Here is a 57,671-nt window from a genome sequence, read left to right on the forward strand (position 1 = left end):
GGATCTGGGAAAACTGGGCGAGCTGAGAGACAAATTCGAAATTGTCCATCGGCTTCAAGGGGTCCTGATAGGTCAGTTGGGTCAGGACGATCTTGAGCAGGGATTCGAAACTCAGGCCGAAAGCATCGGTCGCGTTCTGAGCCCCCTGGTTCGCACCGGAGTCGGTCTGGACGTTGGCCAGGCCTTCTATGGGTGATGTCGCCATTGCCGTCAGCCTTTCACGCAGGAGTTTGGTGGAGATCGAGGTCGCGCAAGGTCAGCCCGAATTGTTCGAACAACTCACGCAGCCGCAGTTCCATTTCGCCCCGCATGTCGTCGGACATGCGGGGGAGCCGAATGAACAACCGGATGCCGCCTTCAACCGGAAGCCAATGGACTGTGAACTCTCCGCCGGGGCTGGCGGGTGCGGCTCTTGATGATATCGGGCTGGACTTCGCTGATGCGGCCCCGCCCGGCTGATCCACCGCGTGGGCCTCGCCTTGAAGATTGGGTCGGGACTGGGCCAGCGGCAGGAACTGCGGTGTGGCTGAATGGTGTATTGGCGTACTGGCGGGGGGCGATCCCGACAGCATTCCCGCTACTTTTTCCTGCCCGGTCAAAGCCGGGGCCGCTGGATATTGGAGAGCCAATCGGACCGTGGGCGTGCTCGTCAAAGGAGCTTCGAGGGGGGCCTCTTCAAAGAGAGGAAGCGATCCCGCATCGGCGGCGGGAGGAGCAGCTGTGGCAGGTGGTGATGGGAACGCCTTAACGGAACGCAGGGGCGCTGGATCACGCCTCTCCAATGGAAGTTCGCCACCGGCCGTCTGTGGCACTGCGGTTGCGACCAGCAATGGTGAGGCAACGAAGGCTTGTGCATCTTGTCCAATTGCCGGTGTGATGGCAGCGGCATGGGCAATGTCCTGATCTGGCAGCGAGGAAAGCTGGGACGATTCGAGATCGAGAAAAAATGCAAAGGAAGGCCCATCAGGTTGGCTGGATGAGACATCTGGCATGAGGTCGTTGACACGGCGAGCAGTGTCTGAGGCTGGAGCCGCTATTGCAGTCATCGGGGTTGCCTCGCAGTACGCATGGCGATGAGGCTTGCGACTTCAAGCGCGACCTTCTCCTCATGCTGTCGGCGGATGTAGCGGGCGGCGCAGCGATATTGTTCCTGCAACCAGTCCTGTTGGTGGTGGCGGGCGTGCCACGTACTTTGCCGTTCGCGTTCGGTTGCACGGGCGATTTCCGCCTGTTCGTGAGCTTTTCTTACCGCATCGGCGTGGCTGACGATCATTCCGCCCTTCACGCTGAACAGCGAGGGATCAAGCAGGCGTGTGGCGAGGAGATCGGAGAGTTCGTCCTCCTGTCGTTTCAGAGCGTCCCTGGCGGTGTCTTCGTGCGCGCTGGCGCTTTCCCGCTTGGTTTGGGCGTCATCCAGCGCCAGCTGCGCTTCGGCGACGCGCAGGGCCTGCAATTGTGTGAGCCGTTTCAGTGCGCGGCTGGCTTTCGGATCGTTATGCATGGCCACTCCCGCCAACGATCGCATCCAGCATTGTCTGTGCTTCATCCAGAGAGGAAAGGTGGTCTGCAGGCTGGCGGAGGAAGGCCGTCAACTGGGGATGCCATGCGATGGCCTGATCGATTTCGGCGCTGTTGCCTTGGCGATAGATGCCGCTTTCGATCATCGGCCGGGCTTCTTCGTATAGGGCAAGGGCGGCATGGGCCTTCTGGGCCCGACTTTCGTCGTCCCTGCTGAACAAATCGGAAGCGAGGCGGCTAACACTGCGGGCCACGTCAATCGCGGGGAAATGGCGTTTTTCAGCCAATGTCCGCGACAAGACAATGTGACCATCCAGCACCGATTTCATCAGTTCGACGATCGGATCATCGACATCGTCGGTCTCGCTCAGCACGGTCATGATTGCTGTGATGGAGCCACCATGCCGCACTGCGCCGCAACGCTCGACGATTTTGGGCAGTGCTGAAAATACGTTGGGAGTGAATGCGCGGATAGTTGGCGGTTCGCCAGAGGCCAGACCCAGTTCGCGCAGGGCCAATGCCACGCGGGTGATCGAATCCACGATCAGCAGGACATGCTCCCCTTTGTCGCGCCAGTGCTCTGCGAGACCCAGCGCCTGATCGATGGCTCTCACACGCAGGCTTGCGCTCTCATCCGCCGTAGCGGCGACGAGCGTAAATCTGGTGCCATCGCGTTCGCGCAAATGTGTGCGCCACAGTTTTTCGACTTCACGCCCGCGCTCGCCCACAAGGCACAATATAACCCGGTCGGACTCTATCTGATGGGCGATCTGGTCGATCAGGCTGGTTTTGCCGACACCGCTGGCGGCGAAAATGCCAATTCTCTGTCCTTTGCCGAGCGGCAGCAGCGCATCAATCGCTCGGATACCGGTGATCAGACGTTCCTTCGGCACCATTCGGTCAAGCGGAGCTAACATATGCCCGGCACGCGGGCGGTTCGCTTCGGCCAGTATGGGCCTGCCTCCGTCCAGAGGGTTCGCCAGCGCGTCAATCGCCCGTCCGGCGAACCCCGCACCTGTCGGGATATCGTCGCAATGGCGGGACTTGCTGACGCGTGCGCCCAGCCGCAGCTGCCGCACGCCTGAAAAAGGGAGCAGGCGTATCCGCTCCTGCTCGATTGCGGTGACCTCTGCTATGATCGGATCGTTACGCCCGGTCTGTTCGATTTCACAATAGTCGCCGACACCAACGATGGGGCCGTCCGCTTCGACATATTCGCTGCCGATCCGGATCAGGGTGCCTGTACGGCGAGCAAGCTCTGCCCGTTCGAGCGTTGTGATATACGGGTGGGCCTTCATCGCTCGATCCCTTCCCCGGCCATCGTTTCCAGGAGGTGCGCGAGACGGGGCCACTGATCGGCAATGCCTGCCTCGATCTGGCCAAGTTTGAGATCGATCGTACACTGCCCTGTTTGCAAGGCCGGATCGATTTGCAGTGACAGGTCAGGAAGCTGATCGGCCAATTCTGTCATGCCAGCGGCATCGCCGAAGTCTTCGGCTGAAACACGGACCCGGATGACAAACGCATTGTCCACTTGCCGGAGCTGGTGGCGCACGCTTTGCGAAATCATTTCGGAGTAGTGCGAATCTTCCCCGAAAATCCGGGCCAAGGCGGTCTGCGCGACTTCAAGCGATAGTACCTCCAGCGTTTCCAGCCGGGCAGCAAACTGAGCCTCGGCCTGAGCGAGTGATTGTTTGAGGCATGCAATCCGTTTCCCGGATTCGCTGTCAGCCTGGCTGTACCCATCCCGTTGGCCGCGTGTGAACGCTTCCGCCTCACGGGTTTCGGCTTGCAGGTTTGCTTCTCGCAATTGTCGGCCGAGTTCTTCGACCTGTCGTTCCAGCAGGTCGATACGCGGATCGACGATGGGCTCCGCCGGGTCATTGCCGGTGTGGGTGGCTGATAACTGTAGGTCGACGGGCATTTCCGCCGGCATTGGCGATTTGGGCGGCTCTGGCACAGAGAAGGGGCGCACGGAGGACTGTGCCTGTTCATCAGAGGCCTTGAACAGCGGTATCATGACAGCCTGCCCAGTTGCCTGACGGCCTTGTGGAGGACATCGAACAGTGAAGGTTTGGCAGGCTCCGCCGCTTTTGCGCCAACTGCTGCGTGAGCGGCCCGGAGGGCCTCACGCGTAGCGGGACGTAACTCACAGTCAGCGCCATCCTCCGCTGCGCAGGCTGAAACGATTTCGGCCAGCCACACTGAATACTGACCATATTCGCTGCGCAGTGCAGGGGGCGTTTCAACGGTGCTTTGGTGGTTTCTCGACGCAAGTGCCTGATCGAGCGCGATTCTGCGCTTGAGGGGAAGATGCTTGCGGATTGCCTTGCGGTCGCCGGCTGGCAATCTGCGCCATTGGGCCAGCAAGTCGTCGAGGCTGGGCGTCCCTTCAGCCATGACGGGAGCCCTCCAGTTGTGCGCTGAGCAGTTCTGCGAATGCGGTTTGTTCAGCACTGCCCATCCGGGAGCGGCGGCGAAGGAGTAGTGCACCGCCACCACCAGCCACTATCAGCAGCAACAGCAACCATCCGCTTGTTACGGGATAGCGGCCTGCAGTCTTGTGGTGGACCGTGGATGGCATAGGGGAGCCTGGCACTGCAGCCGAAGTGTGGCTGGCCCATTGTGCGTTGCCGGCGATGCCCAGCGGGCCGGTTTCAAACCGCAAGACATCACCTCGGGCAGGATCGAGCGCAATGGCAGCCCCAATCGCTGAGCGGAGCAGGGCACGGTTTTCCTCATTAAGGTCAGATTCGGTCCGCAAGGCTAAGCGCAAGTTTAAATTCCGTTCGCGAGCCTGACTTGCGTCTGTATCCCCATCGCTGCCCGGGTTTATGGCGGTTGTGTCCGGCGCCCAGCCCTGCGCAGAGACACGCAATTCGAAGGGTATACCAGGGAGGAGCTCTTCAGCGGCCCTGCGCGCCCGCGCCCGAAAATACGCTTCCAATGCGCCTTGTTCGTCCATGGCGGTGTCAGGGTCATTCTCCGTAACGGATGTGCTGATCAGATCGCCTTTGTCGTTCAGGATTGCGACGTCGTGAACGGACAGGCCAGTTACCGTCGATGCTATCAGACGCTGGATGCCTTCCACTTGGGCTTGGTCGAGTGGCTGTCCTGCCGGGGTCTGGATTGTTACTGCTGCCTTGGGCGATGTCCGGTCGGCGCGGAACAGGCTGCGTTCGGGCAGGGAGAGATGGACCCGGGCAAAGCCGACGCCCTCCATCATCATGATCGTGCGCGCCAGTTCGCCCTGCAGCGCACGTTGATAATTCACCTTTTCGGCAAATTCGGTGAGCCCCATGTCGGCTTCGTTGAACAGCTCGAAGCCGACGACACCACCCATCGCGATGCCCGATCCGGCCACGGCAATCCGAGCCTGTCCGATCTCATCCTCGGGCACGAGCACGCGGTGGCCATCCTCGGCAAGGCGATAGGGGATGCCTTGCTTTTCCAACTCATCCACGATCTGCGCTGCGTCGGCCTCTCGAACGTCCTCGTAAAGCGTCGCATAGCCGGGTCGCAGGAACGCAAAATAGACGATGGTCAGCACCCCGACGACACCGGCGAAAATGGCCCCGAAAATAAAGATCTGCCTGCGTTCCATGGCGCGTTGCCGTTACCTTTCCCGATCGGGTCAGAGCTGCATGTTCATGATTTCGCGATAGCTCTCGACCAGCCGCTGGCGGACTTGCATCGCCAGTTCGAGAGACAGCCGGGCTTCTTCGAGAGCATATGTGACCTGATGAACGGGCACTTGGTCGTCGAGCGCGAACTGCCGGGCCAGATCGTCCGCATGGGCGAGTTTTGCGTCCAGATTCTCGAGCCCGTTGGAGAGGATCGAAGCGAAGTCCCCATGTGCGGGAGATGGCGCCATGGCTGCGGTATCGCCCCCAAGCCGCGTTATCAGTGATGCGGTGTCTTCGGCTCCGACAGCGGAAATTGCGTTGATCTCGTTCACGATTGGCGCCCCAGTTGCAGTGCGCTGGAATAGATTTGCTGTGCTGCGGCCATCGCCACGAGATTGGCCTCGTAAGCCCGACTGGTGCGGACCATCAAAGACATCTCTTCTGCGTGGCTGATATTCGGGTACGTGACGAAACCCTGTTCATCCGCATGGGGATGGCCGGGCTCGTAGACCCGTTTCACACCATCGTCTTTGGCTTCGATACCGTAGACCCGGACCCCGTTCGGGTGAAGCGACGCGGTTTCGGTTTCAGTCGTGAGGACGCGCTGAAAGCTTTCCACTGGCCCAGAGACGAGCCGCCTTGCGATATATGCTGCTCCATCGCCGGTGCGGGTTGTGCTCATGTTCGCAAGATTTTGCGCGATGACTTCGAGCCTGCGCCATTCGACATCGAGGCCACTGCGGCTGATTTCCATTGCTTCCATTACTGGCCACCCCGCACGGTGAGGCGGGCGATTTGCATCTGCCGGTTGAGGACATCGACCAGCGCTGCATACCGCAGTGCAGTCTGCGATGCGGTCGCCATTTCGAGATCGAGGCGCAGTGCCGGTTCGCCATCTTGCGGGGTGGCGTGAACATATTCAGGATGCACGGCCCGGATGGCCTCGCGCCCGGAGTTTGACGCTTCTCGCAGACGTTCTTCGAATGTCACCCGCAGCGGCTGATAGCCGGGCGAATTGGCGTTGGCGATATTCTGTGACGTGGCAGTGGCGCGCATGGCCAGCCCGTCGAGCGCCTTCGTCAGAAGGAGAGCGGAAATTTCATCCATCGGATTGTCCTATTGCACCAGAATTTCGGCATGGAGCGCGCCAGCATCCTTCAATGCCTGAAGGATGCTGATCGTGCGGCGGGTATCGACACGTGCCTTGCTGAGCCCCTGGACCAGCGCCCCGACCGAGGTGTTGGGGAAGGTCAACACGGCGTCTTGGCCCCCCTGATCGACCTCAAGCTTGGTATTGGTGACGATCAGGCTGGAAACATCGCTGGCGAAGCCACCGATGAAGCTGGGCTGGGATGCGTAGTTTTCACTGGTGACAGTGACTTTCAGATCGCCCTGCGAAATCACCGCGCTGGATATACGCACGTCCGCCCCTGCAACGACTGTGCCCGTACGTTCGTTGATGACGATCCGTGACGAGGCAGCAGGTTCCACCCCGACGTTTTCGATTTCGGAGACGAATGCAGCAAGCTGATCGTGGGGCTTGCCGAAGCGGATGCGAACTTCATCGGCGTTGCGCACTTCGGCTATGCCAAACCCTAGCGTGGAATTGATGGCGTCTGCGATCCGTTGGGCAGTCGTAAAGCTGGGTTCAGTGAGCAGAAAAGAGAGGTGTCCATCACCTTTCAGGATGGAGGCATCGACGGCATTTTCGACCGTGGCTCCACCCGGTAGAACCGCACTGGTCGGATAATTGCGTTGTTGCCGGTTCAGGTTGGCTTCGAAATCGTAGCCGCCAACCGTCAACGAACCTTGTGCCAGTGCATAAGGGTGCTGGTCTGGCCCGATCAACGGTGTCATCAGCAGCGTACCTCCGGCCAGTGATCGGGCATCGCCGACCGAAGAAACCACGGCGTCGATCCGATCACCCGGATTGGCCGACGCAGGCAAAGTCGCGGTTACGATCACGACGGCGACGTTACGGCTGTTGATCTGGTCGTCGCTTACGGCAGTGCCGAGGCGGGACAGCACGCTGCGCAGTGCCTGACGTGTGATTTCGTTGCGCCGGGTATCCCCGGATCCCGAAAGGCCGGTAACGATGCCATAGCCAATCAAGGCATTGTCTCGCCAACCGTCAAATCGCCCGAGCGCTTTTATCGGGACTCCCTGCGCCTGTGCCGCATTGCTTGCGACCAGAGCGAGAACGGCCAGAAGCGCGGCCCACCCCCGCTGAAAGAGAGCGTTACCGTTCATCAGCCGATTCCCAGGAAACTGAGTATGCGATTGACGAGGCCGGGCTTGGCGCTGCGGCTCACGAAACCCTTGCCGTCATAGTCGATCTGGGCATCTGCGATGCGAGAGGAAAGCACGACATTGTCGGCTGAAATATCGCGCGGCCTGATCCGGCCGCGGACCCCGATTGAAGTATTCTCTCCATTGATAAGCATCTTCTGGGTTCCCTCGATGAGGAAATCGCCGTTGGATGCGAGGCCAGTCACCTGTGCGGTCATTCGGGCCACGAATTGTTCGGTGCGAACGACTTCGCCCTTGCCGCCATAACTGCCGCCGAATTCTAGCTTGGCGCTTTCATCGATACTGCCAGCGGCAAAACTGCCCCCGAAGTCTGTCTTCTTGGAGGAATTGTTCTGCAGCTTGCTGGATGCGCTGGCCGCCTCGTAAATCAGGACAGTCACCGTATCGCCGACGTCGCGTGCCTTGTCGTCAGTGGCGAATGCGGGCCATGCCCCACCGGTATAGAGCTGTTCTGCGTGGCTCGGCGCAGCTTGCGTGATCACGCTTAGAATGCCCAGGGAGGCGAACAGGGCGTGTTTCATCTTGTGGTCTTCTCTGTTGCGAAGGCTTGCAGAGGGGCGGCCAGTATCTTGCCGTCCACGGTGCGCACGAAAACGGCGCGGCCTTCGCGCGACGGTTGCATGGCATGGACTTGCCGTTCGATCGTGACGGGCCCTTGCGTGACTGTCAGAGTCAGCAGTTGTCCGGATTCGACCACCGACCTTGGGCTAACAGACAGCGAACCTAGATTCGTGCCTGCAGGCAGAGGGCGTGTCAGCATGGCCGCGCTTGCGGCGTTGTCATACCGCAGTGGAAGGCGGGGTGAGCCGCCGTGTCCACATGTTGCAGGAGCCACGACCTCTTGCGTGATATAGGCCCCAGCGTCGAGATTTTGCCGGAGCACGAAACATTCGTGTCCGGCGCGCCTGTCCTCACCCTCGATCTGTGCGGTGCGAACCGCGAAACGTCGGGATCCCCCAAGGAGGAGGCGCAAGTCGCGGCCTGGCACGCGTCGGCGCAATAGCACAGCGCGTTGCCCGGCGCTCAATTCGATTGTCGTTTGTCCTTTCGGGATGCGCATGGCGACGAGTTGGCCGATCGTCTCCCGTTCTTCAGGTGAGAGCAAAGCCAGATCGCGGACCAGTATGCGCCTGTCGGCAAGCTGGATGTCTCCATTCGTTTCGGTTTCCTGCCCGCGAAGTGTCGCTGGCAGGGCGCTGAGCCCCAGTGCTGCAAGGAGGATCAGGGCACGCATGGCAGAGCCTATTTCTTCAGATTGTTGGTGATTGCGGCCAGTTGGTCGGCGGTCTGCAAAACCTGTGCATTGGCCGCGAAAGCGCGCTGAATGACGAGGAGCCTGGTCATCTCCTCCGTCAGTTCCACATTGGAGCCTTCCACTGCGCGCTGTACCAACAGACCGGTGCCGTCTTCGCCTGGAATAGCGTCGGTCAAGCGGGCATCTTCTCCTGCGCGCAGCAGCCCACCGTCCAGTTGTTCCAATGCCTCTTCATAATCTGCCCGGACAAGTTCGATCTGTCCAAGTTCCACCGTTTCGCCAGCGGATGTCAGCGCAGTTACCAGGCCGTCGCGGCCAATATTCAGTTCTGTCGCGTCAGCCGGTACGGTAATCCCGGCGCGAAGAGGCAATCCGCCGGCGGTCGCAAGCGCGCCGTCATCGTTCACGCGCAAGGTGCCGCCGCGCCAGAGCAGGGCCTGGCCGCCTGGGCCCATCAGTTCGATGAAGCCCTGCCCATCGATGGCGATATCCAGCGAATTGCCGGTTGGACGGATCTCACCTTGCGCAAACAGCATGGGATGGGACGTGATCCGAACACCGCCGTTGGGGGGAAGAGTATCGTTGCGTGGCAGTGGAAGGGCGCCGTCCGGCTGGATCTGGTTGGCCAGGATCGCCGAAAAACAGGCGTCGGATCGTTTGAATGCGGGAGTATTCACATTGGCGATGTTGTTCGCCAACATCTCCAGCGCTTTCTGTTCGGCTCTCAGCGCAACGGCGCCGACTTCAAATGCCCCGTTCACTTGCTGCTCCTGCTGAAAGTGGTGATCGCCTGGCCGATCAGCTGGTCATAGAACTGCACCAGTCTTGCGCCGCCTTCCGCTTGCCGGGTGGCGGACATCATCGCGATCATTTCATCGCTCATTGTCACATTCGCGCTTTCCAGTTGCCCTTGATGCAGGATGCTGTCGCTCGCCTGCTCCATCGCACTGTCGGGCGCAGTGAAAATGCCCCCGCCCAACGTGGTGACCCGCTCCGGCGCGGCTGGCTCGAGAAGGGCGATGGTGGAGACTGGCAGACCGTTTTCGATTACGGTGCCATCGCCCAGGATCTCAGGCGTCGGGTTTGAAACGGTCAGGTCACCGCCGCCGGCTTGCTGCAATCTGCGCCCGGCCGGGTCGGCAACTACGCCCTCTGGCCCCACTGTGAATGAGCCGCCGCGTGAATAGACATAGACATCACCGTCGCGCAGCTGGATGAGCCCGGGACCGTAAATTGCCAGATCCAGCGGGCTTCCGGTTTCGCGCAACGCGCCCTGGGAAAAGTCGGTAGTGAAGTGAAGTTCACTGTCAGCGGCTGCCCCTGTTCTTGCTACACGTGGGCCAATTGCAGAGGCCGCCTGTTTCAGTGCGCTGGTGAAAGCCACCTGCCTTTTGTAGCCCGGCGTCGACGCATTCGAGACATTGAGGGCAGACGCTTCTACCCGGCGTTCCGAAGATGCAAGAATGCTCGACGCGGACTCGATGAGTCCCGACATAATACCCCCAAGAATTTGCCGTCGCCTTTTGGTTGGGGGAAGCGGGGCATCCAAGTCAACGCGGGTTATCTCCGTAACGGATGCAACAATTTATTTGTTTGAAATATAAGAAAATAACCCGTCATGAGGTTTCTTGCGCGAGAGTTCTGTCACCCTCGGGTACAAGGGGGTGACAGCTTTGTTCACTTCAAACCTTGAGTGGTGTCTGCTGCAAAATTTCTTCGCCTGCCGCTAAACAATCGGGCCGATCGTCGGATTGCCATTTCGGGAGGGGCCTTGCGCTCCTCATGACCGCGATTTCAGGCGAGGACGGAATGGTTGCGATTTTCACGGGTGCAGGTGCCGGTTTCACACGCGGCTCGGCCAATATCTTGGGCGGGGCCGGGCAGCTTGGCGGAGGCCTGCTGGGCCGGGGGGATGAAAGCGTGGCGGTCAACGCCGCGACGGGTAACCTGCTTGTAACGCAACAGGATGAGTTTCTGGTCGGACGTGGCCCGGACATCGGCATTTCGCGGACTTATAACAGCCTTGGCGATGCTGCCGACGGCGACAATGGCGACAACTGGCAACAAAGTACCACGCGGCGCGTTTTTGCGCTGACTGGCACTGCTGACACCGTGGGGAGCACGATCAGCCGGCAGGGTGGTGATGGTTCCGTGGTGGTCTATGCATGGGACGATGCCCGCGGCGCCTATGTCACTACCGCAGGCAGTGGCGCATTCGATACTCTGACCCAAACGACCGGAGTTTGGACCTGGACGGATGGCGATAGCCAGACAACCGAAACGTACGCAGCCCATGGTTCAGATAATTGGCGGATCGTCTCGACCACCGATATTGACGGCAATAGTCTGACTTATTCCTACCAAGGTGAAAAACTCGATACGGTTACGACCGCCGACGGTGCGTGGACACAGTATCTCTGGTCCGGGAACAATATCACGGAAATCGTCACGGGCTTCACTGACCTTGCGACCTCGACATCGCAAACGCTTACCCGCACTCGTTATGCTTACGATGCCAGCGACCGGCTGATCATGGTGACGACCGATCTGTCACCGCAGGATAATGCCGTTTCGGATGGAAACACTTATACCGTCACATACACATATGATGGCGCAAGCAATCGCATTGCCTCCATCGCGCAGACTGACGGCTCGTTGCTGGAAATCGCCTATGATGGTTCCGGACGCGTCGCAGCGCTGACGCAAACGGTGGCGGCGGGCGATACGCGCGTGACGAGCCTGGCTTATGGTTCTGGCCATACGGAAGTGACTGGTCCTGACGGCCAAGTCACCCGGCTGGACTACGATGCGGCTGGCCAACTGACGGCGATTACGGCTCCTCCGGCCTACACTGGTGCGACGGCACAGCAGGTTCAATTTGCATACGATGCGCAAGGTAATCTGGTCACGGTCACGGATGCCGAGGGAAACACCACAGCGTATGAGCACGACGCGAATGGCAATGTGACACGGGTCACGGATGCCAACGCGAACGTGGTGGAGCGGACTTACGATTCCGCCAATCGCCTGATCACCGAACTGGCCTACGGCTCCGGCGAAGCAGGGGCCAACGTGGCCCACTATGCGCAATATGCCTACGATGTAGAGGGGCATCTCCGCTATGCGGTGAATGGCGCGGGGCAGGTCACTGAATACGAATACACTGCACATGGCGAGTTGGCGCGCCGGGTCGATTATCCCGAAACCCCCTATCCAGTCGGTCCGGCCGCCATCGACGAAGCGGGAATGAATGCGTGGGTGACAGGGCTTGGCGACCTGAGCGCCGCACGCATCGCGTCCTATACATATGATGCGCGTGGTAATCGGACGGCGGTAACCGCCTATGGTGCCGCAGATGCTTCGGGCAATGCCGTCTCCACTGATGGCTTCAGCGCGACCTATCAGACTTATGATCAGGCAGGGCAGCTCCTGTCGCGCTATCGCGCTGGTGAACTGGCCGAAAACTTCATTTACGACGGGCTGGGGCGTCTGGTCGCATCGACTGACGTCAATGGTGGCACGACGACAATCGTTTTCAACGATACGGCTTTGACGACCACGGTTACGACGGCGGCAGGCTACACTAATGTTTCCTCGTTCAACAAAGCGGGGGAATTGGTCAGCCAGACGGGCAGCGGCGCCAATACGGCTGGAGGGACTGCAACCTACGCATACGATGCGAACGGGCGCTTGCGCATTGTCAGCGATGCAACCGGACGTACCAGCTACACCGTCTATGACAGGGCGGGCCGCAAGGTCGCCGATGTCAACCATCTGGGCGAGATCGTCGAATATCAATACGATCAGGCAAATCGCCTGGTGGCGACCGTTCGCCACGCAGATGTGCTCAGCGCCGGACAATTGGCCCAATTGGCTGATCCTGACAGTGATGTGGAACTGTCTGCCCTCCTTCCGGTGGCCAGCAGTCAGGATATCTGGAACTGGACCATCTATGACGATGGTGGGCGTGCCATCGAAAGTATTGGCAGTGACGGCAGTGTCGCCACCTTTGAATACGATCAGTCCGATCGCCTCGTTAAAACCACCAGCTATCTGAACATTCTCAGCCAGGCCCAGCTTGACGCCCTGAAACAGACAGCCCCTTCCACGGTGGTCCTCCCAGGGGCGAGCGGTGGCGACGCGGTTGCGCGCCAATTTTATAATGGCGCAGGGCAGATCGTCGGGACTCTAGACGGTGAAGGTTACCTGACAGAGATCGTTTACGATGCAGCAGGGCAAAAGCTGCAGGAAATCGCCTATGCGACAGTCACCAATGTGGCAGTGCGTGCCGGCGGTAGCTTCGCGGCATTGCGGGAGACAGTGGTCGGGGCATCAACGGTCGATCGGACGGCGCATTATGTCTACGACGGTCAGGGCCAATTGCGCTTCACTGTCGATGGCGCTGGCGGTGTCCGCGCCTTTGCCTATGACAGTGCGGGGCGGCTCACCACCACCACCGAATATGCGACCCGACTGACACTCACCGATTTTGCGTTTGATACGGTGAAGGCCGCGATTGTCAGTAACGGAGCCGATCGGGTCAGTTATACGGTTTATGACGCATCGGGGCGGGCTGCCTATGCCGTCGATGCGGAAGGCGGTGTTACGGGGCTGACCTATGACACTTCCGGTCGGGTGGTGAAATCGGTTCAGTTCGCGGACTTGTATGAAGGCGCAACCGGGCTTCCGTCACTGGCGGAAATGGATGGCTGGGCCGCCAATCCAGCCCATGCCAGCGACACTGCAAATCGCGTTGACCGCAACTGGTACAGTGAGCGTGGCGAACTGCTCTACACTGTCGATGCCGGAAATTACGTTCGTGGCTTTGTGTATGATGCAGAAGGTCGCAAGATCGGGGAAAATGCGTGGCCGAATGGCGTGGTCGTTGCCGATGCAGTCACGGTTGCGCAAGTTGCGGCGGCGGCGGCCGGAGCAGGCAGCCCCATCGCGCAAAGCTATAGCTATGACAACGCCGGGCGCCTGCTGACGAGCACGGATGGCGAAGGTTTCGTGACGCGCAATGCATACGATGCATTGGGCCAGCTGGTCGATGTCTACGTGGCGGATGGAACGAACAAGGCGGTTCGCGCCCACTACGAATACGATGCCGCCGGGCGTCTCGTGGCTGCGTATCATGCCTATGGTACATCCGAACAAGTCGGTTCCTTCTATGCCTATGATGGTCTTGGCAACCGGATCAGCACGACCGATGCCAATGGCCATACCACCACTTACAATTATGACGAGTTGGGGCAGGTTCTCTCAGCGACCAATGCACTGGGCGGGGTGACGGCTTACGAATACGATGCCTTCGGCAATGTGGTGAAAACAACCGATCCGAAAGGTAATGCGACCTATAGTTATTATGACAGCCTCAATCGGTTGATCGCAACGCGCGATGCGGCAGGCTACGTTTCCCGCACGATTTATAATCGCTTTGGCGATGTGATTTCGGTCGAGCAATACAGTCTCCCGGCGAATGGTGCGGGTGAGACTGGCGTGGCGGTGTTCGATCCGGAACTGGTCCCCGAAGATCCCTATGAATATGCGGACGGCTTGCAGGCCATAGCCGATGATCTCGACGCACAGGCGGCGCAGGCTGAATCCGACGCGGTGCAGGCCCAGGCTGATGCAGACGCTGCAGCGCAAGCAGCGAGCGATGCGGATGCGGTAGTCGATGATCTGGAGGCCCAGCTGGCATTGCTCGGCAGCGGGCAAGCCGTGCAACTGCTTCAGGCCCAGATCGATCAGGCTCAGGTCGATGCGACAGCTGCGCATGCCTTGGCCGATGCCGCGCAAGCCGATGCTGACACAGCCTGGGCCGCTGCCGCCCCGCTCCGCGCTGATGCCGATGCTGCGCAGTCTGATGCGGATACAGCCCAGGCTGCGGCTGATGCTGCGGTTGCGAATGCCGGCCAGTTACATGCCACAGCCGATAGCCTGGATGCGCAAGCTGCACAGGCCGACACGGCAGCTGTGCAAGCGGAAGCAAATGCAACGGCAGCCGCACAGGCCGCCGCCGCCGCTGATGCGGTGGTGGATGACCTACAGGATCAACTGGACGCGCTCGGGGGTGGAAGTTCCGCGCCTGGGGTTGATTATTCAGCTGAACGTGCAGCTGCTTTGGCTGATCCGGTCTCTTGGTTGGGTGATCACCGGGATTGGCTCAAGCAGAAAGAGAATTCTTCATATTCTCTAATGCGAGGATCATCTGGAGAATATTCCGATCAATATGGGAGGTTTGGAGCATATTTTGAGTATTTAGAAATTCTAGAAGATTTTCTAGAGGGAGAGGCTAATAATAATGCAAGTGATAATGCTGTAGTAAGTTACATAAACGGGTATTTTGATCATTTAGATTGGAAAATTTCCCATCCTTTTGGCGATATTAATGCGGCGTATTCGAGTAGTGAGCAATGGATAGATTGGAGAGAGAGTGAAATTAAATATCTTATAGAATACTATATGGATTTAAGGGGGGGAATGCAGGGGGGCGGCCCTCGACAGAAGCTGGAGCATGTAATAAGTGTTCTTGGAGGGTCTTTATATAATATTTTAAAGGCAAAGTACGATATAGAAAATTCTTGCTATTCCATAGGATGGGATAGTGACTATGATAATTTTGATAGCTACTATAAATTTTACGGTTTTTATTTATCATACAAAATTAGTGAATCGGTCTTGTATGCTAGGGTCTCTGCTGGGAGCGGGCATCCTTCTGACTATCGTGCGAATGTGCAGATTTCTGCCTATTATGATGTAGGTGGGGAGGTAGAGGCCAATGCGTCGCCTGAACAGATACTGCAAGCTCAACTGAACCAGGCAATCACCGATGCTGACGCCGCCCATGATGCGGCGGATGCGGCGCAACTTGCTGCTGGCAATGCCTTGGCCGCAGCCACGCAGTTGCATGCGGATGCCGATCAGGCCGAGCTTGATGCCATTGCCGCCGATGGCGACGCACAGACAGCGGCCACATATGCAGCCCAACTTCAGGCCGATGTAGACGCTCTCGATCTGATCGCAGCTCAGGCAGAGGCAGCCGCAGCTGCCGTGCAGGCCGATGCAGATGCACTGGCCCAGGCGGCTTCCGATGCCGATGCCGCAGTGGCCAGCTTGCAGGCGCAGATGGCGGAATTGCTCAATCCAACGGTGGATTATTCAAGCGAGCGTGCGGCCGCGCTGGCGGACATGAATACCTGGCTGTCTGATCGACAGACATGGCTAAACAGTGCCCGGATCGAGGCTGATAACCTTGCTTCGGCCAGCAGTGGGCTCCTGCGTGATGAGTTCGAGGCATATGCCGACCGGCTGGAGCAGGAATCCTATATTGCCCAGGATCTGCGCTACCTCCCTTCCGGTTCCTACAACGAGGTGAGGAAGGCGAACTACATTAACCAGTTCTTCGATAACCTGACCTCGCAGGCAAACAATCTCCCCATGGATCGCGCGGCTGCGTTGGCTGATCCGGAGGCATGGCTCGAAAGCCGAAAAGAGGATCTCTCGAACTGGATTGACAGTCTTTACACGCTCGATCAGTTTAATGGTGGCAGCAACAAATTTGATAATACCTATCAGGCGTATCAAGCCGTCTGGGCGACGATGTTTGAAGCCCTATACGATCTCGAGCATAATACTTATTCAACCAATTGGCCTGATCGCAAAGATGAATGGTCCGATTTTTACGAGGATGTTCGACAAAATCCGAACACTCTGCCCAACAACCTGCAACATAGTTCTCAGCACGCTTCGAACTATCGTGCGGTGCTGGCGATCAACGCCTATTTCGATTTCGTGGCAGAGGCGGGGTCTCCCTATACCAGCCTGACGCCGGAACAATTGCTCCAGCTCCAGCTCGGTCAGGCGAATGCGAGCGCAAGCACGGCCCATGCCGCTGCTGATGGGGCGCAGGTAGATGCAGATACCGCCGCTGCCATGGCACTGCAGATGCGGGCCGATGCGACACAGGCTCAACTCGATGCCGATGCCGCTTATGCAGACGCGTTGGCGAATTCGGGTATCGCCATCCGTGACCATTTCGTTCTGCTGAACCTTGGGCAAATGGGCCCCGCTGCGGTTACCAACTTTGGATACGACCGGCTTGGCAGGACTGCATGGAAAGTTGATGCGGAAGGCTATCCGGAATTCTACCAGTATAACGCCTTTGGACAGCAGGTCGCACTCTCACGCTATTCACAGGCGATGCCGACCGGGCAGGTGCCGGACCTCGATGGCGAACTGCCCCCTGAAGTCGTTGCGGCCTATGACCATGCCGCCCAATTGCAGGCGGCCGCCGATGCGATAGCTGCCCAGATCGCCAATGCGCAGGCTGATCTCGCCAATGCGCTGGCCAATCCGTTGCCCTATCTGCAGTCGCATCTGGATGATCAGAATGCCCAGCTTGCGACGATGAACGCCGAACTGGCCGATCTGCAAGAAGAATACGACGATGCCAATATCATCGAACAGTGGTTCGTTCTGGGGCCGCAGATCGATGCTCTGGAAGATGACATTTCTGATCTCGAAGCGCAGATCGCTGCTGTCGAGGCAGAGGTGCAAAGGGTGCAGAACGGTCAGGGCCTGACAAACCTGGGCACTGCCATCGTCGAAGCGAACTTCGATCCGAACCAATTACAGGGCCAGTTGCAGGCGGCACAGGTCGCTGCCGATCAGGCATTGGCGGATGCGCAGGCATTGGAAACGCAGTCATCAGGACTTGCGGGGACCGAAGCCAGAACGCAATTCGTCTATGACAATCGTGGCCAGCTGACGCGGGTTACCGATGCCCAGGGGTATTTTGAAACGTTTGGCTACGACGCTTTCGGGCGCCGTGTGTCGCAGACCGCAAAGTCCTCCACATCGCCGGTAACGGCCGGTGCCACTACCACATATACATATGACAAGCGCGGGCTCTTGCTGTCGGAGACATTGCCAATAGCTTCACGCACGAGCAGCGGCTCCGTTCAATCTTCAACTGTCATCAACCGCTATTTCTACGATGCCCGCGGAAACAGGATCAAGACAGTCGAAGCCGATGGCCTGAATGAGGAGCGGACGACCGAATATACCTATGACAATCTGGATCGCCTGATCGAAACCAGAAGGGATTCAATCAGCGGGCTGGCGATCAATACAAGCAGCAAGGCGGTATCGAGTGTTTCAGGGCGCCCGACTGAAACAATTGCCTATGATGCGCTGGGCAATGTCATCCGGACCGTTGACGCCGCCGGCGCGAAAACGGTGTTTTTCTATGACGACCTGAATCGCAAGGCGGTCGAGATCAATGCGCTCGGCACATACACGGCGTACGAATATGACGCGAACGGCGATGTCACCCGGGTCCGGGTTTACGACCAGACCAGCAATGTTCCTGCCACTGGGGGACAGGAAAGTCAGGCGCCCAATGCACCCAATGGAACATCTCGCGAGACGCAGTTCTCCTATGACAACCTGGGCCGGATGACCGAAAGCCGTGTGATCGGAGTCACGACTGGTGGGGCGTCCGGTTCGAACTGGAACAGTTCCTCCCAACCGATCAGTACGTCTTATGAGTATGACTATCTGGGCAATCTGGTCAAAGTCACGGACCCCAACGGTAACAAGACCTGGAATTATTATGACAGGCTTGGTCGCAAGACGGCGCAGGTCGATGGACAAAATTACCTGACCAGATGGACGCTGGATTTCGAGGGTAATGTCACCGAGGAGCGCCGCTATGCCAATTCGGTTGGCAATCCTGGCAGCACGAGCAACGCGCCCTCGGCCAGCAACAATTCCGATGACCGGATTACGCAATATACTTATGATCTCAATGGCAACCGACTGAGTGAGAAGCGGCTGAACGTCAAGGTTCAGAGCGGCAATGGTGGATACAGCACGGTCGATGCGACTATCAGCTATCAATACAACGGTCTCGGCCAGGTCGTTCGCAAGACTGAGGCGACCGGCGATCAGACAGAGTTCGTTTATGATGCCGGTGGGCGCCTCACGCGTGAGGTGAAAGAGCAGTCTGCCGCTGATTATTATTATGATGGCCTGGGGAATCTGACACGAAACGTCGAAGCCGCTGTCAATGGCAGTTCGGCACACGTCACGACATATGCCTATGGTGCTGGCGGTCGGCTGACGAGCATGACCGATGCCGGTGGCTACGTGCATGGCTATTTCTACGATGAGGCGGGGCGGCTCGTGCTCGAATCCTACGTCCGGGATGGTCGCACCGAGGCGATCGGGCATCGTTACGATGTGCTGGGCCGCAATCTTGGACAAGCCTATTACATAAAATCGGGTAGCAACTGGGCGTTCCAGTCGAATAACGACTACTCGTCGCTGCAATACAATGTTCACGGCGAAGTGACGAAGATCGGCATCAACGGTCTATGGCAACAGGAAAACAAATATGACGGGGCTGGCCGCATATGGGCGACAAATGCGGGAGACGGCATCTGGAAATATTACGGCTATGACAAGAACGGCAACCAGACGCTTGCGGTAACGTCTGCGGGCTATGATCTTGCCGGGTTGAATTCCATCACTGCAGCTTATGCCAAGCGCAGCCAGACGGACGTCAATGCAACCATTACAGCATATGACGGTCGCAATCTTGCGACGAAGGTCGTGGAGGAAGGACGGCAGCTCAGCACATCCAGCACAGTCCAGTTGACCAGCACGCGGAGCTATAACGCCTTTGGCGAGGTGGCGAGCGAGACGGATGCCAATGGCGGGACTGTCACCTACACATACAACACCATGGGCCGTGTCATTACGGCGCAAAGCCCGCAGGTCGCGATAGTGACGGAAGCTGGCACGACCCAGAACGTCCGTCCGACAGAAAACTATTACTATGACAAGTCGGGCCGCCTGACCGGGCAACGCGATGCCAACGGTAATTTGACTCGTTATACATTGCAGGCCGGTTCCGGCTATGGCGGTACGCAAGCGTTGGTGAGGCAGGAAATCCACGCCGATGGCGGAACCGTGACGACCGTCTACGACGCGCATGGCAATGCGATCAAGGTTACCGATGAAGTCGGGCTCATCAAGAATATGAGCTATGACAATCTCGGTCGGCTGACGCAGGTGACCAACCCCGGTGGATTGGTCGATTATTACACATATGACGTGCTTGGCCAGCGCCTCACGCACTACAACAGCCTGCTCGGCGCCGGGGACAAGGAGATTACCGGTTATGACATTCAGGGGCGCATTACCTCTCAGCGCGCCTTTGGTGGAGACACGACAACCACGTCCTACGTATGGAACAGCGCAATCGCCACGGGGGGCCTGGGCACGTTCGGTGGCTGGATAGAAACGACCGGGTACGCCAATGGCAAGACTCTGATCGAACGAAGCGATTTGTTCGACAGAACCGTTCAGCGCACTGACCTTGGCGGTAATGTCACCAATTTCTCATACGATGAAGCAGGGCGTCTCGCATCCAGCGCGAGTGGTTTGGCCAGTAATCAATATACGTATTACAACACAGGCCAGATCGCGACTACCGCCACGACCACGAACTACCAGTACTACTCTGCCTATCCCTATATCTCCGTCTACAGCGCCACGGCTACCAGCCAGGCGGCCTATACTTACGACAAGACCGGCAATCGGTTGACCGAGCTGGGGACGACCACAACGACAATCAGCGGCGTGGCGACCACGGAAACCTGGAAGAACCAGACTGCCACATACGATGCATTGGGCAGAATGAAGACGTGGAAGGAAGCGGGGACGACAACGTCACCAGCTGCCGATCTGACCTATTCCTATGACGCGGCCGGCAACGTCCGGCATTCCGTTGGTAATTATTCCAGACTCGACGCCAGTGGCGCGGTGGCTGGCACGGATTCGCAGGATTACTGGTTCCGCTATGACAGTATGAACCGTCTCGTCGTTGATCGGGGGGTCCTGTCTGATGGCGAGATTCGGCGTAACCACGCTGACACTGACAGCCTGGAAATCCTCTATGATCAGGCCGGCAGACGAACGAACGTCGTCAAGACCGTTTACACCCCCGGCAGCGTGATCCCGGGTGGGTGGGGCACAGTCCCTGCGACATATCTGGAGCGGCGTGAAATCTACAACTACAACGCCGCTGGCAGTTTGTCGCAGGTCGACATTGCCTCGGGCAGTCTGCTGGTTGATCAGAACCCCGGCACCCCTCCCGAATCGGTCCCGTCAGCACCCACGACCGGGACGAAACGCTCAAGTTTCACCTATGATGCAATGGGGCGCCTTACCCGGCAGCTTGACTATGATACCGGCGGCGCGAACGCGGTCTATGACCGGGCGATTACCTACAATGCGAAGAGCCAGATAACAGCCGAAACGGTAATCACAAAGAAGACCGACGGCACCACCTACAAGTCGGTCAGCAGCTATAGCTATAACGATGGTGCCGGGGTTTACACGCTCGGTTCGGTCGGTGCAGTCACCAGCACCAACACCCACCTCAACTCCGGATCGAGTTCGTGGAAAAACGACAAGGGCACCAGCGACACATATACGTATATCTGGCGTGACGGTGCAGTGCAGAGCCAGATCCGCCATATTGCGGATACGAGCGACAATAGCCCGACCTACTACACCAATCTCTCCTATGACGCGGCAGGGCGATTGACGAGCGCCTACATTGCCGATGGCAAGCCTCGTTACGTTACGTATCGGCTGGATGAGAACGGGCAGATCATCAAGCGGGATGAAACGCGGCCGTCTAATGCTCCCTCCAGCCAAACCGGCAGCCCGCACGAGATATGGTACCGTTTCGGCGGGCGGGAAATGGGCTACACGGGTAACAACGGCACATCGGATGTCGATTACACGATGTCGATTGCCGCACGGCAGAAGGTTGCGCCTTCCAATCCGGGTACCTTCCGGGATGGATCCACCATCGCCAACACTTACGCCGATTTCGCGCAGAGTTATGATCCGATCAATTCCTTTGGCCAAGGGGCCGCAGGCGGAACCTATACGGTCAGGACCGGTGACACTCTCCAATCTGTCGCCCAGTCTGTGTGGGGGGATGCCAACCTCTGGTACAAGCTTGCCGAGGCCAACGGTATCAGTGGCAATGCGGGGCTGATCGAAGGGCAGGTCCTGCAATTGCCCGCAGGCGTGATGCGCAACACGCACAACGCCGGCACGGTCAATCCCTACGACCCCAGCGAAACGATCGGCAACCTGTCGCCGACCACACCCAAGCCACCGAAGAAGAACAAGTGTGGCGGGTTAGGCGCAATCTTGTTGGCCACGGTTGCCGTTGCGGTAGCAGCATTTGCAGGGCCTGGAATTGTGAGCGCTTTCGCGAAAGTCGGCGGGGCGCTGGCCGGCTCACTAGGGGCCTCAGTTGGTACGTTTGTCGGTCTGAGCGCAGCTGGGGCGGTGTCCAGTGCGGTTAGCCAAGGTGTCGGTCTTGCTACCGGTATTCAGGATAATTTTAGCTGGAAGGCAGTCGGAATGTCTGCCCTGAAGGCTGTAGTGGCCGGTTTGCCGAACACTGGTGATTTCTTCACGGACGTCGTGAGAGGTGCCTTCAGCGAAGTCGTTGGTCAGGGGGTCGCGCTCGCCGTCGGTCTTCAAAGCAAATTCGATTTTGCGGGCGTAGCTGCTGCAGGGATCGGGGCCGGTGTCTTTAGCAAGGTGAACGTAGGAACGGCATCGCTCGGGCGAACTGGATCCGCTGCAGTGTCCGGAGTGGCAGCAGCGATTGCGAATGCGGCAACAAGGTCGGCAGTCGAAGGTTCTAGCTTTGGGGGTAATTTGAGCCGCGCTGTGCCAAATGCAGTTGGCTCGGCACTTGGTGGAGTACTTGCAGGGGCGCTATCTCCTGGGGGCAGGGCAAATGTCACAGGCAATGCCGAAGTTGGGGCGGATGTGATCGGTGAAGTCATGCGTCGCCTCGAAGGGGCTAACCCTTTAGCCGAGGCAGCGGCGCTTGACACAGCGGCTTTGGCCAGTCCGATTGCGACCGGCGGTATCACCATTGGGAAAACCGCCGAAGCAACTGCAGTTGCAGCGGAATTCCGTTCCACATCGAGCGCAGAGCAAGTGGGTATAGTTGTCACTGCTGATCGTCAAATGTTCAGCTTGATAAAGTCGATGTCGGACTATCAATTCTGGAATTTGTATTATCCGATAGAGCAAGTGTGGAGGGGAGCGTCTGAAATAGCAGGAGGCTCACCTTCCGACTTGAGGCCTGCATTGGTCACATTGGCACACACAGTGCTAAATACGATTCCCTCGTCTCCTCAGATTTCCAACGGCTACGGCATATCTGCGGCACAACCTGACAGCTTTCTTGGGCGGCTGTTGTCAGGCGCAAAATACGCTTATCAAAGCTCCGTTCAGGCGTCAGGATCAATGCCGGACTTTGTAGGCGCAAAGGGAGTATCAATCGCCGGAAATGTGGTTTCCGGAGGAATACGATCAGCTGTCGATTATCTTTACCCCGATAATTCTACCCTTGCGACGAATGGCTACGTAGCCGAGCATAACGCCACAAATCCCTGGTATCGGCAGATACCGACACACTCTCAGTTAAATAGAGCACGTGCGTTCGCACTCGAGACGATTGCAACTGGTGTTGCTAGTGCACCTCGGGGCCTGACGGTGAGAGGTGTAGGCGCAGAGGGTGCAGGTGCGCGCGGGCTCGGAGTTAGCCCGTATGTTACCAATGGCGACCTGGTGGAGAGCATTGCTACCCGCGCGGACGATTGGGGCATTCGCAATGGGTTAGGGAATGGTCCTGTTGCGGGCACGATCAAGCACGGATACGCTGAAGAGGTTCTAACTCGCTATCAGCGCATGTTCGGCGATCGCGGTTTGATTGCGGAAGCGCGCTACGCTGGCGGAGCGCCTTGGCAACCGGGCATCCCTACCACCGGTTCGATTCGCCTTGATGTGGTTGAAGGTCCGCTCACCAATCCCACCCAGGTTTGGGATTACAAGTTCGGTCAAGCCAAGCTATCAGAGTCACGCATTACTCAAATCCAAAATGGCATTCCTAACGGAGCCAATGTTCCCATTCTTATGGTGAAGCCATGAACGATAAACGAACAACTTTGCTCAGAAAATACGCTCCGATGACCAAAGGGCAGCTTAAGGCTGTCGTCTCGGAATATGCGGCGCACTTCCCCGAGTGGGCAATTTTTGTTGATGGCACTGCATTTGTACGTCGTTCTGGTCCGATCCAGCAGATGATCTGGTTCCAAAAAATGAGTTCCGCTGCCTATCGGCCCACGCATGGAATAAGTTCGCTGGTGCTGCCAGAAGCGCATATTCGGATGTTGTCTCAGGTTCTTGACGTGAAGCACCGCGAGATCGAGCATCGTTGGCACGACCGTAAGTTTGCCGACACGCTAGCTGCGATGGAGGAACAGTTTAGGCCCGACATCCGCAAGCCGCTGGACCTTGCCGAGGTGCTAGCATCGTGTGAGGCCGAGGCGGCCGCTATGCTCGACACCACCAATAACATGGCGATGCTAGCGATCCTCTATGCTTGGCTCGGACGGGATACCGACGCGCTCGATTGCTGCGAGCGGATGCAGCATTGTCCGCCTCCTACGCTGGCACCGATGCCTGAGTGGGAAGAAGCCACGCGTGTGTTCGGTCGCGACCTTGCGAAGGCGGTGCAAGTTGGATCGGCAAGGGAGTTTCTGGAGGTGGCAGCGGAAAAATGAACGGCAAGATGGAAACTCAGTTACCGTTAGCTTGGGTGCAAAAGGGAGATAGGTCGCCCAGACTTTTCCGGCGGACGCGAGCGAAGATATTGTCGCACTATGCGGTGGGAAGCCTCTTTCGCGGATCTAACTGCTATGCCTTGTCTTCAATCGGACATCTCGACTGTTAGGAGGGGGCACGCGCTTATTGCCATAGCGCCAAAGCTCGCTCTAATTATCACTCTCCCTCCCTCGCACCAGAAACGACATTGCCATCTCCTGCCTGATCGCACTACGGTCCGGCCTGCAGACCGCCTGAAGTGCGGCGATGGATGGAAGAGGATAAGTGATGGCGTGGGATGAGAAGTGCGACGTGCTGGTGGTCGGTTCGGGCGCTGGCGGCATGGTGGGGGCTTACGTCGCCGCGCGGGAAGGGCTGTCGGTCATACTGGTGGAAAGCAGCGACCGGTTCGGCGGCACCTCCGCCTATTCGGGTGGCGGTGCATGGCTGCCGTGCAATCCCGTGTTGAAAAGGGCGGGCAGCGACGAAACTCTTGAAGAAGCCGCGGTGTATTACCACGCGGTCGTAGGGGATCGCACGCCCCGGGCACTGCAGGATGCCTACCTCGAAGCGGGTGCCCCGCTTATCGAGTATCTCGAACAGGACCCCGACTTCGAGTTCATGGTCTATCCGTGGCCGGACTATTACGGGCTGGCGCCCAATGCCAGCGCGGAGGGTCGCCATATCATGCCGATGCCTCTTGCGGCATCGGAGCTGGGCGAATTGCGCGCGACGTTGCGCCCTAATCTTGCGGAGGAACGCGCGGGGGAGGCCTTGGCCGATGAACTCCTGGGCGGGCAGGCCCTGATCGGGCGTTTCCTGCTGGCGCTCTCCAAACGGCCCAACGCGGACTTGCGGCGGGAGACCGCGCTGGTCGAACTCGTGCGTGAAGGTGATCGGGTGACAGGCGCAGTCGTGCGTGGTGTGGGCGGAGACCGGCGGATTGCCGTGGAGCGCGGCGTCATCATCGCGGCAGGCGGGTTTGAGCATAATGCGGAAATGCGCACGCGTTATGGCGTGCCGGGGACAACCAGTGGAGCGATGGGGCCGAAGAGCAATACCGGCGTGCCGATCCAGGCGGGCATTGCGATTGGTGCCGATGTCGATCTGATGGATCAGGCCTGGTGGTCGCCGGGCCTGATGCGGCCGGATGGCAGCGCAACCTTCACGCTCGGTTTCGATGGCGGGATGTTCATAAATCAGCACGGGCAGCGCTTCATGAATGAGTCCGTGGCGTATGACCGCGCCGGGCGTGAGATCATTGGGCTGTTGGAGGCAGGCAAGCTGACTCTGCCCTTCTGGCTGGTGTATGATGACCGTGATGGCGGGGCTCCGCCGATTCAGTTCCCTAACCAGCCGATCGGCAATCTCGATGATTATCGCGCCGCGGGGCTGCTGCGCAGTGGCGCGACACTGGCCGAACTGGCGGCCAGGATCGATGTTCCGGCCGATGCGCTGGAGGCAAGCGCGCAGCGTCTCAATGGGTTTGTGGAACGCGGTGAGGACGAAGATTTCCACCGCGGCGTGGAAGCTTACGATCGCATGTTCAGCGAAGGTAAGCCCCCCATGGATACCGTTTCACGGCCACCGTTCCATGCGATGGCTTTCGGACTGTCTGACCTGGGCACCAAAGGCGGCTTGCGGACGGACGAAAATGCGCGCGTGCTGGATAGCAATGGCCAGGTGATCCAGGGGCTCTACGCGGCTGGCAATTCCATGGCTGCCGTCAGTGGCGAGGCCTATCCGGGCGGCGGCAATCCGGTCGGATCAAGCATGGTCTTTGCCTATCTGGCGGCGCGCGACATGGCCTGAACGGTGAAAATCGGGGGCGTGCCGCGTCTTGCGGGCGTCCCCGGCCCGTTTCCCTCTCAGTGAATGGGATTGGGCGTTCAGGAAATGCCGAGCCTGTCCCTGATCCGTTTGCGCGCGCGATAGATCCGCGTTTCGATCGTCTTCTCCGTCACGCCGAGAAGTGTGCCTGCTTCACGATGGCTGCGGCCGTCCAGTGCAACCAGTACGAGCGCCTCGCGCAGCCTGATCGGCAGCCTTTCGATTTCGGCACGGACGCGGGAGAGTGCCTGCCGGTCGAGAGCGATGGCTTCCGGCCCAGGTGCGGGATCGGCGGCATGATCCTGATCGAAATCAGCGCCGAAGCCGAGAAAGCGCGCTGCCTTTCGTCGCCGCATGCGATCACGGCACTTGTTCAGTGTGCTGGTCGTCAACAAGGCAGTGATGGGCTTGTCCGGGGAAAGCCGATGCCGGGCAAGCCAGGTGGAGGCGAGCGCGTTCTGAACCGCATCTTCGGCCTCGGCTGTGGAGCCGAGCATCCGTGTGGCGAGTGCCAGAAGCCGGGGGATCTGCTGCTGCACGAGCCGGTCGAATGCCTTGCGATTTCCCGCAATCACTTCTTCAACGAGGGCGTTATGCCCGGCTTCGATGGCCCCTTCCACCAGCGGTCATTCGTCAGGCTTGCTGGTCAATGACCGGGCAACCTGACGATCGAACAGACGTTGCTGCTCTGCGTTCAATAAGGCACGCATTGCGAAGACATGGCGGATAGTGGCCTTCTGAAGTTCGCCCATCCGCACATGGATTTCGTCGATCGCGGCGCTGACCTTCGGGCCATAAATGTGCTCTTCCGCCATTGCCTGGGAGAGCTTAGCATTGGCCAGGCGCAACCCTTCTTCGAGCTGTTCGCGTTCGGTCGCGAAACCTGCTTCGAGAGCGTCAATCCGTTCCTGCTGTCGGCTATCGAGATTCAGGTCGTCATGAACGAATGCATGCAGCCCGGTTTCCGTGCTGGCAGTGTTCCAGTGATTTGCAGCAGTCGCGCCGAGAAACCCTGCTGCCAGTGCCAGCAGGATGGTGAGGGCGATTTGTGGCAAGCCGAATTTCATTGTTCGACGTGAAGCAGGGAAGCAGGAGACAAGTCGGCACCGGCAACCAGCTGATAGGGTGACGTGCGAGATTTTTCCGGACCGGAAGTGATGCCGAATCCGGCCCCCAGGCCGATGACGAACACGCCGAAGAACAAGGTCAGCCGCTGCCGATGGGTTGCTTGCGCCTCCAACACTCCGGCACGTTGCCAGACCGTGTCCATGAACCCGGCCGGTGGAACCGGCGCAGCTGTCCTTGCGAGGGTTTGCAGGGCTTCGTCTAATCGGATTTCGTCGCTCATGACCTGGGCTTTCCGTCTTCTCTACAATCCGTTCTTACGCCTGTGCGGGAAACTTCCCTCAGAAAATTTGAGGGTTCGGTCGCGTTCGCGCGTTACGAGGATATCAGATCCTGCATCGTGCGGGATTTCGAAGCTGGTGGGGTGGCAGTGATCCGAAAACGCAACAACCGCATCAAATCGGCCACGATGGGCGGGTTTCTGGCCGTGCTCACCGCATGCTCGGGCGTGGCACAGGCGGCAAGTTACACGATGTACCGTGATCCCTATTGCGGCTGTTGCGAGCAATGGGCCGATCACGTGCGCGCGAAAATGAAAGTCGCCATTGCCGTTGACGAACGGCAGGACATGGCGTCGGTCAAGGACCGTCACGCGGTCCCCTCATCAATGCGTTCCTGCCACACCATGGTCATTGACGGCTATGTCATCGAAGGACATGTTCCCGCTTCGGATATTGCCCGTCTGCTGCGGGAACGGCCCGAAGGTGTGAAAGGGCTGGCTGTGCCGGGGATGCCGCTTGGCTCACCCGGGATGGAAATGGGCGGTGAGCGTCAGGCCTATCAGGTCATTGCGTTCGGCCCGGCAGGCAACAGAATCTATTCCAACCACAATTGAAGGTCGCGATATGACCTATATTTGCCCCATGCACCCCGACGTTCGCCAGGATGAGTCTGGCGATTGCCCCAAATGCGGCATGCATCTGGTGAAAGAGGAAGAGGCGGCTGCGGGCGGCGGCCATCACCATGGGCACCATGGTTGCGCTCATCATGCTGACGCGGAGAAGGATGACGGGCGTTACGATACAGTGCCGCCGGGGTATTCGGGGCCGGTCTATACATGCCCCATGCACCCGCAGGTGCGTCAGCCACAGTCAGGTTCCTGTCCGCTGTGCGGTATGGGGCTGGAACTGGAATCTGCCAGTCTGGCCGACGATGGCCCCAACCCGGAGCTGGTGGATTTCACCCGGCGCTTCCGCATCGGCGTGGTTCTGACAGTCCCGCTGTTGCTTCTCGCCATGGCTCCCATGATCGGGCTGGGCAGTATCAGGGAAGTGTTCGGGGAACGCGCCACGCTATGGATCGAATTCGCGCTCGGCACTCCGGTGGTGGCGTGGTGCGGCTGGCCTTTCCTCGTGCGTGGCTGGAACTCGCTGCGCACCGGTAATCTCAACATGTTCTCGCTGATCGCGATAGGGGTTAGCGCTTCGTGGTTGTTCAGTGTCGCGGCGCTGATCGTGCCGCACATCTTCCCTGACGGGTTCCGGGATTCGGACGGCAATGTCGGGGTCTATTTCGAAGCGGCGGCAGTGATCGTGACGCTGGTCCTGCTCGGTCAGATCATGGAATTGCGCGCCCGCGAAGGAACAGGCAAGGCAATCCGTGCCCTGCTCGATCTTGCGGCGAAGACGGCGCGTCTGGTCCGGGCTGACGGCGATGAGGCCGAAGTGCCGCTGGAGGATGTGGTCGAGGGGGATCGCCTGCGTGTCCGGCCGGGAGAAAAGGTTCCGGTCGATGGCATCGTGATCGAAGGCCGGTCCTCGGTCGACGAGAGCATGATTTCGGGCGAGGCCGTACCAGTGGAAAAGGTCGCTGGCGACCGTGTGATCGGCGCAACGATCAACGGTACGGGAAGCTTGTTGATAGAGGCGCGGCAAGTCGGTTCCGATACGGTCCTGTCCCGGATCGTCGCCATGGTCGCTTCGGCCCAGCGGTCGCGTGCGCCGATCCAGAAATACGCCGACAAGGTGGCAGGCTGGTTCGTGCCTGCGGTCATCGGGATCGCCATTCTGGCCTTCATCGGGTGGAGCCTGTGGGGGCCGCCTCCCGCCTTGTCCTATGGCCTTGTCGCTGGGGTCGCTGTTCTGGTCATTGCCTGCCCGTGTGCGCTCGGGCTTGCCACGCCGATGTCGGTCATGACGGCCACAGGACGTGGCGCCCATGCGGGGGTACTGATCCGGGATGCGGAGGCGCTTGAGCGTTTCGAAACCATCGACACTCTGATCGTCGACAAGACGGGGACGTTGACCGAGGGCAAACCGCGCCTTGTGGCTGTGCTCCCGGCGCCCGGCTTCGAGGAGGACGAGGTGCTGCGTCTCGCGGCAAGTCTGGAGCGCGGATCCGAACATCCTTTGGCCGATGCCATAGTGACCGGCGCGGAAGATCGCGGCATCGCATTCGATGGCGCAAACGATTTCGAAGCCGTTACGGGCAAGGGTGTGAAGGGTGTGGTTGACGGAAAACCGGCGGGCCTCGGCAATCGCAGGTTCGTCGAAGATTTCGGTCTCGATACCGCCGCATATGCGGAGCAGGCGGACAGCCGCCGTGACGATGGTGAAACGGTGATGTTCGTGCTTGCCGATGGGGCAATTGTTGGCGTTGTATGCGTGGCGGACCCGGTGAAGGAAACCACCCCGGCTGCGCTTGCCGCGCTCCATAAGCAAGGTTTCCGCATCATCATGGCTACCGGCGACAATGAGCGGACGGCACGGGCCGTTGCGTCGCGCCTGGGAATTGACGAGGTTCGTGCCGATGTCTTGCCGGAGGACAAGGCGCGGATTATCCGCGAATTGCAGGACAAGGGTCGCAAAGTGGCGATGGCGGGTGACGGGGTCAACGACGCGCCTGCTCTGGCGCAGGCGGATGTCGGCATTGCCATGGGCACCGGGGCGGACGTAGCAATCGAAAGTGCCGGTATCACGCTGGTGAAGGGTAATCTCGATGGGATCGTGCGGGCTCGCAATCTTGCCCGCGCCACGATGCGCAATATCAGGCAGAACCTGTTTTTTGCTCTGGCTTACAACGCGGCGGGCGTGCCGGTTGCAGCCGGGGTGCTGTTCCCGCTGTTCGGCATTCTGATCAGCCCCATGTTCGCCGCCTTCGCGATGAGCGCATCCTCCATCTCGGTGGTCCTTAATGCGCTGCGATTACGCACGGTGTCGTTGTAGCGCCTTTTGGGCAGGCCATTCGCGCTCAGTGGATCATGGTGGGTTGTGATGCCTGCGGATCGGTTGCCGCCTCGGACGGGTTTTGCAGTTCCCACCGTACCTTGCGCCCTCCCTTGACGATGGCGCGGAGATTGCGGGCATCGCCCAGCAGGGCGATATCGGCCACGGGATCGCCGTCCACAATCAGGAAGTCCGCCAGTTTGCCCGGTGCGATCGTCCCCAGTTCCTCGCTCTGCGCCAGCATTTCGCCGCCGTAGCGGGTGGCCCAGCGGATGACGTCGAGTGGCGGAATGCCGGCAACGTCGACGTAGAAAGCCAGTTCCTCCCCATAGGTGCCATGATCCAGCGGCTTGGCCCCGTAATCGTCGCCCAGTGTCATCTTGAGCCCTGCCTTGTTGGCAATCGGCAAGATCCTGATCATGTCTTCCATGTCGGCGCGCATTTCGTCGATCTGGGGCCCCGACCATAATCTGGTGGCGAGGTAGGGATACCGGATGCTCGGGACCAGGAAGACGTTCCTGGCAATCATCGCTTCTATGCACGCTTCATCGAGGCCGTCGCCATGATCGACGATATCGACGCCGATCCGTACCGAAGCGAGAATGCCATCGCGATTCGCCAGGTGCGCGCGCACCCGCGCACCACGTTGATGCGCTGCATCCACCGCAGCCGCCAGTTCTTCCTCGGTCATTTCAAGGCCGGGTGAAGGGCCGAAGGTGCCATGCCCTGCAGTGGCGAATATCTTGATCATTTCGGCGCCGCGTTTGACTTCCTCGCGCACGGCCCTGCGGAAGGCATCGGCCCCGTCGGCGATATTGGTTTGCGCGGTCGCGCCTTCGCCCCAGTGCCACTCGAACCCGTCCTGCGAGTGCCCGGTCGTGCTGACGTCGCGGCTGCCCGCGACGACCCGGGGACCTTCGATCATACCACTGTCGATTGCGGCCTTGCAGGCGGCGTCGATGGCGTAAGGCGCACCGGCGCTGACAACGCCCGTGAAACCGGAATGAAGTGCCGTCTTGAGATGGTCGACGGCCCGGATGGTCTGCACCGCCGGTGGCGCCTCCATGCCCACGGGCAGGCGTTCCGCGGCGGAAAAGTCAGTGTAGGTAGCGTGGTAGTGGCCGTGAATCATGCCCGGCATCAGCGTGCGCCCGCCCAGATCCCAGCATTCGTCGTCGGGCCGTGGATCGGCCGGCGGGGTGTTACCGACACTGGTGAAGCGATCGTTCTCCACAATCACTGTCATGCGGTCGCGCGGTGGATTGTCCCCATCGAGCAGCCGGACGTTTGTCAGCACCAGACGCGGCATTTTCCTCTCCTTGCGACATTATGGTCAGGCGCAAGGCTATCGGGGAATGCACGGGCCTGCAAATATTTTCGAATTTAGTTTAGAAAATGAATGAGATGGTCGAGCCGGCCTGCTGTTTTTCCCGGCTCGGATTCTCGGGGCTTGCACGATTGCACACCGTTCATGCTAAAAGGGGCGCAGGAAAGGACTGCGTTTGTGCACGTCCAGGGGTCCATTTTCGTTACACAAATGCCGACAGGGGAATCTCGCCGAATGGTGCCGCGCCGTCTGGCGGAATACGTGGCCGATCAATTGCGGCAGCGCATTTTTTCGGGTGAAATGACCGAAGGTTCCGTCTTGCCGAAGCAGGATGATCTCATCCGCGAGTTTGATGTCGGCCTCGTTACCGTTCGCGAAGCGTTGCGGATACTCGAGGTCGAAGGCCTCATCACTGTGAAGCGCGGCAATCTTGGCGGATCAATCGTGCATCGGCCGGAGCGGTGGCGCATCGCCTACATGCTGGCGCTGTCCCTGCAATCGCAATCGGTAGGGCTCGCCGATCTGCTGAAGACTGTCGTCATGCTGGAACCGTTGTGTGCAGCAGCCTGTGCAAACCGGCCGGATCGCGAAACGAAAGTGCTGCCCCAGTTGAATGCCGTGCTGGCCGAACAGCGTGAGGCGATTGACGATCCCGATCGTTTCATCGGGCTGGCGGTCAAGTTCCATGTGGAGATGGCATCGACTTGCGGAATAGCCACCATGAGCCTGGTTCTCGGGGCGCTGGAATATGTCTGGCAGGCGCAAGTGGACCATCTGGCCCGTGGTGCGGAACGCTATGGCGCGTTCGCGGATCGCGAGACCCGCCTGCGGGCATTGGAAGATCATGAACACATGATCACCCTGATTGCAGCGGGCGATGCCGCAGGGGCGGAAAACGCCGCGCGTGAACATATGTCGGAATCGCACCATCGCCCGAATCGCTGGGATCACGATTTCGACCTTGCGATTGAAATCGACGCGTCACTGCTGCGGCGCTGAGCGCCTTCAGGCGCGCTTCGCCATTCCATTTTGCCGACTGGAAATAGCCGTCACATGGCGCAAATGCGCGCGCCTCCCGCATCAATTCTAATTTATATTCGATTTTCTGCTCGCCCGCATTGACTATCATAGCTATGATAGCTAGAAATATAAGTAAGAGAGTTTGGGAGAGCACTGGAAGCGAAAGGCGGTTCAACCTCCTTCCTTCCAACTGGAACGTATCGCGCTGTGTGGGCCCTGGCCTGCGCACCGGGATTTGCGGCTCTGCGCCTCCCATGGACAGATGAGGAGAGGACCGCATGGCAAGTGTCGATACGATTTCAAAACCAGATACCCTTTCAGCCCCAACGCAGAAGAACCGCCGCGAATATCGCCTGATATCGGCGGATAGCCACGTGTGCGAACCGGGCAATCTATGGCTAGACCGGGTGCCTGCGAAGCTGCGCGATCGCGCTCCGCGCATCGAAAGTTTTGCCGAGGGCGATGCGTGGATCATCGAGGGTATTGGTGAGCCGGTGAAATTCGGCTGGACATCCTGCGCAGGCATGGAGCCGGAGCGGATGACCAACTGGATGCGGTTCGAGGATGTCCGCAAGGGTGGTTACGACCCTGCGGCCCGCTGTGTCGAGATGGATCGTGACGAAGTGGATGCCGAAGTGCTTTACCCTTCGCCGGTGCTCGCCATCGCGATCTTCGCGCATCAGGAGGAAGAATTCCATCTGGCGATGGTCAGGGCCTATAACGACTGGATTTCCGAGTTTGTCGCTTACGCACCGGATCGCTTCGCCGGGATGATGATGATGCCCAATCGCGGCGGTCCGGAAGCCTGTGTCGCGGAAATCAATCGCGTCATGGACCGGCCGGGCATGCGCGGTGTGGTCATGGGGGCCTATCCCAACGGCACTCTGAAAATCGAGGATGAGGACGACAAGGTCTGGGGCGTTCTGGAAGAGCGAGGTCTTGCGCTGAGCATCCACGTCGCGATGACGCAGACGATGCCGGCAGTGGCGAAATCGAAACTGCCCGGATACGGTCGTTTCTTCGACGCACCGAACCGCATAATCGAAATGATGTTCAGCGGGATGTTCGATCGCTTCCCGAATCTCGACGTCTATTTCGCCGAAGTCGATTGCGGCTGGTTCCCTTATGTGAAGGAGCAGATCGAAAACAACTATCGTCGGCTCAATCCGTCGCAGCAATTCAACCTCAAGAAGAACCCGCGGCAATACATGGAGCGGCATTTCCACTTCGGTTACATGACCGATACCTTCGGTGTGCAGCATCACGATTTCATCGGTGCCGAAAGGGTGCTCTGGTCCAGCGACTATCCCCACATCAGTGCGGATTGGCCCAATTCCTATCGGACTATCCAGGCCTCCATGTCCGGGGTCAGGCGGGAGGATCGCGAGGCCATATTGCATGGCAACGCCGAGCGGCTGTTCAACTTCACTTGACGCCTGCTGGGGGATGCGGTCGTGAACCTGCATGAATATGCCGCCCATGATGCGACTGGCCTGGCGGAATTGGTCCGTTCGCGTGCGATCAGCGCACAAGAGCTGGCCGAGACCGCCCGCGCGGCGATCGATCGGCTGAACCCGCGGCTCAATGCCTTTGCCGAACTGTATGATGATGCGATTGCCGGCGCGGCCGCCGGTGTCGGGGGGGATGGCGCGTTTGGGGGCGTGCCATTCGCTCTGAAGCGGATCGGTATCAGCGAGGCGGGGCGCCCCATGGGCGATCTCGGGAGCCGCATGCTGCGTGGGGTTGCGCTCCCCGTGGCTGACAGCGACAGCTATGTCGTTGCCCGCTTCCGGGCCGCGGGTCTGACCGTCATGGGGCACACCCAGATGCCGGAACTGGCCTACACCGTCACGGTCGAATCCAGCCATCAGGGCGTGACGGTCAACCCGTGGAACCCCGACATTGTAGCCGGGGGATCGAGCACCGGTTCCGCCGTCGCCGTGGCGTCGGGCATGTTGCCGATGGCCCATGCCAGCGACGCTGCGGGATCGACGCGCTTTCCCGCAAGTTGCAATGGTCTGGTCGGAATGAAGCCATCGCGCGGCTGGATCAGTGTCGGGCCGGCGGACTCCGATCTGACCAGTTACAAGGTGTCGCACTTCGCCCTGACACGTACCGTGCGGGACGCGGCGACGATGCTGGACGTGCTGCAGGGTGGTGAACCGGGCGAGGCGGCGATGTACCGTAGGTCTGACGAACCGTTCGCCGCTGCCATTACCAGACCGCCACGGCGACTGCGCATCGCTCTGGCAACCGAGGCGTGGCACACTCGCCCGTTGCAGGATGACGTCGCGGCTGAAATCACTCGCATTGGGCGCGAGTTGGAGGCGCTGGGCCATCACGTGGAAGAAGCCCGGCCACCGATTGATTTCGATGCCTATCGCGACCTGTACAAAGGCATCTACTACATGGATGGGGCAATCGCTCTCGCAGGGTTGCAGCAGTTGCTCGGCGGCGATGCCGATCCCGAGTTGCTGCAACCGGTGATCCGCAAGGCCACGTCGCGCGGGGACCAGTACGCCATCGCTGATTACGCGGGCATTTTCAGTGGCATCAATGTCATTTCGCGTGTGCTTGGCGCATTCTTCGAAAGTTACGATGCCCTGCTGACTCCCGCCCTTGCCACGGGCATTCCGCGTCTGGGCGAGACGACCCTGGAAAGCGATGCCAGCGCGGAAGAATTCATTGAACACCTGCTGGGCATCAATCAGCATCTGCCGCTTGCCAATCTGACCGGCACGCCGGCGATTTCGCTGCCGCTGTGCCGTACGCAGGACGGCATGCCCCTGGGTGCCCATTTCATGATGCCGATCGGGAACGATGCTGCCTTGCTGCAATTGGCTGCCGAATTGGAACAGGCGCTTCCCTGGAAAAGCGATATGCCACCCATCTACGCAGGCAGGACATGACTATGGAAACGCTTCTTGGTGGGGGTAAGGGATTGCCGATGACGGCGGCGTCCGGGCGGGCCGATAGCGGGCGGGTGCAGGCTGGTATCGCCTATACTGTGCTGCTGTTCGGCGGAACGTTCGGCGGGCTGCTGCAGGCGTTGCTGACCCCGATCCTGCCACTGGCGGCGGACCATTTCGGGGGTGGCACGCGCGGCGCGATCACGGCGCAGATGATTGCGACCTTTTCCGGCCTGGGGGTGATGATCGGGGGCCCCCTGCTCGGCCTGCTGACCCCGCGCATCGGCGTGCGAGCCATGCTGCTTTTCTCGCTCGCCTTCTATGCGATTTCCGGATCGGCGGGGCTGTTCGTGGAAAGCCCGGTGCTGCTGTTCATATCGCGGTTCCTGCAAGGCGCTGCATCCGCGGGGATCGTTATCACGACATCCACTCTGATCGCGGCGCGGTTTACGGGCCATGCACGTCCGCGCTTCCTCGGCTTTCAGGGGGCGTTGATGGCAGTGGTCGCGTTTGTCGGTCTGCTGGGATCGGGGTTGCTGGCCGAGTGGTGGGGATGGCGAGCTCCGTTTGCGCTGTTCCTGCTGACGCTACCGGTCATGCTGCTGGTGATACTGGCCGGGCGTGAGCTGACTGCGGAAGACAAGCAGGTGGTCCGCGCATCGGTGGAGAAGGCATCGGCGGCGATACTCGGTTCCTTCGCACCGCTGCTAGGGCTCTGGCGGCTCTACCTGATGATGATCCTCATCTATACCGCCAGCTGGATGATCTATCTGCAATTGCCGTTCGTCCTTGCGGACGAACACATCAGCAGCCCGTCCATGCAATCGCAGATCATCGCTACCGGTACAGTCGTGCATTTCCTTGGGGGCCTGTTTTACGGGCGCATGGAACAGCGGATGGGCGGGCACTGGATGTTCCTGTTCATTCTGGCCTGCATGGTTCTGAGCAATCTGCTGGTCTTTCTGGCGCAAAACACGGCGTGGGTTGTCGTTGCCTGCGGATTTGCCGGATTGGCGGGGGGCAATCTCATGATTTTTCTCCAGAATCTTCTTCTCGGGCGGGCACCGGCCCATGCGCGGCCCAAAGCGATCGCTCTGATGTTCACTGCGATGTACCTCGGCGATTTCCTGAATCCGCTGCTGGCCACGCCGCTGCGGATGTGGATCGGCAACCGCGAGGCATTTCTGGCGGTCGCTGTGCTGCTCCTGACATTTCTCGTTGTTCAGATCGTGCGTGGACCGCAGCGTTCGGTCGCCCGCACCATGCCGATGGACGGCGAATGATCGTGTGGGGAGAGTATCGGACATGAACGAAGTCACGCATCCGGAACGGGGAACTTTTGTCATCAGCCTGACACCGTTCGATCGGGCAGGTGCGATCGACAAGGGCGCCTTTCGCGCGCATCTGGCGCGGCTGCGGGATTCAGGCATCGGCGTGTATGTCGGCGGCAGCGGCAGCGGCGAAGGCTATACGCTGACGCCCGCGGAAACGGCGTCCCTGCTGGAAATCGCGGTTGATGAACTGAAAGGCCATGTCCCGGTCCGGGCAATGGGGGTGGAACCGCGCACGGCCAGCCAGATGAGTGAATTCCTGCGCATGGCGCACGATTGCGGGGTTGATGCCGCGCAAGTCTATTCGCTGGATGTCGGCCACGATGTCGTGGTCACACCCGAAGAGATCGAACACTATCTGACCGACGTGCTGGAGACGGCATCCTTGCCGGTGGTCCTGTCGACCCATTTTTCGGTCGGCTACACGGTGCCGCCGGAATTGCTGAAACGCATGGTCAGCACTTATCCGCATGTCGTGGGCATCAATGTCACCCACCCCGATCTTGGCTATCTGGCCCGCGTCATCGGTGCGGTCGGCGATCGGGCGGCCGTGATGGTCGGTGGGCCGATGCAGGGTCTGACCGTGCTGGCGTTGGGGGGACACGGTTATCTGTCGGCCGATGGCAATATCGCGCCGAAGCTGTGCGTATCCGTTATCGACAGGTTCGAGGCGGGCGATCTGGCAGGCATGATGTCGGCCTTCGGCACATTGATAAAGCTGTTCGGCGTGTCCCTGGAATGCGGTGGAACGCGTGTGGTCAAGGCTGCGCTGAACCGGTTGGGATTTCCCGGCGGCGAAATGCGTCTGCCACGCCTTGCTGTGGAGGATGCACGCCTCGACCGCCTGCTGGCCACCATTGAAACACTTGGCATCGCAGGGATCGAAGGATGGGAGAGCGCACCCTGAAGCGCGGAAAGACGTAAAAAACACAGGAGGGTAGGATGTCGAGAGAGGATAACGGCGCCAAGGGGCCAAGGCGGAGCATCGTCGTCACGTCATGGGCGGCAATTGCATGTTCGCTGTTTTATGCGGTTCCTGCCGTGGCACAGGATGGCGGATTGTCCGAAATCATCGTGACCGCGCGGCGAACGTCCGAAAATCTGCAAACCGCGCCTATTGCGGTGTCTTCGCTGTCGTCCGACGAACTGGCTACCCGCAACATCACCAATGTCGCGGAAATCGCCAATGCGACCCCCAACCTGAGCGTTCTGGAGGCACCGTCCAACGGCACGGGTTCGATCGTCTATATCCGTGGTATCGGTGCGATCGATGCCACCGCGAGTGCCGATCCGCCAACCACCATCTATGTCGATGGCGTGGTGCAGGCGCGACCGACAGGTAATGCGTTCGACCTGCCCGATCTCGATCGGGTGGAAGTGTTGCGTGGCCCGCAGGGCACATTGTTCGGGCGTAACACCACGGGTGGTGCCATCGCCATCTATACCAGCAAGCCAACAGAGGAATTCAGCGGCAAAGCTGAAATCGGCTATGGCCGTTTCAACGAATTGCGCGCCTCGGCGGTTTTGAATACCGGCCGCCTCGGCAACACTCCGTTCAAGGCCAAGCTCACGTTCCAGAACCGCAGCCGCGATGGCTATGTGGACACGTTCGGGCGCGATGCCAGCAATTCGGCGGGATATTATCGCAACCGTGCGCTCAGCTTTACGCTGGAAGGCGATCTGAGCGATGTCGTGACGATCACCAACCGGACGGACTACAATTACCAGACCGCGTTGCCGCAATATCAGATGCTGTTCGTCAACGATGCGGCCCGCAGCTATTGGGAGCAATCGCCCGACCTTGGCGGTCCGCCCCTGTTCGTCAGCCGCACGCCGATGGATAAGACCGATGCGACATTCTACATCGACCCGCGGCGGCAATTCGACCCGACAGCGAAGGCATGGTCGAACACGCTGAACATCCAGTTCGACATTTCACCCGGTCTGCAGATCAAGTCGATCACCGGGTATCGCCACCTGAACCAGAAACAGAGCGGCCAGATCGGGGGCAGCGCGCTGCTGGGCATCGTTACTTCGGCCAGCGATCCTGTGGGGACGGTCCAGTCGGTCAACCCACTGACCACGCCCTACGATTATGTGAAACAGCACCAGTGGAGTCAGGAACTCCAGGCGACAGGCGAGCTGGGCGATTTCACCTACGCGGCCGGTCTCTATTACTTCAAGGAACATGCCACAGACGACATCCAGGTGCTGATCAATGTGGTGAACGGGACCAGCACCGCGTCGAGCGTCTATGAACAGGTTCGTTTCTTCCGGTTCGATTCCCGTTCGATGGCGGCGTATGGCCAGTTGAATTACCGGCCGAAGGGGCTGGACGGCAGGCTCGAGATATCGGGTGGCCTGCGCTATACATACGATACCAAGGAAATTCTGCGTCAGACGCGCGTCAACGGAACCCTGATCGGTCCTGACAATCCCAAGGAAAGCTGGAAGAATCTCGGGTGGTCCGCCTCTGCCAGCTATCGCTGGACCGACCAGATCATGACATATGTCCGTGCCGCCTCGGCTTATCGCGCCGGGGGCTTCAATGCGACGCAGATCGGTGCGGCTCCCTTCGATCCGGAAAAGGCAATTGCGATCGAAGCCGGGATCAAGAGCGAACTGTTCGATCGGCATCTCCGCCTCAATGCGACCGTCTTCAAGACGTTCTACAAGGATTTGCAGATCCTGCAGCGCGACGCAGTGGCGAACAGCAACCTGACGACCAATGCCGCGAAGGCGACTTACGAAGGCGTCGAATTGGAAAGCGTTGCCCAATTCGGTGGTTTCCGGGTCGATGGCAGCCTCGGCTACGTCAATCCAAAGTATAAGGAGTATCTGTTCGTCGACAGCAGCGGCCCGGTCAATCTGGCCGATCAGGCCCGCTTCCCGCTCGTCGCCAAATGGACCTGGAACATCGGGGCGCAATATGCCTCGCCGCCGACCGGATTTGGCGTGATTACGCCGCGGATCGACTATGCCTATCGCAGCAGTTTCTATTTCCAGCCGGTCGACACGCTGTCGGTCAACAATGCCCTGCTCAAGTCGGGGGCAACGAAACAGCTGAGTGCTAAGCTCACATTCTCTGAATTGCCGTTCGCCAAGGACGCGATGAAGAACCTGTCGATCCAGTTCTGGGGCGACAATCTGACCAACAACCGCACACTGCAGTCCGCAGTGGATTTCGGTTACGGCGGAATGGGCGCCTACAGCCGGCCCCGCAGCTATGGTGTGCGCATCATGGCCGATTTCTAGGCCTGGTTCTCCCCTCCCGCACGCTCTGGCATCGTTCAGGGCGTGCGGGTTGAGAGGTGCCGCCTAATCCTTTAGTGAATTTGCCCCGATGCATGCCTGCGGGCTGCGACTGATATTGGCGGAACGGGGTATAATGGCGACAGAAGATCCGGAAACCACGCGGCGCGCGCGCAAGCCGGACGAAGTCACGCCGACCAAGGCAGAATTGACCCGCGCCCGCATCCTCCATGCGGCTGCCTTCATGTTCCAGGAAAAGGGGTACGCGCAGACCCGGCTGAGCGACATTGCCAGGAAAGCGGAAACCCAGGCCGGCAGCATCTACTACCATTTCGCCTCGCGCGAGGCGATCGTGGCGGAGGTGCTGGAAGTCGCCAATGCGCGGACGGTGGAATGCGTGCGCGAGCGGCTGGATCGTCTGCCGCCCGATGCATCGGTTCGGGACAGGATAGAGGCGGCAGTGCAGGGGCATCTCGGCCTGGTTCTGTCCGGCGATCCCTTCACGCGGGCTCATATGCGGATCTTCGATCAGATCCCGAAAAATATCCGCGATCACTTCCTTGGCGTGCTGGACGAATATGCCGACGTCTGGCGCACGTTGTTCGAAGATGCGCGCAAGGCGGGGCAATTCCGGTCCGACATCGACCTTTCCGTGGCGCGGCTGCTGTTGCTCGGCATGCTGAACTGGGCGGTCGAATGGTATCGGCCGGGCCGGCTGTCCGTGGAGCAGATCGGGCATCAGGTGACGGCCTTGTTCCTTGATGGGATTTCCGCACCTGAGCGGGAATAAGAAAATCTAATTTATATTAGAAAAACTTGACGCATCTCGTTTCCGCGCGATAGGATTTCCGTGATGGGCCGGTAGCGATCCGGCCGGAGAGGAAGGCGCGATGGGCCGGCGTGACGTTGGCGGGTGGCCGCTATGGTGGGATGAACGGTGGGCCGAGGCAGCGCGAGCTTCCGGCGTATGGCTGGACCGAACCGTGGCGGATATTAGCGCCGAACGCGTCGCTGAAAGTCCGCACCGCCCCCTGATAATCGAACAGGGGCAGATACTGACCCGGGCCGATGTCCATGCGCGGGCGAGCAGGCTGGCACGGGCATTGACCGCGCGAGGGCTGGTGCCGGGCGACACGATTTCATTTCAGTTGCCCAACTGGCACGAAGCGGTCGTGATCGGTCTGGCAGCGGCAATGGCGGGCTTGGTGCTCAACCCGATTACCCCGATCTATCGCGATCATGAACTGAGCTTCATGCTTGCCGACAGCCGCAGCAAGCTGATCTTCGTGCCCGCCGCATATCGCGGCCGGGATCACGTGGCGATGGTGCGCCGTGCCATTGCATCGTTCGCGAACCCTCCGGAAATCATCGTGACGCGCGGTACGGGAGATGGCCTGGCGTCTTACGATCAGCTTCTCGCCGAAGCGCCGGATGATAGAGACTTGCCGGGGAGCGATCCCGATGCGGTCAAGATCATCCTCTACACATCGGGCACGACCGGCCGCGCAAAGGGGGTGCTGCACACGCACAACAGCCTCCAGGCGGAAAACGTCGTGCGTATGCGCCATCTCGGAATTGGAGAGGATGACGTCCTGTTCAATCCTTCTCCGGTTACTCATGTCACCGGCGCGCTCTATGCTCTGTGTCTGCCTTTCACTGCTGGCATTACGACGATCCTGATGGACGCCTGGGACCCGGAAGAAGCGCTTGCGCTGATGCGGCGGCACAGGGCGACGGGCATGATCGCATCGACCATTTTTCTCACCGAATTGCTGGCTGCAGCCCGCGCGCAGGACGAGCATTTGCCCCACTTGCGCTTCTATCTTTGCGGCGGGGCGCAGGTTCCGCCGCAACTCATTCATGATGCCGCAGCGCATTTCGATCGCTGTGCCGTTTCGCGCATATATGGCGCGACGGAAATTCCCAATGTGACCGGTGGCATCAACAGCCGCACGCAGGGCATTTTCGGCGCGGAAACCGATGGCGAGGTACTGGGATCGGAAGTGAGGATTGTCGATCCCGGCGATGGCGGGTTGCTGTCGCCCGGCGAAACGGGCGAGATCGTTGCGCGCGGCCCACAGATGTTCGTCGGATATACGCGGCGAGAGGACAACGACGATGCGTTCGATGAAGAAGGCTTCTTCAGGCTGGGCGACCTCGGGCGGCTGGTGGATGACCGCTACATCCTCATTACCGGGCGGAAGAAGGATCTCATTATCAGGGCGGGCGAGAACATAAGCCCCAAGGAAGTGGAGGACCTGCTGGCAGGCCATCCGGACATTGCCGATATTGCGATTGTCGCCATGCCGCACCCGAGAACAGGGGAGGCTGCCTGTGCCTTTGTTATCCCGCAGACGGGTCGGGTGCCGAGCCTGCCTTCCATTCACGATTTCCTGGTCGAGGCAGGCTGCGCGAAGCAGAAAATCCCTGAACGGCTGGAACTGGTCAGCGCGTTTCCCCGCACCAGTATTGGCAAGATCCGCAAGGATCTGCTGCGCGATCGCGCGCGTGAACTGGTGGAGGCCGAACACTTGCGTTGATCTCCGCCACCCCTTCGGTTAGAAAAAATCGAATCTAAATTAGAAAATGGGTGAGAGGCCAATGCAGTTTGAATTATCGCCGGAGTGCGAGGCCTTTCGCCGGGAGATGCAGGCGCAACTGCGGGCCATGGTTCCGGCGGATATGGCCCGGCGCACCCGCCAGCGGGTGCATCCGACAAAGGATGACCTGAAGCTTTGGAACCGGCTGCTGAATGAGAAGGGCTGGGCCGCACCGCATTGGCCGCAGGAATTCGGCGGTACCGGATGGGACCCGTTGCTGGTGCACATCTTCGAGGAAGAATGCGCTGCGGCCGATGCGCCGTTTCCGAGCTATTTCGGACTGCGGCTGGTTGGTCCGCTGTTGTATACCTTCGGATCGCAGGAGCACCGCGACCGCTACCTCCCGACCATCCTGTCCGGCGACATATTCTGGTGCCAGGGGTTTTCGGAACCTTCGTCCGGCTCCGATCTCGCATCGCTGCGCACGCGGGCATACCGCGATGGCGATGAATGGATCGTCGAAGGGGGCAAGCTCTGGACGACCGAGGCGCATTTCGCGGACAAGATGTTGTTGCTGGCGCGCACGAATCCCGATGTGCGACCCCAGCGTGGCGGCCTGTCCATGTTCATTCTCGATATGAATGCGCCCGGCGTGACGCGGCGGCCCGTCATCACGATCGACGAAGGGCATAGCGTAAATGAAATCTTTTTCGATTCCGTCCGCCTGCCCGCTGATGCGTTGCTGGGGGAAGAAGGCGAAGGCTGGACCTACGCCAAGTTCCTCCTCGCCCACGAACGGATCACCAATGCGCATGTTCCGCGCAACAAGCGAGACGTCAGAATGCTGCGCACTATCGCGTCGGAGGAATGCGATGGTGGGCAGCCCATGGTGGAGCGGCCCGATATAGCGGAAGCGCTGGCGCGTCTGGAAATCGACGTCGCGGCGCTGGAATGGTCCGTCCTGCGGGAACTGAACCAGCCGAGTGGAAATCCCGCTATCGCGTCGGGTCTGAAAATACTCGCCAGCGAAATTCAGCAGCGGATCACGGATCTCGCGGTGGATCTGGTCGGGCCAGCGGGGCTGGTATTCTACGATGAAGCCGCAATCGAATGCGACGATCCGGCTGGCGATGTGGCGGACTATGTACCGGGGCTCGCCGCGCGTCAGCTCTTCTACCGCGCGACGACGATCTACGCGGGGAGCAACGAAATCCAGCGCGGGATCATCGCGCGGCAGGCATTCGGATATTGATGAATGGCCGTGAACATGCGGGCGCAGGCAGGGAGTTGAGGATGCACCATTTTGCATTGACGGAAGAACAGCGGATGCTGCGAGAAAGCGCGGTTCGCCTGTTCGAAAAGACGACCCCGAAATGGTCGGATTTCGCCGAAATGGGCTGGCTGGGCCTGCTGATCGATATCAAGAGAGGCGGTATAGGCGGCACCGTTGCCGATGCCGCCGTGCTGGCGCAGGCGTTTGGGCACGGGCTCGTGGCAGCCCCGTACGTTACAGTCGCGGGGCTCTGTGCCCCGCTGTTGTGCGCGGCTCCTGCGACCGAAACGCTGGACGGCGTGATTGCCGCCATAGCGGAGGGGACGCAGGTTGTGGCACTGGCCGCCGGGGAAGCGGGCAGCCACTATGGATTGTCCGGCCATGCCACTCAGGCCAAGTCGTTGCCCGGAGGGGGCTGGCACATAAACGGAGCCAAGGCGATTGTCGTCGATGGGGGCCAGGCCGATGTCTTCATTCTCGCAGCCAGTATCGAAAATGAACGGCTGGGTCTGTTCCTGATCGATGCGGATATGCCGGGCATCTCGCGGCGAACGTACCGCACGATAGATCGCCACGATGCGTGCGATCTGAAACTGGAAAATGTCTCCTTGCCGCAAGAGCGGCTGATTGTGGAGGGAGACCTCGCCAGCGAACTGCTCCACGCGAGTGTGGATCGCGCGAACGTCCTGCTCGCAGCGGAAGCGATTGGGGCGATGGAAGCAGCCATGGCGCTGGCGGCGGAGCATATCGGAACGCGCGAGCAGTTCGGGCGCACGCTGTCATCGTATCAGGTGCTGACGCACCGGCTGGCCGATATGCATGTGAGGCTCGAACACGCGCGGTCCATGCTGATGCGTGGTTTGGCGATGCTGGAGGCGCAGCCCGATGTCCGGGCAGCCGCCGTTTCGGCGACAATGGTCCATGTGATCGAGGCGGGCGAGTTCGTTTGCGGGCAGGCGATTCAGCTGCACGGGGGCCTTGGCATGTCGGAAGAATCGCAGGTCGGCCAATATTACAAGCGGCTACGCGCGATCGGGCGAACTTACGGCGACGCGCGGTTCCATCTGAACCGTTATATCGCCCATGCATCGGCAGACGCGGCATGACGTTCGGGCATTACACTACGATGCGTGTCGCAAGGTCCGGCCGTATCGCAACGGTGACCCTGAACCGTCCTGAACAACTGAATGCGGCCAATGCCACGATGCATGGTGAGCTGGCTCGCATATTCAATGATCTCGCGCATGATCCCGACAGCGACGTAATCGTCCTGACCGGTGCCGGACGCGCGTTCTGTGCGGGTGGTGATGTGGAATGGATGCAATCGATGGTCGATGATCCGCGTACCTCACTGCCGCTGGTGGAGGAAACGAAGGCAATCGTCATCAGCCTCCTTTCGCTCCCGAAGCCTGTGGTGTGCCGCATGAATGGCGATGCCATCGGGCTGGGTGCGACGCTCGCACTGGGCTGCGACATGATCGTTGCAGCGGAAGGAGCGCGGTTCGGCGATCCGCATGTGCGCATGGGGCTTGCGGCAGGCGATGGAGCGGCGCTGATCCTGCCGCAGCTGATCGGCTATATGCGGGCACGGGAACTGTTGCTGACGGGTGATCTGCTCGATGTGCGAGAGGGGCAGGCCATGGGCCTGATCAATCATGTCGTCCCTGCGGCTGAACTGGATGACAAGGTTCAGAAGTTGACGCAAAAGCTTGCACGCGGTGCGCAGCAGGCAACCCGCTATACCAAAGTGGCGATAAACGCGGGCCTGCGACGCATTGCCGCGGAACAGGCCGACATGCTGATCGCCTATGAATTGCTGACCATGCGATCCGCGGATCATGCAGAAGCAGTGGCCGCGATGCGTGACGGGCGCCGTCCGCAATTCGGGCAAGATCGACCGGGTGTCACGCCAGCGGATGAGCCCGCGGCCTCGGGTTACCCATCCTCGTCGCCGGATTGATTCCGTTGCTGACATTGTCGCCAAGGTGGGAGCCTCTTGTCCCTGCCAGCGGCAAACAATGCCTCTGACCCCTGTTTTTCATCACCCGCGCTGGCTTCGCACTGCCGCTGCAAAAAGGCGATGACAGCTTGGCTATTTTAGCTAAGATAACAAAGATAATAAGGCGGGAGAGAGTTGATGGCCACAGAGGCGAGCCTGGCATTTGCCGGGATTCCGGCAGGTTGGCGGGGCAAGGCATCCAGGGTTGTTCTGGTTGGGGGTGCGCCGCTCATGGCGCTCATGTTCGCGGCGCTGGGGCCGGTCTTGCCGTCCATTGCAGAGCATTTCGGAGGCAAGGCGGACGGCACATTCGCCGCGCAAATGATTCTCACCATGCCGGCGATCGGCGTCATTCTCGGTGGCATCATCGGCGGGCTTTCGGTTGAACGATGGGGCCCCCGGCCGGTGATGATCGCGGCGCTGCTCGGCTACGGAGTGCTGGGCGTCGGATGCTATTTTCTCGAAGAACTGGCTCTGCTGCTCGTCGCGCGATTCTTCATGGGCTTCTGTGTCGCGCAGATCGGCACCGCAATCGGCGTGATCGTCGGAACATGGTTCCAGGGCGTGGCGCGTGCGCGCCTGCTCGGATACCAGAGCGCGGTTGCGGGCGTGTTCGCCGTTAGCGGGCTGCTGCTTTCCGGTGTGCTTGCCGAAGCGGGAAGCTGGCGGACGCCGTTCCTGCTTTACGCTATCGCGTTTGTGGTTCTGGCATTGGCCGTAGGCGCCTTGCCCGTGGGGGTAGGCCGCACCGCGCATGCTGAAAAGCGTGTGTCGCTGCGACCTCTCGTGGGTCTGTGGCCGGTCTATGCGTTGGCCGCATTCCTGTTCGTCGGTTATTTCATGACGTCGATCCAGTTGTCCTTCCTGCTGGCGGAAGACGGGCATGGCAGTGCAGTGGTCCGCTCCGTGGTGCTGGCATCCGGGGTGCTCGCGGGCGGAGTATTCGGCGGGTGCTATGGCCGCTTCTATGCGCGGCTGGGGGAGCAGCGCGTCCAGATATTCCTGATTACGATGATGGCTTGCGGCCTGGGGCTCATCGGGTTCGCCACCAGCTTGCCGATGCTGGTCGGCGGGGCGATTCTGGCAGGTGGCGGAGGGGGAATGATCCCGCCTCATATCGGGGGTATTCTGCTCAATCGCGTTCCGGCCGACATCCGTGCCCGCGCAGTCGGGCTGGAATTCACTGTCCTCTACATCGCCGACTTTCTCAATCCGTTGATCATGACGCCGCTGCGTGCGCTGATCGGCATCCATGGTGCGTTCCTGGCGATGGCTGCCGCGCTCGCCATGGCAGGCTTCATGATGAGATTCTATCGCAAAAGATGATTGCCTTTACCTAGCTATGATATAATAAATAGCTAGGTTAGTGATAATAATGACGGGAGAGAATGTGCACGCGCACGCACGGCGATGGCCGACGTGTGATCGATGGCGCGCGGCCTCTCCCCGCGAAAGGAGAAGGCATGCAATTGGAAGACAAGGTGGCGCTCGTTACCGGCGCGGGCGCGGGCATTGGCCAGGCGACTGCACGGCTCTTCGCTCAGCGGGGCGCACGGGTGATCGCTACCGATATTGACGAAGCCGGACTGGCCGAGACCGCCGGTGGACACGACAACATCGTTGCGCTGACGTCCGATGCCACCAGCACTGCCGAAATCGAGAAGGCCGTGGCAACCGCAAAGGATCGGTTCGGCGCTTTGCATATGCTGATCAATGTCGTGGGCGGCAGCCGCCCGGGCAAGACCGTGCTGGAATACGACGACCAGGAATGGGATTTCTGGGTCAGTCTCAACCTCACTTCCACGTTCCGGATGTGCCGTGCGGCCATACCCCTGATGGCAGAGTCGGGCGGCGGCTCCATCGTCAATATTTCATCGGGCGCGGCCGTTACCGGCATGGGGCGCAATCCCGCCTATGTCGCGGCAAAAGGCGGAGTGATTTCGCTGACGCGTTCGCTGGCGATCGATCACGCGGCGCAGGGCATTCGCGCCAACTGCATAGCGCCCGGTCCGATTCTGACCCCGCTGATGAAGCGCAACCGTTCCGAACAGGAAATCGCCTTCATGTCGAAGCTGTCGCTGGTCGGCCGCCTCGGCAAGCCGGAGGAAATTGCCGGGACCGCGGCCTTTCTCTGCAGCGAGGACGGCGCGTTCATCAACGGCGAACTGATCAATGTCGCCGGAGGGCGCGCTGGCCCCGTCTGAGCGGCCCACCTGCCGAAATCAACCAACCCGATAATCAAGCAACTGGAGGAGATGTCTGTGCTGTATGATGCCTATGCCTGCTGGAAGGAACTGACCCCGGCGATCGAACGTGAACGCACCACTCTTGAAGAGCAGGTGCAGTTCCTGACCGACAAGGCCCGAATCCAGGAAATGATTCACGAATATGCCTTCGCGTGCGACAGCCGCTCGTGGGATGTTCTCGAACGTCTTTACGATGAGAATATCGAGCGGGTCATGAAAGGCACGCTGGATGAAACCGTGCAGGGCCGTGATAACCTGATCGGTCTCCACGCCAAGCCAGCCTTGCCGCGCCGCGAAGGGGTTGTCGCTCCACCGCGCGATCTTTCCAAGATGGCCGGTCTCGAAATCCGGCATCTGATCGGCACGCAGATTGTGCGCATTGCCGACGATAATCAGGCGGCGTGGGCCCTGTGCCACTACCAGATGGCGCTGGTCGGCCAGGAAGACGGCGAGTGGCTGCATGGCCTGCATGAAGGCACCTACCTGTTCACCTTCAGCAAGGCGACGGGCCAGTGGCGCTTCACCCGGCACCAGATCTGGACCAACAATGCCGTCAATCCGATGTTCTCCGATCCGCGAGCGAGGAAAGCCGCATGAGCCGCTTTGCCGGTCGGGTTGCGATCGTCACGGGCGCCGGACGGGGAATCGGCGCCGCAACCGCGGCAGAGCTTGCCAGGGGCGGCTGTGCGCTGGCGCTAAATGACGTGGACGAAGGGCGCCTGAATGAAAGCGCGGAAGATCTGCGCGGCCACGGCGTAACCGTCACCACGCACCTCGGCAGCGTGATGGAGCCGGAATTCATCGCGCAATTCGTGCGTGAAGCGAACGAAGCGCACGGCAAGGTCGATCTTCTGGCCAACAATGCCGGGGGCGGGCCGCCGATGACCCCCTGGGGGGAATTCGCAAAATCCGAATTCGCGCATTTCCGCGCGATTTTCGAAATGAACTTCTTCACGCAGGCGATGCTGCTGCACGCATTGCTGCCGGGCATGGTGGAGCGCGGTTACGGCAAGGTCGTGTGCGTCAGTTCGATATCGGCAGTGCTCGGCCAGGAATCGGGCAGTGCCTATGCGTCCGGCAAGCTGGCGCTTCATGCGCTGGTCAGTTCCGTTTCGAAGGAAGTCGCGCGCCACGGCGTCAATATCAATGCCGTCATTCTGGGCAATCCGCCACATCCGAGCCGCACGCCCGAACGGCAGGCCTATCTGGACAAGATGTCCCACTTCGATCGCGTCGGACGGCTCGAGGAGTTCGGCAAGGCGATCGCCTTCCTGCTCTCGGACGACGCTTCGTACATGTCCGGCGCAGCAGTGCCCATCGACGGAGGGCTGATCGCACCGCGCCTGAATGAATGATGGGACTGCGCGCGTCCCAAAATCAACGAAATACAATGCGCGAATGAGGAGAGGCAGAAATGAAAAAGCAGTACTATCTGCTGGGCGGCATTGCCGCGCTGCAGGCATGCGCATCGACTGCATGGGCCCAGGAGGCAGGCAATGCCCAGCCCCGCGCCGCCGCACAGAACGGCAACCAGATCGCGGATATCGTCGTCACCGCACGGCGCCGGGAAGAGGCCTTGCAGGATATTCCAATCGCGGTTCAGGCTTTCTCGGGCGACCAGTTGGAAACGCAACGGGTCCAGAATGCGACTGACCTGTCGAAGATCGTCCCGGCCCTGACATCGGCCCAGAGCAGCCGCGACGAGGAAAACTACGTTATCCGCGGCCAGTCGGGGTCGGGCGCCTCGATCTCAGGGCAACAGGTGACCGTGCCCGCGTATTTCGCCCAGGTCCCGTTGCCGATCGGCGACGGCGGCGGGCCGGGATATTACTATGATCTCCAGAACGTCCAGGTCCTGAAGGGACCGCAAGGCACCTTGTTCGGAAGAAATTCCACCGGTGGTGCGGTCCTGTTCGAACCGCGGCGGCCCGATGCGGAATTCGGCGGCTACCTGATGGCGGAATTCGGCAATTACGATAATCGCGGGCTGGAAGGGGCGCTCAATATCCCGATCAGCGATACGCTGCGGGTGCGCTTTGCCGGCAAGGTGCTGAAGCGGGACGGCTTCACTTACAATGCCACTCTGGATGAACATCAGGACGATCGCGATTTCTTCAGCGGCCGCGCCTCCATCCTGTGGGAGCCTTCGCCCCGCTTCTCGAACATTCTGGTCGCGGATATCTTCCGTTCGAATACCAATGGCAGTTCGAACTCGCTGGCGGCGGTCAATTCCAATGCGCTTGTGCCGACGCTGTTCCAGGGGGCGATGGAAGCCGCTCTGGCACAGCAGGAAGCTGCGGGGCCGCGCACCACGTTCAGCAATGTGGACGGGCTGGATCGCAAACGGTCCTTCGGCATTTCCAACATCACCACGTTCGAGATCGCCGACGGCCTGACGCTGAAGAACATCTTCGGCTATCGCCGTTTCAAGCAGGTCAACCGCTTCGACTACGATGGGTCGGCGCTCACTATCCTGCATTTCGATGTTTGCGCGACGTCGGCGCAATGTCACCCACGCGACGCGGACGAACCGTGGGGCCTCAATATCCGGCAAGTGACCGAGGAACTGCAATTGCAGGGGCAGTTGTTCGACAACCGCCTGAAATACATCGTCGGCCTGTTCGGAGCCGATCTCAAGACACCCGATGCGAATTACCAGCACCAGAGCTCGGTATTCGGGTCGGTCACGGATGCGAACCAGTACATCAAGGACAAGTCGCGGGCGGTCTTTGCAAATGTCAGCTACGCGTTCGGTGGCGCTCTGGAAGGGCTGACGTTGTCCGCCGGTTATCGCTGGACGCACGATCGCCGGGCGCTCACGCTTTACCAGGTGACCAACGGGCGCTGCGTGACCGGTGAAACCGGCACGGTCGTGACCGATCCGGCCCAGGCCGACGCATGTGGTGCGTTCTTCTCGGCCAAGGCGAACAGCAACGCCTATACCATCGGTCTCGACTACAAGATCTCACCGAGAACGATGGTCTATGTCGCGCACCGGCAAAGCTACCGGGCAGGGGGGACGAACCCGCTGGCGGCACCGGTACTGGTGGCCGATCCGCCGATCCCGAACGCGATCCAGCTCTTTTCCTACAAGCCGGAAACGGTGCGTGACGTGGAAGTCGGCCTGAAGTCGGATTTCCCGGTTGGCGACTGGAACGTGCGGACCAACATCGCGGGTTATTACCAGTGGCTTGACGATGCGCAGCTCAACCAGACTTTCGGAGTGGGGACAGCGAATGTCAGTGCTCTGGTCAATGCCGCCTCGGCAACGATCAAGGGTATGGAAGCGGATATCACCATCGCCCCGACACGCAACATCAGCCTGCTGGTGTCTTATGCCTATACGGAAGCGAAGTACGGCAATTTCCTCGATTATTCGCGCCGCGATCCGGAAACCAATATGCCGACCCTTCAGGGAGGGCGCATCTTCCCCTTCACGCCGAAGCATAAGCTGAACATCAATGCGAGCTGGACTGTGCTGGACGACGACGCGGTCGGCAAGGTGACTCTGACGGGTAACTGGGCGCACAAGAGTTCGGTCATCCTCGGCCTGGTTCCGTTCATCACTCTGCCGGACGGCAGCAATGTCTACGATGGAGAAAGCCGCCAGAAGCCCACGGACACGATCGACGTCAATCTCGACTGGAAGGGTGTGCTCGGCAGCAGCTTCGATCTCGGTGTGTATGTGACCAATCTCACCAACACCACTTACAAGATCGGGGGCGCGTCGCTCATCAACTCCAGCCTGGGCATAAACCAGCGGATTTACAACGAACCGCGGATGTACGGGATGACCTTGCGCTACGGCTTCTAGTCCTTTCCGCTCTGCGGCAGACATTGCCGGGCATGGGTCGGCCAGCCAGTTGCTGTTCGGTCCATGTCCGGCGTTTGCTGTTCATGGTTTACCACTGTCCTCGCAGAAAAATTTTTCGTCTTGCCCTAAACATCTTCGGAATTCGTCGGATTGTGCCTGAGAGGAAGGCTGACAGCCTTTCCATATGCGAGTGCGGATAAGGGTGGAATGACGGCGAAATTTGTGTGTGCGGTGGCCTGGTGCGAGCCGGGCGGCTGGCTATTGCGGGGGTGGGCGTGAGTTCCGATGCCAGCACGCCCGATGCGTTGGAATTGCGTGAAATTGGCGAAAAACTGCTCCGCTGGTCGGGCGAACTGGAACGGGCGGCTGCCAGGGCTCGCAGTGCCGGCGGTGGCAAGGATCAGCTTCTCGCCATTGCGGAAAGATACTACCAATCCCGCCGCGCGCGGGACAATCGGTTCCCGAAGGATATCTTCGGAGAGCCGGCGTGGGACATCCTGCTCGATCTCTTCATCAACACCCGGCGGCGGCGGACGGTATCCACCACCAGCCTGTGTATTGCATCCTCCGCCCCGGCGACCACTGCCTTGCGGTACATCTCGGTGCTGGAAAAGCGGGGTCTCGTACGGCGCAAACGCTCACGTCACGATGGCCGGGTCCATTATGTCGAACTGACCGACTCTGCCCGAGAGGCGATGGAATGCTATCTTGCCGACCTGGCCATGCACATTCGCCATCTGGTGCCGGACTGATCCTGTCCTGCATGCGGTGATCGGTGCGAGGGGGGCGTCATCGCCTGCTGTGCGAGGAGGGCGAAAATTGCCCCTTTGCACGGTGTCAACTTCGTCACTTTCGATGGCTCGCCCGTGTGGCTGCCAATGCTTCCTGCCTCCCACGCTTGCCCCGGCGGCCCCTTCGCGTTTACCCTGTCCCGATCAGTTATCAGGACAGGAGACCCCGTGCCCCAGGTCAATATCGAACGGATCGAACACGATATTACAGCGATTTCCAAGTTCGGCTTCAACGAGGAGGACCGGGGTGTCTATCGGCAGGGTTTCAGCGAAGCGGACATGGCCGCGCGGCAATGGCTGCGCGACCAGTTTGAAACGCTGGGCATGGTGCATGAAATTGATGGTGCGGGGAATGTCAGTGGCCGTTTCGGTCCGGCGGACAAGCCTGCCGTGGTTATCGCGTCGCATCTCGATTCCGTGCCTGCGGGCGGCATTTTCGACGGCGTGTTGGGCGTGGTTGCCGGACTGGAATGCATCCGGACCATGCAGGAAAACGGTATTACACCCGCCTATCCGGTAGAAGTCATCGCCACCAGTGAAGAAGAGGGGCGTTTTGGCGGGATGCTGGGCGCACAGGCGCTTACCGGGCGGTTGACGCTGGAATGGCTGGAAAATGCAGCGGACGAACGCGGCGTTCGGCTGAAGGATGCGATGGCGGAGGTGGGGCTCGATTACCACAAGGCCCTGCACGCCTATCGCCGCCCGGAAACCATCCGCGCGTTTCTGGAACTACACGTCGAACAGGGCCCCGTGCTCGACATGGAAAAAACCACGATTGGCGTGGTGGAAGGGATTTCGGGCGTTTTTAAATGGATGGTGCGCATGATCGGCAAGGCCGACCATGCCGGCACCGCGCCGATGGACATGCGTGCCGATGCCCTGATGGGCATGGTCGACTTCGCGCATGAGATTCCGCGCATTATCGACGAGGAGGGAACCGACAAGAGCCGGATCACCATTGGCCACGTCGCCTGCAAGCCGGGCTTTCCCCACACCGTGCCGGGCGAGGTCGACTTCACGATTGTCGGGCGTGACTTGTCGGAAGACAAGATGCGTTCGCTGGCGGAAGCGTGCGAGCGAGTGCTTTCGGCCATTGCGCGCAAGCACAAGCTCCATTTCGAATACGAACAGATGAGCTGGCTGGAACCCGCCTATTGCGATCCGTCGATCATGGCGTTGATTGAGAGCAAGGCCAAGGCACTCGATTACAGTTACAAGATCATGCCGTCCGGGGCTGGGCACGATGTGCAGTTTTTCTGCAACCACACCAAGGCGGGGCTGTTTTTCGTCCCTTCGGTCCATGGGATCAGCCACGCACCTGACGAGTGGACGCACTGGTCGGACATCGAACGGGGTACGCAATTGCTGTACGAATGCGTGACGGAACTGGCCTGCGAAGAAAATGCCTCCATGGTCCCTGTGGATCGGGCCTTGCAGGACTGATCGCGGGCCGAGTTGTGAAAGGCGGATAGGCGGTGCCTGGCGGGGGATTCTTCGACGAACTGGGCTCGAGCGAGCTGGTTCGCCTCTATCAGCAGCGGACGAAATTGCGCGTCTGGGTGCGTTCGCGGCTGTGGGTTCAGGTCCTTATCGCAATGGTGTCGGGCATCGCGGTCGGCTTTGCGCTCGGGCCTGCGGCCGGCTGGGTTCCGGCACGCAACGCGGCAGTCATCGGAGACTGGCTGGCCTTGCCCGGAAAGGTCTTCCTGGGTTTGATAGCGATCGTCCTGGTGCCGCTGGTATTCAGCTCGATTGTCGGCGGGCTGGCGGCAACGCCGTCTGGTCGGATCATGCGGGTGATCGGTATCCGGCTGGGCCTGTTCATCGTGGCGACGACAAGCATGGCGGCATTCATCGGTCTGGGGCTGGCCCGGTTGTTTCAGCCAGGTGCCGGGCTGGAACAGCCCCAGCCAGCGGCGGCGGTATTGACTGCCGACTCCCAGCCATTCGATATGATGCGATTGCCCGACCTGCTGGCAGGTGTCTTGCCGACCAATCCGGCGGCCTCCGTGATGCAGGGAGATTTGCTGGCAATCGTCATTCTGGCGTTGTTGACCGGAGTCGCCGCGTCACAAGCGCGCAGGGAAAAGGTTATGCCTTTCCTGGCCCTGATGGATGCCCTGCTTTCCATTTCGATGACCATAGTCAAATGGGCCATGCTGCTATCACCGCTAGCCGTATTCGGTTTGATGGCGCAGCTCATGATTCAGGTCGGCATGGACAGCTTGCTCGGCCTTGTCACTTATGTCGGGACCGTTTTACTCGGACTGGCCCTGCTGTTCGCGATCTACCTTGCGATCCTCGGACTTGCCGGTGGGCTGGGGCTCAAGGCGTTCCTTCTTGCCGCTGGACAGAATCTGCTGCTCGCCTTTTCGACGTCCAGTTCCTCGGCAGTGATGCCCAGCACGATCCAGACTGCCCGCAAGCTGCATGTCCCGGACGAGATTGCCAATCTGGTGATTCCTGTGGGGGCGACCATGAACATGGCGGGGACCGCGCTTTATCAGGGGGTGGCCATCCTGTTCCTTGCGCAGATCGCGAATGTGGATTTGAGTTGGGGGGAGACGCTGCTGATTATCGGCACGCTGGTTGCCTCTTCCATCGGAGCGCCCGGCACGCCGGGAGTCAGCATTGCGATACTGGCCAGTGTGGCCGTCGGCTTTGGCATTCCGCCCGGCGGGCTGGTCATCATTCTCGGTGTCGATCGCCTGCTGGACATGAGCCGGACGGTCGTGAACGTCACAGGCGATATTACCGCAGCCGTGTTGCTGCGTCATTCGCTCGAAGGCCGCGAAGATTGACGCTGTGCCGGGCGTGACCTGCGGCCCTTAATCGCTGGTGGCCGCAGCTTCCACGCCGGGGACGGCGATTGTGCGCCCCCCGCCAAAATCGTCGCGTACGGTAATAAGCCCTTTTTTCTCCAGATGGTCGAGCAGGCGGCGAATCCGGCCCGGAGAATTGGTGCCATAGACGCGCGCAAGTTCGTCCTCGTCCGGGCTGGAAAAGCCTTCGGCAGCCGCCTTGGCGATGGTGAGGAATGGGGCGAGCAAGTCGTCGTCGACAGTTGTGCCGAGTTGCAGAATGTGTGCCCTGCTGTCCGGATCGAGAGAATCCAGCCGGGCGACTGCTACAGCAAAGGAACGGCGGAATCCGGTCATGTCCAGTCCCCGCGATGAAATCCGGCGCGCCCGGCACCGCGAAAGGAACATCTGGTAGAGACTGCTGGCGGGCTGGAAAGTGCAATCGGGTTCGTCGGCCAGTTCGCGCAGGATAGCGTCGATGCTGCTATCCTGATCCTGTTGCCCCTCCTGCGTCTCGTCGGAGGGTTCGGTCGTGGCCGTTTCGAAATCGGCAATTCTTTCGGCCAGCCGCTCGGGATCCTGGCTATGCGGAGATGGTGGCGGAGGAGGAGGGGCTGCCGGTCGTTCGGCCGCCGCGCTGGCGAGTTCGGAGCGCAACAGGGCCTCCATCTCCTCCGGCGGTGCCGATGGGGGTGGCACGAGCGTGGCCACTGCCCCTTTCGAGCCGGAGCGGACCGCACCGATTTTCACCGAGATGGGGCGTCTGGAGATCGCGGGGCCCAAGCCGAGGAAGCAGCCGCGTTGCAAATCGCGGATGCGTTCGGCCTGGCGGCGTTCCATGCCCAGCAGGTCCGCAGCGCGGAGCATGTCGATATCGAGGAACGTGCGGCCCATGAGGAAGTTGGACGCTTCCGCCGCGACGTTCTTCGCCAGTTTGGCCAGCCGCTGCGTCGCCACGATCCCTGCCAGACCGCGCTTGCGCCCGCGGCACATCAGGTTGGTCATGGCGGACAATGTCATCCGCCGCGTATCCTCGTTGATTTCCCCGGCAACGGCCGGGGCGAACATCTGCGCTTCGTCCACGACGACCAGTACGGGGAACCAATGTTCGCGGGGGGCATCGAACAGGGCGGTCAGGAACATCGCCGCGCAGCGGATCTGCTGTTCGACATCGAGCCCTTCCAGCGCAAGGACGACTGAGGCGCGATGTTCCCGCGTCCGGGCCGCAAGCGTGGCGATTTCCGCACTCGAATGGGCCGCACCATCGACCACGACATGGCCGAAATGATCGGCCAGCGAAACGAAGTCGCCTTCCGGATCGATAACGACCTGCTGCACCCGCCCGGCGCTCTCTTCCAGAAGGCGCCGCAGCAGGTGGGATTTGCCAGAGCCGCTGTTGCCCTGCACCAGCAATCGCGTGGCCAGAAGCTCCTCAAGGTCGACGGAAATCTCCTGCCCCGTCGTCGCATCCTGGCCTATGACAATCTTCGCATCCACCTTGGTGCTGGTAGCCGCAGCGCCGCTCGGTCCCAAGGGGGAAGTGCGGGTTATCTTCCGTTTTCAGGCCCGTGTTTTCAGGCTGGATTGTGCCTAGAGCAGATCTTCCATCGCATGCAGGGCGATGGCGTGGTTCAGGATGATGTCCTTGCGGGTGTTCTGCGTGTGATCGTCGCTCTTGCGGTAGTCTTCGATCGAGGCGCGCAGCTTGGCTTCGTCGAAAATTCCGACTTCGGCGATCTTTTCAGACGAAAGCCACTTGTCGATCAGCTTGTTGATTTCTGCGGTCTTGGCTTCGTCCGTATGTGCGGGCGGGGCCATGAAGG

The 57,671-nt window shown here is 60.1% G+C and carries 45 protein-coding genes (2 of these 45 only partly in view); 24 read left to right on the forward strand and 21 right to left on the reverse strand.

What is annotated here, in order from left to right:
* From MB02_RS14290 to MB02_RS14360, 15 genes are all read right to left on the reverse strand, one after another.
* A protein-coding gene (locus tag MB02_RS14290; RefSeq protein WP_067539040.1) for a flagellar hook assembly protein FlgD crosses the window boundary here: on the reverse strand, positions 1-205 show its 5' portion. Its footprint begins 242 nt before the window's first position; 205 of the gene's 447 nt are visible here — the first part of the coding sequence; the start codon lies at positions 203-205; the stop codon falls past the left edge of the window.
* A gap of 13 nt (positions 206-218) precedes the next feature.
* Positions 219-1,046: a hypothetical protein gene (locus MB02_RS14295; RefSeq protein WP_067539043.1), complete on the reverse strand. Its 828-nt coding sequence runs from the start codon at positions 1,044-1,046 to the stop codon at positions 219-221.
* Positions 1,043-1,501 (reverse strand): hypothetical protein, encoded by a 459-nt coding sequence (locus MB02_RS14300; protein ID WP_156495531.1) that lies wholly within the window; start codon positions 1,499-1,501, stop codon positions 1,043-1,045. The genes MB02_RS14295 and MB02_RS14300 overlap by 4 nt, the downstream gene beginning before the upstream one ends.
* Positions 1,494-2,816 carry a FliI/YscN family ATPase gene (locus MB02_RS14305; RefSeq protein WP_067539049.1) on the reverse strand — a complete coding sequence of 441 codons (1,323 nt, stop codon included), beginning with the start codon at positions 2,814-2,816 and terminating at the stop codon, positions 1,494-1,496. The genes MB02_RS14300 and MB02_RS14305 overlap by 8 nt, the downstream gene beginning before the upstream one ends.
* Positions 2,813-3,442, reverse strand: a complete 630-nt coding sequence (locus MB02_RS14310) for a FliH/SctL family protein (RefSeq protein ID WP_156495532.1) — start codon at positions 3,440-3,442, stop codon at positions 2,813-2,815. The genes MB02_RS14305 and MB02_RS14310 overlap by 4 nt, the downstream gene beginning before the upstream one ends.
* A 92-nt stretch (positions 3,443-3,534) precedes the next feature.
* Entirely contained in the window at positions 3,535-3,918 is a 384-nt protein-coding gene (locus MB02_RS14315) for a hypothetical protein (RefSeq protein ID WP_067539054.1), read from the reverse strand.
* Positions 3,911-5,122 carry a flagellar basal-body MS-ring/collar protein FliF gene (fliF, locus tag MB02_RS14320; protein WP_067539058.1) on the reverse strand — a complete coding sequence of 404 codons (1,212 nt, stop codon included), beginning with the start codon at positions 5,120-5,122 and terminating at the stop codon, positions 3,911-3,913. The genes MB02_RS14315 and fliF overlap by 8 nt, the downstream gene beginning before the upstream one ends.
* Before the next feature lie 30 nt (positions 5,123-5,152).
* Positions 5,153-5,476, reverse strand: a complete 324-nt coding sequence (gene fliE / locus MB02_RS14325) for a flagellar hook-basal body complex protein FliE (RefSeq protein ID WP_082826217.1) — start codon at positions 5,474-5,476, stop codon at positions 5,153-5,155.
* On the reverse strand, positions 5,473-5,907 hold the full coding sequence (gene flgC / locus MB02_RS14330; protein ID WP_067539065.1) for a flagellar basal body rod protein FlgC: 435 nt from the start codon (positions 5,905-5,907) through the stop codon (positions 5,473-5,475). The genes fliE and flgC overlap by 4 nt, the downstream gene beginning before the upstream one ends.
* Complete coding sequence (locus MB02_RS14335) at positions 5,907-6,251, reverse strand: flagellar basal body rod protein FlgB (RefSeq protein WP_067539067.1); 345 nt, start codon at positions 6,249-6,251, stop codon at positions 5,907-5,909. The genes flgC and MB02_RS14335 overlap by 1 nt, the downstream gene beginning before the upstream one ends.
* A 9-nt stretch (positions 6,252-6,260) precedes the next feature.
* A complete protein-coding gene (gene flgI, locus MB02_RS14340) occupies positions 6,261-7,394 on the reverse strand; it encodes a flagellar basal body P-ring protein FlgI (RefSeq protein WP_067539070.1) in 1,134 nt (377 codons plus the stop codon).
* Positions 7,394-7,975 (reverse strand): flagellar basal body L-ring protein FlgH, encoded by a 582-nt coding sequence (locus tag MB02_RS14345; protein WP_067539072.1) that lies wholly within the window; start codon positions 7,973-7,975, stop codon positions 7,394-7,396. The genes flgI and MB02_RS14345 overlap by 1 nt, the downstream gene beginning before the upstream one ends.
* Positions 7,972-8,688: a flagella basal body P-ring formation protein FlgA gene (locus MB02_RS14350; protein ID WP_067539073.1), complete on the reverse strand. Its 717-nt coding sequence runs from the start codon at positions 8,686-8,688 to the stop codon at positions 7,972-7,974. The genes MB02_RS14345 and MB02_RS14350 overlap by 4 nt, the downstream gene beginning before the upstream one ends.
* Before the next feature lie 8 nt (positions 8,689-8,696).
* The gene (locus MB02_RS14355; RefSeq protein ID WP_067539076.1) at positions 8,697-9,470 is read right to left on the reverse strand and encodes a flagellar hook-basal body protein; all 774 of its coding nucleotides are present in this window, start codon (positions 9,468-9,470) and stop codon (positions 8,697-8,699) included.
* On the reverse strand, positions 9,467-10,204 hold the full coding sequence (locus tag MB02_RS14360) for a flagellar hook-basal body complex protein (RefSeq protein ID WP_067539080.1): 738 nt from the start codon (positions 10,202-10,204) through the stop codon (positions 9,467-9,469). The genes MB02_RS14355 and MB02_RS14360 overlap by 4 nt, the downstream gene beginning before the upstream one ends.
* 287 nt (positions 10,205-10,491) lie before the next feature.
* Between MB02_RS14360 and MB02_RS14365 the strand changes: the two genes are divergently transcribed.
* The 3 genes from MB02_RS14365 to MB02_RS14375 all read left to right on the forward strand — a co-directional run bounded on the left by MB02_RS14365 (position 10,492) and on the right by MB02_RS14375 (position 26,238).
* Positions 10,492-23,751, forward strand: a complete 13,260-nt coding sequence (locus tag MB02_RS14365; protein ID WP_067539083.1) for a LysM peptidoglycan-binding domain-containing protein — start codon at positions 10,492-10,494, stop codon at positions 23,749-23,751.
* On the forward strand, positions 23,748-24,386 hold the full coding sequence (locus MB02_RS14370; protein ID WP_156495533.1) for a hypothetical protein: 639 nt from the start codon (positions 23,748-23,750) through the stop codon (positions 24,384-24,386). Before MB02_RS14365 ends, MB02_RS14370 begins: the two co-directional genes overlap by 4 nt.
* Before the next feature lie 328 nt (positions 24,387-24,714).
* Positions 24,715-26,238: an FAD-binding protein gene (locus MB02_RS14375; RefSeq protein ID WP_067539089.1), complete on the forward strand. Its 1,524-nt coding sequence runs from the start codon at positions 24,715-24,717 to the stop codon at positions 26,236-26,238.
* Between the two features lie 77 nt (positions 26,239-26,315).
* Here MB02_RS14375 and MB02_RS14380 read toward each other — a convergent pair whose 3' ends face one another.
* Genes MB02_RS14380 through MB02_RS14390 form a run of 3 tightly spaced genes read right to left on the reverse strand, consistent with a single transcriptional unit; the run spans position 26,316 to position 27,604 of the window.
* Positions 26,316-26,876, reverse strand: a complete 561-nt coding sequence (locus MB02_RS14380) for an RNA polymerase sigma factor (RefSeq protein WP_067539094.1) — start codon at positions 26,874-26,876, stop codon at positions 26,316-26,318.
* Positions 26,877-26,882: 6 nt separating this feature from the next.
* Positions 26,883-27,311, reverse strand: coding sequence for a periplasmic heavy metal sensor (locus MB02_RS14385; protein WP_235829532.1), 429 nt, complete (start codon positions 27,309-27,311; stop codon positions 26,883-26,885).
* An 8-nt stretch (positions 27,312-27,319) separates the two neighbouring features.
* Positions 27,320-27,604 (reverse strand): hypothetical protein, encoded by a 285-nt coding sequence (locus MB02_RS14390; RefSeq protein WP_067539100.1) that lies wholly within the window; start codon positions 27,602-27,604, stop codon positions 27,320-27,322.
* 117 nt (positions 27,605-27,721) lie between these two features.
* Between MB02_RS14390 and MB02_RS14395 the strand changes: the two genes are divergently transcribed.
* Positions 27,722-28,216 carry a DUF411 domain-containing protein gene (locus MB02_RS14395; protein ID WP_328585424.1) on the forward strand — a complete coding sequence of 165 codons (495 nt, stop codon included), beginning with the start codon at positions 27,722-27,724 and terminating at the stop codon, positions 28,214-28,216.
* 10 nt (positions 28,217-28,226) lie between these two features.
* Complete coding sequence (locus MB02_RS14400) at positions 28,227-30,545, forward strand: copper-transporting P-type ATPase (protein WP_206598601.1); 2,319 nt, start codon at positions 28,227-28,229, stop codon at positions 30,543-30,545.
* Between the two features lie 25 nt (positions 30,546-30,570).
* Here MB02_RS14400 and MB02_RS14405 read toward each other — a convergent pair whose 3' ends face one another.
* The gene (locus tag MB02_RS14405; RefSeq protein ID WP_067539107.1) at positions 30,571-31,854 is read right to left on the reverse strand and encodes a metal-dependent hydrolase family protein; all 1,284 of its coding nucleotides are present in this window, start codon (positions 31,852-31,854) and stop codon (positions 30,571-30,573) included.
* A gap of 252 nt (positions 31,855-32,106) precedes the next feature.
* On the opposite strand from MB02_RS14405, the gene MB02_RS14410 reads away from it, so the two are divergent.
* The 19 genes from MB02_RS14410 to MB02_RS14500 all read left to right on the forward strand — a co-directional run bounded on the left by MB02_RS14410 (position 32,107) and on the right by MB02_RS14500 (position 55,848).
* Positions 32,107-32,871: a FadR/GntR family transcriptional regulator gene (locus MB02_RS14410; protein WP_067539110.1), complete on the forward strand. Its 765-nt coding sequence runs from the start codon at positions 32,107-32,109 to the stop codon at positions 32,869-32,871.
* Between the two features lie 299 nt (positions 32,872-33,170).
* Positions 33,171-34,325 (forward strand): amidohydrolase family protein, encoded by a 1,155-nt coding sequence (locus tag MB02_RS14415; RefSeq protein ID WP_067539113.1) that lies wholly within the window; start codon positions 33,171-33,173, stop codon positions 34,323-34,325.
* Between the two features lie 21 nt (positions 34,326-34,346).
* A complete protein-coding gene (locus tag MB02_RS14420) occupies positions 34,347-35,801 on the forward strand; it encodes an amidase (RefSeq protein WP_067539116.1) in 1,455 nt (484 codons plus the stop codon).
* Positions 35,802-35,803: 2 nt separating this feature from the next.
* Complete coding sequence (locus MB02_RS14425; protein ID WP_067539119.1) at positions 35,804-37,084, forward strand: MFS transporter; 1,281 nt, start codon at positions 35,804-35,806, stop codon at positions 37,082-37,084.
* A 22-nt stretch (positions 37,085-37,106) separates the two neighbouring features.
* Positions 37,107-38,039, forward strand: a complete 933-nt coding sequence (locus MB02_RS14430; RefSeq protein WP_067539122.1) for a dihydrodipicolinate synthase family protein — start codon at positions 37,107-37,109, stop codon at positions 38,037-38,039.
* A 35-nt stretch (positions 38,040-38,074) separates the two neighbouring features.
* Positions 38,075-40,387 carry a TonB-dependent receptor gene (locus tag MB02_RS14435; RefSeq protein ID WP_067539125.1) on the forward strand — a complete coding sequence of 771 codons (2,313 nt, stop codon included), beginning with the start codon at positions 38,075-38,077 and terminating at the stop codon, positions 40,385-40,387.
* Between the two features lie 133 nt (positions 40,388-40,520).
* A complete protein-coding gene (locus MB02_RS14440) occupies positions 40,521-41,174 on the forward strand; it encodes a TetR/AcrR family transcriptional regulator (protein WP_170304749.1) in 654 nt (217 codons plus the stop codon).
* A gap of 100 nt (positions 41,175-41,274) precedes the next feature.
* Complete coding sequence (locus tag MB02_RS14445) at positions 41,275-42,924, forward strand: AMP-binding protein (protein ID WP_067539128.1); 1,650 nt, start codon at positions 41,275-41,277, stop codon at positions 42,922-42,924.
* 61 nt (positions 42,925-42,985) lie between these two features.
* A complete protein-coding gene (locus MB02_RS14450; RefSeq protein WP_067539131.1) occupies positions 42,986-44,176 on the forward strand; it encodes an acyl-CoA dehydrogenase family protein in 1,191 nt (396 codons plus the stop codon).
* Between the two features lie 41 nt (positions 44,177-44,217).
* Positions 44,218-45,303, forward strand: a complete 1,086-nt coding sequence (locus tag MB02_RS14455) for an acyl-CoA dehydrogenase family protein (protein ID WP_170304750.1) — start codon at positions 44,218-44,220, stop codon at positions 45,301-45,303.
* Positions 45,300-46,157 carry an enoyl-CoA hydratase/isomerase family protein gene (locus tag MB02_RS14460; protein ID WP_067539138.1) on the forward strand — a complete coding sequence of 286 codons (858 nt, stop codon included), beginning with the start codon at positions 45,300-45,302 and terminating at the stop codon, positions 46,155-46,157. The genes MB02_RS14455 and MB02_RS14460 overlap by 4 nt, the downstream gene beginning before the upstream one ends.
* A 177-nt stretch (positions 46,158-46,334) precedes the next feature.
* Positions 46,335-47,522, forward strand: coding sequence for an MFS transporter (locus MB02_RS14465; protein WP_156495535.1), 1,188 nt, complete (start codon positions 46,335-46,337; stop codon positions 47,520-47,522).
* A 137-nt stretch (positions 47,523-47,659) separates the two neighbouring features.
* Positions 47,660-48,400, forward strand: coding sequence for an SDR family NAD(P)-dependent oxidoreductase (locus MB02_RS14470; protein ID WP_067539321.1), 741 nt, complete (start codon positions 47,660-47,662; stop codon positions 48,398-48,400).
* Positions 48,401-48,451: 51 nt separating this feature from the next.
* Positions 48,452-49,039: a nuclear transport factor 2 family protein gene (locus tag MB02_RS14475; protein ID WP_067539151.1), complete on the forward strand. Its 588-nt coding sequence runs from the start codon at positions 48,452-48,454 to the stop codon at positions 49,037-49,039.
* Positions 49,036-49,797, forward strand: a complete 762-nt coding sequence (locus MB02_RS14480; protein WP_067539154.1) for an SDR family NAD(P)-dependent oxidoreductase — start codon at positions 49,036-49,038, stop codon at positions 49,795-49,797. The genes MB02_RS14475 and MB02_RS14480 overlap by 4 nt, the downstream gene beginning before the upstream one ends.
* 59 nt (positions 49,798-49,856) lie before the next feature.
* Positions 49,857-52,256, forward strand: a complete 2,400-nt coding sequence (locus tag MB02_RS14485; protein ID WP_067539157.1) for a TonB-dependent receptor — start codon at positions 49,857-49,859, stop codon at positions 52,254-52,256.
* 275 nt (positions 52,257-52,531) lie between these two features.
* Positions 52,532-53,008, forward strand: a complete 477-nt coding sequence (locus MB02_RS14490) for a winged helix DNA-binding protein (RefSeq protein ID WP_170304751.1) — start codon at positions 52,532-52,534, stop codon at positions 53,006-53,008.
* A gap of 207 nt (positions 53,009-53,215) precedes the next feature.
* Positions 53,216-54,490, forward strand: a complete 1,275-nt coding sequence (locus MB02_RS14495) for a Zn-dependent hydrolase (RefSeq protein WP_067539163.1) — start codon at positions 53,216-53,218, stop codon at positions 54,488-54,490.
* A 32-nt stretch (positions 54,491-54,522) separates the two neighbouring features.
* The gene (locus MB02_RS14500) at positions 54,523-55,848 is read left to right on the forward strand and encodes a dicarboxylate/amino acid:cation symporter (RefSeq protein ID WP_067539166.1); all 1,326 of its coding nucleotides are present in this window, start codon (positions 54,523-54,525) and stop codon (positions 55,846-55,848) included.
* 27 nt (positions 55,849-55,875) lie between these two features.
* Here the strand turns inward: MB02_RS14500 and MB02_RS14505 are convergent, their stop codons facing one another.
* Positions 55,876-57,345: an ATP-binding protein gene (locus MB02_RS14505; RefSeq protein ID WP_067539169.1), complete on the reverse strand. Its 1,470-nt coding sequence runs from the start codon at positions 57,343-57,345 to the stop codon at positions 55,876-55,878.
* Between the two features lie 93 nt (positions 57,346-57,438).
* Positions 57,439-57,671 carry the final stretch of an asparagine synthase (glutamine-hydrolyzing) gene (gene asnB / locus MB02_RS14510; RefSeq protein WP_067539172.1) on the reverse strand. The gene runs 1,696 nt beyond the window's last position, so only the last 233 of its 1,929 coding nucleotides appear in the window; its start codon lies beyond the right edge, outside the window — the gene reads right to left on this strand; the stop codon is at positions 57,439-57,441.

The organism is Croceicoccus estronivorus, from assembly GCF_001625325.1.
Classification (GTDB): Bacteria; Pseudomonadota; Alphaproteobacteria; order Sphingomonadales; family Sphingomonadaceae; genus Caenibius; species Caenibius estronivorus.

Bases quoted from the DNA above. Each gene is read 5' to 3' on its own strand.
- MB02_RS14460 (WP_067539138.1), top strand. From the start codon at position 45,300: ATGACGTTCGGGCATTACACTACGATGCGTGTCGCAAGGTCCGGCCGT.
- MB02_RS14415 (WP_067539113.1), top strand. From the start codon at position 33,171: ATGGCAAGTGTCGATACGATTTCAAAACCAGATACCCTTTCAGCCCCA.
- MB02_RS14445 (WP_067539128.1), top strand. From the start codon at position 41,275: ATGGGCCGGCGTGACGTTGGCGGGTGGCCGCTATGGTGGGATGAACGG.
- MB02_RS14475 (WP_067539151.1), top strand. From the start codon at position 48,452: ATGTCTGTGCTGTATGATGCCTATGCCTGCTGGAAGGAACTGACCCCG.
- flgC (WP_067539065.1), bottom strand. From the start codon at position 5,907: ATGGAAGCAATGGAAATCAGCCGCAGTGGCCTCGATGTCGAATGGCGC.
- MB02_RS14305 (WP_067539049.1), bottom strand. From the start codon at position 2,816: ATGAAGGCCCACCCGTATATCACAACGCTCGAACGGGCAGAGCTTGCT.
- MB02_RS14370 (WP_156495533.1), top strand. From the start codon at position 23,748: ATGAACGATAAACGAACAACTTTGCTCAGAAAATACGCTCCGATGACC.
- MB02_RS14390 (WP_067539100.1), bottom strand. From the start codon at position 27,604: ATGAGCGACGAAATCCGATTAGACGAAGCCCTGCAAACCCTCGCAAGG.
- MB02_RS14435 (WP_067539125.1), top strand. From the start codon at position 38,075: ATGTCGAGAGAGGATAACGGCGCCAAGGGGCCAAGGCGGAGCATCGTC.
- MB02_RS14375 (WP_067539089.1), top strand. From the start codon at position 24,715: ATGGCGTGGGATGAGAAGTGCGACGTGCTGGTGGTCGGTTCGGGCGCT.
- MB02_RS14315 (WP_067539054.1), bottom strand. From the start codon at position 3,918: ATGGCTGAAGGGACGCCCAGCCTCGACGACTTGCTGGCCCAATGGCGC.
- flgI (WP_067539070.1), bottom strand. From the start codon at position 7,394: ATGAACGGTAACGCTCTCTTTCAGCGGGGGTGGGCCGCGCTTCTGGCC.
- MB02_RS14345 (WP_067539072.1), bottom strand. From the start codon at position 7,975: ATGAAACACGCCCTGTTCGCCTCCCTGGGCATTCTAAGCGTGATCACG.
- MB02_RS14410 (WP_067539110.1), top strand. From the start codon at position 32,107: ATGGTGCCGCGCCGTCTGGCGGAATACGTGGCCGATCAATTGCGGCAG.
- MB02_RS14335 (WP_067539067.1), bottom strand. From the start codon at position 6,251: ATGGATGAAATTTCCGCTCTCCTTCTGACGAAGGCGCTCGACGGGCTG.
- MB02_RS14300 (WP_156495531.1), bottom strand. From the start codon at position 1,501: ATGCATAACGATCCGAAAGCCAGCCGCGCACTGAAACGGCTCACACAA.
- MB02_RS14425 (WP_067539119.1), top strand. From the start codon at position 35,804: ATGGAAACGCTTCTTGGTGGGGGTAAGGGATTGCCGATGACGGCGGCG.
- MB02_RS14465 (WP_156495535.1), top strand. From the start codon at position 46,335: ATGGCCACAGAGGCGAGCCTGGCATTTGCCGGGATTCCGGCAGGTTGG.
- MB02_RS14360 (WP_067539080.1), bottom strand. From the start codon at position 10,204: ATGTCGGGACTCATCGAGTCCGCGTCGAGCATTCTTGCATCTTCGGAA.
- MB02_RS14450 (WP_067539131.1), top strand. From the start codon at position 42,986: ATGCAGTTTGAATTATCGCCGGAGTGCGAGGCCTTTCGCCGGGAGATG.
- MB02_RS14365 (WP_067539083.1), top strand. From the start codon at position 10,492: ATGACCGCGATTTCAGGCGAGGACGGAATGGTTGCGATTTTCACGGGT.
- MB02_RS14430 (WP_067539122.1), top strand. From the start codon at position 37,107: ATGAACGAAGTCACGCATCCGGAACGGGGAACTTTTGTCATCAGCCTG.
- MB02_RS14470 (WP_067539321.1), top strand. From the start codon at position 47,660: ATGCAATTGGAAGACAAGGTGGCGCTCGTTACCGGCGCGGGCGCGGGC.
- MB02_RS14310 (WP_156495532.1), bottom strand. From the start codon at position 3,442: ATGCCCGTCGACCTACAGTTATCAGCCACCCACACCGGCAATGACCCG.
- MB02_RS14485 (WP_067539157.1), top strand. From the start codon at position 49,857: ATGAAAAAGCAGTACTATCTGCTGGGCGGCATTGCCGCGCTGCAGGCA.
- MB02_RS14350 (WP_067539073.1), bottom strand. From the start codon at position 8,688: ATGCGTGCCCTGATCCTCCTTGCAGCACTGGGGCTCAGCGCCCTGCCA.
- MB02_RS14480 (WP_067539154.1), top strand. From the start codon at position 49,036: ATGAGCCGCTTTGCCGGTCGGGTTGCGATCGTCACGGGCGCCGGACGG.
- MB02_RS14455 (WP_170304750.1), top strand. From the start codon at position 44,218: ATGCACCATTTTGCATTGACGGAAGAACAGCGGATGCTGCGAGAAAGC.
- MB02_RS14440 (WP_170304749.1), top strand. From the start codon at position 40,521: ATGGCGACAGAAGATCCGGAAACCACGCGGCGCGCGCGCAAGCCGGAC.
- MB02_RS14405 (WP_067539107.1), bottom strand. From the start codon at position 31,854: ATGCCGCGTCTGGTGCTGACAAACGTCCGGCTGCTCGATGGGGACAAT.
- fliF (WP_067539058.1), bottom strand. From the start codon at position 5,122: ATGGAACGCAGGCAGATCTTTATTTTCGGGGCCATTTTCGCCGGTGTC.
- MB02_RS14400 (WP_206598601.1), top strand. From the start codon at position 28,227: ATGACCTATATTTGCCCCATGCACCCCGACGTTCGCCAGGATGAGTCT.
- MB02_RS14295 (WP_067539043.1), bottom strand. From the start codon at position 1,046: ATGACTGCAATAGCGGCTCCAGCCTCAGACACTGCTCGCCGTGTCAAC.